The 57671-nt window shown below is 67.0% G+C and carries 47 protein-coding genes (2 of these 47 only partly in view); 31 read left to right on the plus strand and 16 right to left on the minus strand.

Features of this window, described 5'->3' with window-relative positions; genetic code table 11:
* Together L2D00_14015 and L2D00_14020 are read right to left on the minus strand one after the other, a co-directional pair.
* A protein-coding gene (locus tag L2D00_14015; protein WBQ12947.1) for a translocation/assembly module TamB domain-containing protein crosses the window boundary here: on the minus strand, window positions 1-4036 show its 5' portion. It extends 92 nt beyond the left edge of the window; the window shows 4036 of its 4128 coding nt (coding positions 1-4036); the start codon lies at window positions 4034-4036; the stop codon falls past the left edge of the window.
* Window positions 4037-4044: 8 nt separating this feature from the next.
* Entirely contained in the window at window positions 4045-5784 is a 1740-nt protein-coding gene (locus L2D00_14020; GenBank protein WBQ12948.1) for a BamA/TamA family outer membrane protein, read from the minus strand.
* A 230-nt stretch (window positions 5785-6014) separates the two neighbouring features.
* Between L2D00_14020 and L2D00_14025 the strand changes: the two genes are divergently transcribed.
* Window positions 6015-7175 (plus strand): efflux RND transporter periplasmic adaptor subunit, encoded by a 1161-nt coding sequence (locus L2D00_14025; GenBank protein ID WBQ12949.1) that lies wholly within the window; start codon window positions 6015-6017, stop codon window positions 7173-7175.
* Window positions 7172-10468, plus strand: coding sequence for an efflux RND transporter permease subunit (locus L2D00_14030; protein WBQ12950.1), 3297 nt, complete (start codon window positions 7172-7174; stop codon window positions 10466-10468). The genes L2D00_14025 and L2D00_14030 overlap by 4 nt, the downstream gene beginning before the upstream one ends.
* Before the next feature lie 12 nt (window positions 10469-10480).
* Here L2D00_14030 and L2D00_14035 read toward each other — a convergent pair whose 3' ends face one another.
* The 3 genes from L2D00_14035 to L2D00_14045 form a co-directional block, all read right to left on the minus strand.
* On the minus strand, window positions 10481-10981 hold the full coding sequence (locus L2D00_14035) for a DUF4339 domain-containing protein (protein ID WBQ12951.1): 501 nt from the start codon (window positions 10979-10981) through the stop codon (window positions 10481-10483).
* Between the two features lie 142 nt (window positions 10982-11123).
* Window positions 11124-11765 carry a PilZ domain-containing protein gene (locus tag L2D00_14040; GenBank protein ID WBQ12952.1) on the minus strand — a complete coding sequence of 214 codons (642 nt, stop codon included), beginning with the start codon at window positions 11763-11765 and terminating at the stop codon, window positions 11124-11126.
* Between the two features lie 61 nt (window positions 11766-11826).
* Window positions 11827-12387, minus strand: a complete 561-nt coding sequence (locus tag L2D00_14045; GenBank protein ID WBQ12953.1) for a PAS domain-containing protein — start codon at window positions 12385-12387, stop codon at window positions 11827-11829.
* Window positions 12388-12692: 305 nt separating this feature from the next.
* Here L2D00_14045 and L2D00_14050 point away from each other — a divergent pair, with 305 nt between their 5' ends.
* From L2D00_14050 to L2D00_14100, 11 genes are all read left to right on the plus strand, one after another.
* Window positions 12693-13571 carry a hypothetical protein gene (locus L2D00_14050; GenBank protein ID WBQ12954.1) on the plus strand — a complete coding sequence of 293 codons (879 nt, stop codon included), beginning with the start codon at window positions 12693-12695 and terminating at the stop codon, window positions 13569-13571.
* Window positions 13572-13742: 171 nt separating this feature from the next.
* Complete coding sequence (gene cpaB / locus L2D00_14055; GenBank protein ID WBQ12955.1) at window positions 13743-14549, plus strand: Flp pilus assembly protein CpaB; 807 nt, start codon at window positions 13743-13745, stop codon at window positions 14547-14549.
* Window positions 14546-16030: a type II and III secretion system protein family protein gene (locus L2D00_14060; protein ID WBQ12956.1), complete on the plus strand. Its 1485-nt coding sequence runs from the start codon at window positions 14546-14548 to the stop codon at window positions 16028-16030. The genes cpaB and L2D00_14060 overlap by 4 nt, the downstream gene beginning before the upstream one ends.
* 5 nt (window positions 16031-16035) lie before the next feature.
* On the plus strand, window positions 16036-16695 hold the full coding sequence (locus L2D00_14065; GenBank protein ID WBQ12957.1) for a CpaD family pilus assembly protein: 660 nt from the start codon (window positions 16036-16038) through the stop codon (window positions 16693-16695).
* A 10-nt stretch (window positions 16696-16705) separates the two neighbouring features.
* Window positions 16706-18265 (plus strand): AAA family ATPase, encoded by a 1560-nt coding sequence (locus tag L2D00_14070; GenBank protein ID WBQ12958.1) that lies wholly within the window; start codon window positions 16706-16708, stop codon window positions 18263-18265.
* An 11-nt stretch (window positions 18266-18276) separates the two neighbouring features.
* Window positions 18277-19785 carry a CpaF family protein gene (locus L2D00_14075; GenBank protein WBQ12959.1) on the plus strand — a complete coding sequence of 503 codons (1509 nt, stop codon included), beginning with the start codon at window positions 18277-18279 and terminating at the stop codon, window positions 19783-19785.
* Between the two features lie 4 nt (window positions 19786-19789).
* Window positions 19790-20782: a type II secretion system F family protein gene (locus tag L2D00_14080; protein WBQ12960.1), complete on the plus strand. Its 993-nt coding sequence runs from the start codon at window positions 19790-19792 to the stop codon at window positions 20780-20782.
* A 12-nt stretch (window positions 20783-20794) separates the two neighbouring features.
* Window positions 20795-21766, plus strand: coding sequence for a type II secretion system F family protein (locus L2D00_14085; GenBank protein ID WBQ12961.1), 972 nt, complete (start codon window positions 20795-20797; stop codon window positions 21764-21766).
* A 98-nt stretch (window positions 21767-21864) separates the two neighbouring features.
* Window positions 21865-22365, plus strand: coding sequence for a hypothetical protein (locus tag L2D00_14090; GenBank protein WBQ12962.1), 501 nt, complete (start codon window positions 21865-21867; stop codon window positions 22363-22365).
* 105 nt (window positions 22366-22470) lie between these two features.
* A complete protein-coding gene (locus L2D00_14095) occupies window positions 22471-23127 on the plus strand; it encodes a MarC family protein (protein ID WBQ12963.1) in 657 nt (218 codons plus the stop codon).
* Window positions 23128-23219: 92 nt separating this feature from the next.
* The gene (locus tag L2D00_14100; protein WBQ12964.1) at window positions 23220-23405 is read left to right on the plus strand and encodes a hypothetical protein; all 186 of its coding nucleotides are present in this window, start codon (window positions 23220-23222) and stop codon (window positions 23403-23405) included.
* 60 nt (window positions 23406-23465) lie between these two features.
* Here L2D00_14100 and L2D00_14105 read toward each other — a convergent pair whose 3' ends face one another.
* The 4 genes from L2D00_14105 to L2D00_14120 form a co-directional block, all read right to left on the minus strand.
* Window positions 23466-24194, minus strand: a complete 729-nt coding sequence (locus tag L2D00_14105) for a M48 family metallopeptidase (GenBank protein ID WBQ12965.1) — start codon at window positions 24192-24194, stop codon at window positions 23466-23468.
* A gap of 49 nt (window positions 24195-24243) precedes the next feature.
* The gene (locus tag L2D00_14110; protein ID WBQ12966.1) at window positions 24244-25527 is read right to left on the minus strand and encodes an amidohydrolase family protein; all 1284 of its coding nucleotides are present in this window, start codon (window positions 25525-25527) and stop codon (window positions 24244-24246) included.
* A 73-nt stretch (window positions 25528-25600) separates the two neighbouring features.
* Window positions 25601-26512, minus strand: a complete 912-nt coding sequence (locus L2D00_14115) for a hypothetical protein (protein WBQ12967.1) — start codon at window positions 26510-26512, stop codon at window positions 25601-25603.
* Between the two features lie 11 nt (window positions 26513-26523).
* Window positions 26524-28650, minus strand: a complete 2127-nt coding sequence (locus tag L2D00_14120) for a flagellar basal body protein (protein ID WBQ12968.1) — start codon at window positions 28648-28650, stop codon at window positions 26524-26526.
* A gap of 453 nt (window positions 28651-29103) precedes the next feature.
* Here L2D00_14120 and L2D00_14125 point away from each other — a divergent pair, with 453 nt between their 5' ends.
* The 14 genes from L2D00_14125 to L2D00_14190 all read left to right on the plus strand — a co-directional run bounded on the left by L2D00_14125 (window position 29104) and on the right by L2D00_14190 (window position 43625).
* Window positions 29104-30831 (plus strand): flagellar hook-length control protein FliK, encoded by a 1728-nt coding sequence (locus tag L2D00_14125; GenBank protein ID WBQ12969.1) that lies wholly within the window; start codon window positions 29104-29106, stop codon window positions 30829-30831.
* 21 nt (window positions 30832-30852) lie between these two features.
* Window positions 30853-31533, plus strand: a complete 681-nt coding sequence (locus L2D00_14130) for a flagellar hook assembly protein FlgD (protein WBQ12970.1) — start codon at window positions 30853-30855, stop codon at window positions 31531-31533.
* A gap of 91 nt (window positions 31534-31624) precedes the next feature.
* Window positions 31625-33016 carry a flagellar hook-basal body complex protein gene (locus tag L2D00_14135; GenBank protein WBQ12971.1) on the plus strand — a complete coding sequence of 464 codons (1392 nt, stop codon included), beginning with the start codon at window positions 31625-31627 and terminating at the stop codon, window positions 33014-33016.
* A gap of 193 nt (window positions 33017-33209) precedes the next feature.
* The gene (locus tag L2D00_14140; protein WBQ12972.1) at window positions 33210-33482 is read left to right on the plus strand and encodes a DUF1153 domain-containing protein; all 273 of its coding nucleotides are present in this window, start codon (window positions 33210-33212) and stop codon (window positions 33480-33482) included.
* Window positions 33483-33678: 196 nt separating this feature from the next.
* Window positions 33679-35289, plus strand: a complete 1611-nt coding sequence (gene fliF / locus L2D00_14145) for a flagellar M-ring protein FliF (GenBank protein WBQ12973.1) — start codon at window positions 33679-33681, stop codon at window positions 35287-35289.
* Window positions 35289-36323, plus strand: coding sequence for a flagellar motor switch protein FliG (gene fliG, locus L2D00_14150; GenBank protein ID WBQ12974.1), 1035 nt, complete (start codon window positions 35289-35291; stop codon window positions 36321-36323). Before fliF ends, fliG begins: the two co-directional genes overlap by 1 nt.
* Before the next feature lie 11 nt (window positions 36324-36334).
* Complete coding sequence (locus tag L2D00_14155; protein WBQ12975.1) at window positions 36335-36982, plus strand: hypothetical protein; 648 nt, start codon at window positions 36335-36337, stop codon at window positions 36980-36982.
* A gap of 11 nt (window positions 36983-36993) precedes the next feature.
* Window positions 36994-37347: a flagellar motor switch protein FliN gene (gene fliN / locus L2D00_14160; protein WBQ12976.1), complete on the plus strand. Its 354-nt coding sequence runs from the start codon at window positions 36994-36996 to the stop codon at window positions 37345-37347.
* 34 nt (window positions 37348-37381) lie between these two features.
* Complete coding sequence (locus L2D00_14165) at window positions 37382-38743, plus strand: sigma-54 dependent transcriptional regulator (protein WBQ12977.1); 1362 nt, start codon at window positions 37382-37384, stop codon at window positions 38741-38743.
* 19 nt (window positions 38744-38762) lie between these two features.
* Complete coding sequence (gene flhA / locus L2D00_14170; GenBank protein ID WBQ12978.1) at window positions 38763-40877, plus strand: flagellar biosynthesis protein FlhA; 2115 nt, start codon at window positions 38763-38765, stop codon at window positions 40875-40877.
* A gap of 12 nt (window positions 40878-40889) precedes the next feature.
* A complete protein-coding gene (locus tag L2D00_14175) occupies window positions 40890-41876 on the plus strand; it encodes a hypothetical protein (protein ID WBQ12979.1) in 987 nt (328 codons plus the stop codon).
* Complete coding sequence (locus tag L2D00_14180; protein WBQ12980.1) at window positions 41873-42691, plus strand: AAA family ATPase; 819 nt, start codon at window positions 41873-41875, stop codon at window positions 42689-42691. The genes L2D00_14175 and L2D00_14180 overlap by 4 nt, the downstream gene beginning before the upstream one ends.
* Before the next feature lie 28 nt (window positions 42692-42719).
* Window positions 42720-43298, plus strand: a complete 579-nt coding sequence (locus L2D00_14185; GenBank protein WBQ12981.1) for a hypothetical protein — start codon at window positions 42720-42722, stop codon at window positions 43296-43298.
* Between the two features lie 3 nt (window positions 43299-43301).
* Window positions 43302-43625 carry a hypothetical protein gene (locus L2D00_14190; protein WBQ12982.1) on the plus strand — a complete coding sequence of 108 codons (324 nt, stop codon included), beginning with the start codon at window positions 43302-43304 and terminating at the stop codon, window positions 43623-43625.
* Between the two features lie 19 nt (window positions 43626-43644).
* Here L2D00_14190 and ggt read toward each other — a convergent pair whose 3' ends face one another.
* Window positions 43645-45411, minus strand: a complete 1767-nt coding sequence (gene ggt, locus L2D00_14195) for a gamma-glutamyltransferase (protein WBQ12983.1) — start codon at window positions 45409-45411, stop codon at window positions 43645-43647.
* A 33-nt stretch (window positions 45412-45444) separates the two neighbouring features.
* Window positions 45445-46389 carry a LysR family transcriptional regulator gene (locus L2D00_14200; GenBank protein ID WBQ12984.1) on the minus strand — a complete coding sequence of 315 codons (945 nt, stop codon included), beginning with the start codon at window positions 46387-46389 and terminating at the stop codon, window positions 45445-45447.
* A 321-nt stretch (window positions 46390-46710) separates the two neighbouring features.
* Here L2D00_14200 and L2D00_14205 point away from each other — a divergent pair, with 321 nt between their 5' ends.
* Both L2D00_14205 and L2D00_14210 read left to right on the plus strand, forming a co-directional pair.
* Complete coding sequence (locus L2D00_14205) at window positions 46711-49128, plus strand: TonB-dependent receptor (protein WBQ12985.1); 2418 nt, start codon at window positions 46711-46713, stop codon at window positions 49126-49128.
* 120 nt (window positions 49129-49248) lie between these two features.
* Window positions 49249-50565, plus strand: coding sequence for an MATE family efflux transporter (locus L2D00_14210; GenBank protein WBQ12986.1), 1317 nt, complete (start codon window positions 49249-49251; stop codon window positions 50563-50565).
* A gap of 55 nt (window positions 50566-50620) precedes the next feature.
* Here L2D00_14210 and L2D00_14215 read toward each other — a convergent pair whose 3' ends face one another.
* Genes L2D00_14215 through L2D00_14225 form a run of 3 tightly spaced genes read right to left on the minus strand, consistent with a single transcriptional unit; the run spans window position 50621 to window position 52448 of the window.
* A complete protein-coding gene (locus tag L2D00_14215) occupies window positions 50621-51451 on the minus strand; it encodes a S49 family peptidase (GenBank protein ID WBQ12987.1) in 831 nt (276 codons plus the stop codon).
* A gap of 41 nt (window positions 51452-51492) precedes the next feature.
* Window positions 51493-52233 carry a methyltransferase gene (locus L2D00_14220; protein WBQ12988.1) on the minus strand — a complete coding sequence of 247 codons (741 nt, stop codon included), beginning with the start codon at window positions 52231-52233 and terminating at the stop codon, window positions 51493-51495.
* Complete coding sequence (locus L2D00_14225) at window positions 52230-52448, minus strand: DUF2007 domain-containing protein (GenBank protein WBQ12989.1); 219 nt, start codon at window positions 52446-52448, stop codon at window positions 52230-52232. Before L2D00_14225 ends, L2D00_14220 begins: the two co-directional genes overlap by 4 nt.
* 145 nt (window positions 52449-52593) lie before the next feature.
* Between L2D00_14225 and L2D00_14230 the strand changes: the two genes are divergently transcribed.
* A complete protein-coding gene (locus L2D00_14230; protein WBQ12990.1) occupies window positions 52594-53610 on the plus strand; it encodes a polyprenyl synthetase family protein in 1017 nt (338 codons plus the stop codon).
* A 15-nt stretch (window positions 53611-53625) separates the two neighbouring features.
* Here the strand turns inward: L2D00_14230 and L2D00_14235 are convergent, their stop codons facing one another.
* A complete protein-coding gene (locus L2D00_14235) occupies window positions 53626-55509 on the minus strand; it encodes a 5'-nucleotidase C-terminal domain-containing protein (GenBank protein ID WBQ12991.1) in 1884 nt (627 codons plus the stop codon).
* Window positions 55510-55652: 143 nt separating this feature from the next.
* On the opposite strand from L2D00_14235, the gene L2D00_14240 reads away from it, so the two are divergent.
* On the plus strand, window positions 55653-56894 hold the full coding sequence (locus L2D00_14240) for a threonine ammonia-lyase (protein ID WBQ12992.1): 1242 nt from the start codon (window positions 55653-55655) through the stop codon (window positions 56892-56894).
* A gap of 76 nt (window positions 56895-56970) precedes the next feature.
* On the opposite strand, the gene L2D00_14245 is transcribed toward L2D00_14240, so the two are convergent.
* A protein-coding gene (locus L2D00_14245) for an OmpA family protein (GenBank protein WBQ12993.1) crosses the window boundary here: on the minus strand, window positions 56971-57671 show its 3' portion. Its footprint extends 397 nt past the window's final position; the window shows 701 of its 1098 coding nt (coding positions 398-1098); its start codon lies off the right edge, out of view — the gene reads right to left on this strand; its stop codon occupies window positions 56971-56973.

Below are 57671 nucleotides of genomic sequence, written 5' to 3' on the forward strand. Positions count from 1 at the left end.
ATTCGATCCGCGTGGTCGGACCGCCATCGGACCCGGCGCTTTCCAGCTCCAGATAGACCGTGTCGGTGAGATAGCGTCCGCCGGCCACCACGGTCTGGCCGCCTGAATCGGTGCGCACCCCGAATGTGTCGAGCCCGGCCACGGTGCGCAGCGCCCCCAGAGGGTCGAAAGCCGATCCGCCGGACAATGACGCCAGCGACGCGGCGAGCTGGGCGTATTCCACCGCGCTGAGATTGGCCGCCCCCTCGCCGAACACCAGCCGGGCAGCGATCTCGTCTTCTGGCAGGGCAGGCGTCGAGGCCAGCGAGATGCGCGGATCGCGCGCGGTGCCGCGCACCCGCACCCGCGCCGTGATGTCACGGGCCTGGCGCGCCAGCGAGATATCGAGCTGCGCTGCGCCGGGATCGCCGTTCAGGGTGACGCGCCCCTGTTCGACCTGGAACACCCGGCCCAGCATGTCGGCGCGCCCGCGCTCGGCATTGATCACGCCGCTGACATAGGGGGCGTCCAGCGTGCCGGTGATCTCCAGATTCGTCGACCATTCGGTGTCGAAATTCGGTCCGCGCACGAAGATGCGCGCCGGGGCGCTGACGGCGTAGTTCAGCCGGACCGGTGTGGAGCGGCCCTGAGCGTCGCTTGTCCCGCCCGGCGCGTTGATCTCGGTCACGGTGATGTAGGGGATGGAGGGGCGCGAGGCCTGGGGCGGGCGGATTTCAGCGCGGTCGATGACCGCGCTGCCGGTGATCAGGCCCTCTTCATCCGCAAACTGAAAGCGCACATCGCCCGTACCGATGGCTTCCAGATCCGGGCTGCCGGCCAGGCGGAAGCGGCGGAAATCGACATTGAGATCGGCCTCCAGCGTGCCCAGGCCCTCTGGCCCGATGCGCACCTCGCCCGCGCCGTTCAGCGTGCCGGCATTGCCATCGGTCGCGGTCAGGCGCTCCACGATCAGGCTGGATTCGCTGAAGCGGGCGAGCAGCGAGATCGCTTCCACCGCCAGCCCGGCGCGGCCGTCGCGGAAGACGCCGTCCTCCAGCCCCAGACTGCCCTCAAAGCGTGGCGCGCCCACCGTGCCGGTCAGGTGTGCGGAGAGATTCGCCCCGCCAGAGATCGTCTGGGCGGCGGCCAGGTGGAAAGCGGCCAGCGCCCCGATCTCGCCTTGCACCCGCGCCTCGCCGGACAAAGCCGCGTCAGCGCGCATCACGTCATCAGGTCCGCCTACCGGACCGCTGGCGATCCGGGCATCGGCGCGGGCGCTCAAGCCGACGCCTTCAGCGCTGGCGGTCAGGGCCAGCCCGGTTTCATCGATGACCAGCCGGACCTGCCCGGCGAGCGCCTCGGCGTCGGGCGCTTCGAGCGGGCGCAGGCCGGAGCCTGACAGGGTGGCGTCCGCGCGCCAGACGCCTTCGGTGCGGTTTGCGGTCAGATCGCCGCTGAGCAAGCCGATGACCGGGCTGCGCGCCCGGCGCAGGGACAAGACGCCCGCCGGAACGGACTCCAGACAGGCTGTGAGGACGGGTGCCTGGCCCCCGGTGCCGCGCACATGCAGCGTGCCATTGCCGATGGCCAGCGCCAGACCGAGCGACGCAACCGGGCCGGCCTCCACCTCGATGGGTTCCAGCGTGGCGATGGCGTAGGGGCCGTAACGTCCATCCAGCGTCACGTCTGCGCCCGGCGCGCCGGTCAGGCGCAAGACACCGTCAGACTGCGCATTGAACACAGCGCCATAGGCGCCTTCGGCCTCCAGACGCACGGCGACGGCGTCCAGCGGTCCGTTGAGGGTCAGCAGGAAGCGGTCGAGATAGGCCAGATCCTCGCCGACAATGTCTTCCGCCTCGGCGCGCACGGCGATCATGCCTTCACGCAGCTCGGCCTGCAGCGACATCTCGCCAAATCCGCTGACCGGTGTGACGACGAGGTCGGCGGCGATGTTTTCCGGTCCCACCAGAGCCGTCCCGTCAATACGCACCGCCGCCAGCTGGCCGTTGAGGCGGCTGAGCTGGATGGTTCCGCCGTCGCGGGCGAACTCGGCGGCCACATCCACCGGTCCGCGATCGCTGGCACCGGTGAGGCGTCCGGCACCGGACAGCGCATCCAGCGGACCCGCGGCTTCCACGCGCAGGCGCGCGCCGGTGAGACCCAGCGGACCGGCGCTGAGCGCGCCTGCCGTTGCATCCAGCCGCACATCGAGACCTTCGGGGCCATATTGCGCCTCGAACGCGGCCTCCAGCGCGCCCTCCAGCGTCAGGGCCGCCAGCGGCGAGGAGCCTGACCAGGCGAGGTCTCCGTTGAAGCGCCAGTCCTGGCCCGCCTGCTCGCCGCGCGCCTCCAGCGCAAATTGCGGACCTTCAGCGCTCACCCCGTCAAGATACAGCCCGCCGCCCGCCTCGCGCCGGCCGGACACGGCGGCAGACAAGGGCGCTTCCAGGCGCTCGGCCAGCTCCCCTGCCGGCGTGAAGCCGTCCAGCTGGGCGTCAAAGGTCAGCGCGCCGGCGAAATCGCCCGCCGCGTTCAGGGCGATGGCGCCCTCGCCCTCGATCAGGTCCACCAGCCGGTCGAAGCGGGCCCGGTCTGATTGCGCCGCCACGCGCCAGCGGCGCTCAGGCACCGACACGCTGCCCGATCCGGAGAAGACCCCGGTGGGCAGGCGCGCCACATAGCTGTGCATCTCGATGCTGGTGTCCTCACGCACGAAGGTGAAGTCAGCGGAGATGTGCGGCGCCTGGCCGATCAGGCGGTCCAGCGCATCGACATCGTAGGACGCGCCGCTGACGGCGAGTTCAGTCGTGATGCGCGGTGCATCCAGTCCGCCTTGCGTGGACACCGGACCCCTGACGGTGCCCATTCTTATGCCGCCGGGCAGGGTGACGGCGCGCCCGGCGATCTCACCGGTGAAGACCGGGGTGTCGCCTGACAGGTCCGCCACGCCGTCCAGCATCAGACCCTCGGCCCACACAGCGTCATTGGTGGCGAGCGCCACCAGCGCGCTGCGCGCCTCCAGCTGGATCCGGCCGATGCGCGGCGCGGTCATGGCCACCTCGAGCCGGGCATTGGGTGCCGCGATCAGGGCGGTGAGCCGGCTGATATCGGGTGCGGTGATGCCCTCGCGGCCCAAAGGCGCCTGCGCCTCCACGTTCAGCGTGCCGCCCAGCCACTCGGATATGCGCGCCAGCCGGCTCCAGGCGTCGGGCCGGACCTGACCGGAGGCCTGCGCCACCTGGTTCGCCCAGCTGAGACGCCCGTCCAATGCCAGCTCGCCGCCGATATAGATGCCGGCATCGCCCGACCCGTCGTCCAGCGTGCCGGATGCGGTGATGACGCCTGTGGCACCCCGCGTTTCGGCATCAAGCAGCCGCGATAGCAAGCCGCCCGCCGGCGCGTCGAAACGGGCGTCCAGCGCGACCGTGTCAGACACATCGATCTCGGCCAGAACACGGTCCCCCACGGCGTCGGTGCGCCGCGCGTCCAACGCGCCCAGCCAGCGTCCGCCATCATGGCGAAGATCGCCCGACAGGGCGTAGACGGCGGCCGGTCCGGCGATTCCTTCAGCCACGTGAATGGCGTCAATGCGCGCTTCGCCCACGCGGATGCCGGGCAGGCGGGACAGGTCGAACGGTTCCTCCGGGGGCGGACGTTCGGCGCGCACCGGACGGCGCGACATCGTGACCTCGCGCACGGTGAGCGCATCAATGCGCAGCACATAACGGCGCAGCGCCCAGGGCGACCAGGCGATGGTCACGTCGCGCGCATCGAGCCATACGCCCTCGGCATCGCGCACACGGATGCGGTCGATCCCGAACCCTCCCAGCACATTGCCGCTGATGGCGCCGATCTCCACCTGGCCATAGCCGGCGATCTCGCGTCCGTTGACGGTCTCGCGCACCAGCTCGCGCCCGAACGGGCCGCTGAGCAGCAGCACGCCCGACACGATCACCAACGCCAGGATGACGAGCAGCGTGGTCAGCGCCGCACCAATGCCGATCGCCCAGCCGCGCCAGCGGCGCCGCTGCTTGGGGGCGGGGGAAGATGGTGTCATGTCTGCCATCAGAAAGCCTGCCCGATGGAGATGTAAACCTGTACCCATCCTTCGCCGGAGCGCCGGTCGAGCGGCGTCGCGATGTCAAAGCGCAGCGGGCCGAAACCCGGATAATAGCGCACGCCCAGACCCGCCCCGTAGCGGATGTCGCCCAGGTCCGGGCTGAGCTCCGGCCCGGCCGCGCCGCCATCGATGAAGGCTGTAAAGCCGAGGCGGTCTGACCGGCGCCAACGCGCCTCGGCGCTGAATTCGGCCAGCGACCGTCCGCCGAACACCTCGTCTTCACCGGTATCGGGATTGAAGCGCTGGGGTGATAGCGACTGGAAGTCATAGCCGCGCACCGATCCGCCACCGCCGGCATAGAAGCGCTCGTCGGCCGGAAGCGCGTCCGGCGACGTGCCCAGGACTGCGCCAGCGCGCACACGCGCGGCCAGAACCAGCGTGTCGCTCAGCGGATAATAGGCGCGCAGGCCGCTCTCCACGCGGATATAGCGCGTCTCCTGGCTGCCAATGGACCAGCCCGGCGCGGCAGTGGCGTTCAGATAAATGCCGCGCTGGGGGTCCAGAAGGCTGTCGCGCCCGTCCCAGATGACGCCGGTGGGCAGAGACAAGGTGGTCGCCGACCGGGTGCCCAGCACATCCGTCACCCGCGCGGTCTGCAGCCGTGTTCCGGCGGTGACGCTGAGCCGGTCGGTGATCTGGCGGGCGACGGTTGCAGAGACCCGGAACACGTTCTGATCAAAGGCGTCGGTGCGCTCGGCGAGAAGCTCGGCGCTGAGGGTGAGGTCCTGACCGTAGCGGCGCCAATGCGGCACGGTAAGGCGCGTGATGAAGCCCTGGACCAGCTCGGCGGCCTGACCGCTGATCAGCAGCGTCTCGTCCCCGCGAAACATGTTGCGCCGTGTCCAGCCCGCTTCCGCGCCGGCACCTTCTGATGTGGACCAGCGCACCGCGCCCTCGATGCGGTGGCGCGGTGTGGGATCGGCGCGCACGTCCACCGGGCGCAAGCCGTCTTCATCGTCCGGGGCAAGGCGCACATCGGCCACCGAGACCGATTGCAGCACCTGCAGGCGGCGGCTGTACTCATTGAGCGCGCTGCGGCTGGCCGGATCGCCGATCTCATAGGGGGCCAGGCGTTCAATGAACCCGGGGCGCAGATCGGCCAGACCACCGGCAAATTGCGGTGCGCCCAGGCGGATGAACGGGCCCGGGTGGAAGCGGAAGGCGGCATCGGCGCTCTGGGTGGCGTGATCGACGATTACGTCGTGCTCGCCCTCGCGCGCTTCAAGATATCCGTTTTCGTGGAGCAGCGTCACGACGCGCCCGCGCGCTTCTAAGACGTCTGCTGACACAACTGGATCGCCCACCGCCAGCTTCAGCGCGTCCTGCGCCTCGCCGCCGGGCGCGCCGGGCGCATCGGCGTCCATCCAGTCGATGGCGATCGCGTCGAATACAAAGCGCTGGCCCGGCCGCACCCGCACCACCGCCTGTCCGTCATCGTCCACGCGCGGATCAACAACGGCACCGTAATAGCCCTGGGAATTGAGATAGCGCTCCAGTATGTCGCTGGCTTCGCGTGCGCGGGCCCTTGCGCGCCAAGGCGCGTCGGGTTCACCCGATGAGCGCGCATCCGCTTCGCCCACGGCCCGTGACAGCGCCCGCGCCAGGGCGGCGTCCTCCACACCCTCGATCCGGGCCAGCGGTTCGGCTGCCGCCGCCGGCAGGCCCATCGCAAGGGCTGCCAGCACGGCAATCAGATATCGTGTTGGGCGAAAAATCACGTGGTCAGCACCGGGCGTCTTGTGGCCCCCCGACGCCCACACTAGCGGGCCGGGAGCCTGTGTGCGAGGCGGGGGCAGCGCCGCGTGTGCAAAAACTGTCCCGTCTGGCGTGAAACTGCTGGTCTGGCGTATTGCAGGTATTAGTTTGCACATGGGGCGGTCGCAAAGGCGTTCGCAGGCGGTCAGGACGCAATCATATGTCCACAAACGAAGTTTCGCAGGGTGGACCGGGCCGGGAACTGGCGGGGTGGCTGCAGATCGCAGCCGTCGCGGCCGTGGTTCTGGCCGCTCTCATTGCAACTTTTGCTCTCATGAGCAGTGGCGAGTCCGGCGAGGCCCCGCCGGAGGCGCGCGCCGCTGCGCCGGTGCGGGTCGTCCAGCCCGAAACGGTCAGCCATCGCGTGCAGGTGGCGCTGACGGGCACCGTGACGGCGAGCGCCTTTATCGACATGGCACCGCAAGTGGGCGGGCGCATTATCGCCGTATCGCCCGCCGTGCGCGCGGGCGGGGCGTTCGAGGCCGGTGAAATTCTGTTCGAGATCGACCGGCGCGATTACGAGATTGCCGAAACCCGGGCCCGCGCCAGCATCGCCGATGCACGCAGCGCGCTCAACCAGCTCGACGCCGAAGCCCAGATCGCCCGGCGCGAATGGGAGCGGATGTATCCCGGCCGCGAGATCACCCCGCTGGCCGCCCGCACGCCGCAGCTGGAGGCGGCCCGCGCCCGCCTGCTGGCAGCGGAGGCGGAACTGGCCCAGGCGCGCCTCAATCTGGAGCGTACCCGCGTCAGCTTCCCGTTCGCCGGTGCCGTCACAGAGAGCCGGATCGAGCTCGGCCTGCTGGTGGCCCCGGGCCAGCCCTATGGCCAGGTCTATGCCGCCGAACAGATCGAGCTGGTAGCGCCGGCCTCGCCTGCCGATCTGGCGCGGCTGGACGGTGCTGACGGGCGCGTGGCGCAGATCATGATCGAGGGCCGCGCGGCACCAGTGTCCGGACGTGTCGCCCGGGTCGGCGCGCGGCTGGACCCGCGCACGCGCCTGGTCGATGTATTCATTGCGCCTGAGTCAGGTGCGCTGCCGGACCTGCGCCCCGGCCTGTTCGCAAGGATCACTGTGGACGGCCCGGAACTGAGCAATGTGATGCGCCTGCCGGTCGCAGCGGTGTCGGGCCTCGATACGATTCACCGCGTCAGCGATGGCCGGATCGAGCGCACCCGCATCACGGTGCGCGCGCGCACCGCCGATGAGGTGTTCGCCGCGCCGTTCGATCCCGGTGAGGGCGTCATCGTCTCGCCTGTGCCCGACATCCTTCTGGGCCGGCAAGCGCAGATTGTCGCCGAACCGCCGGAGCGGTCATGAGCGATCCCGGTGACATCCCGCCCTCGCTGATCGAGGACTGGCCGGGCAAGGGCCTGACGGGCTGGTTCGTGCGCAATCCCGTGGCGGCAAACCTGTTCATGGTGCTGTTCCTGCTGGGCGGGGCGCTGACCGCAGCGACGCTTCCCACCGAGGTATTCCCCAGCCTGTCGCCGCGTACGGTGCAGATCGCGGTCATCTATCCCGGTGCCACGCCGGGCGAGGTGGAGGAAAGCGTCACGCGGCGTGTGGAGGAGGCGGTGCGCGGGCTTGACGGGGTGGACCGCGTGCGATCGGTCGCGGCGGAAGGGCGCGGGACCGTCACCGTGATCCTGCGCGATTTTGCCGATGCCCAGGTGGTCAAGACCGATGTGGAGACGGCGGTGAACGGCATAGCCGGTTTTCCGCCGCAGAACGCCGAACAGCCCCAGATCCGGGTGCCTGTGCCCACCACCACAGTGCTGACACTGGCGCTGAGCGGTCCGGTGGGTGAGGCCGCGCTGCGTCGCGCGGGCGAGCAGGCGGAGAACGAATTGCTGGCGCTGGACGGCATCTCCACGGCGCTCCTGCGCGGCGTGCGCGAGTATGAGATCGCCATCGCGGTCAGCGAAGACGCCCTGCGGCGCTTCAATATCAGCTTCTCCGAAGTTGCCGACGCGGTGCGCGCGGGATCGGTGGATCTGTCGGGCGGCGAGATCCGCACCGCGGGCGGCGATATCCTGCTGCGCACCGATGCGCGCCGTGTCACGGGCGAGGCGTTTGGATCCATCATCATCCGTTCGGACGCGTCGGGCGCGCGCGTGCGCCTGAGCGATGTGGCCACGGTGACGGACGGGTTTCGCGAAGACCCGCTGATCTCGCTGCATCAGGGCCGGCCGGCGGTGTTTCTCGACGTGCTCAACCGCCCCGGCGAGGATTTGCTGACCGTGCGCCGGGTGGTGAATGACTGGCTGGAACGGGCAGTGTTGGCGCCGGGCGTGGATGTCACGGTGGTGATCGATCAAAGCGTGATCTTCGCCGACCGCATCGCGCTGATCACCCGCAACGCCATTCTGGGCTTCACCCTGGTCTTCGTGTTCCTGGTGCTGATGCTGGATCTGCGCCTGGCGTTCTGGGTGTCGATGAGCGTGCCCATTGCCTTCCTGGGCGGGTTCGCCGTGTTCGGCGCAGCGGGCGTGACGATGAATTTCATCACCACGTTCGGCCTGATCATCGTGCTCGGCATTGTGGTGGATGCAGCCATTGTGGTGGGTGAGAATACCGACCGCGAGCGGTCCAAGGGCCGGCGGGGCCAGGACGCCGCCATTGCAGGCGTCACCGGCGTTGCTGCGCCGGTTCTGGTGGGCGTGCTGACCACCATCGCTGCCTTCGGCCCGCTGATCTTCACCGGCGGCACATTCGGCGAGATTACCCGGCCCATCCCCATCGTGGTGGTGTCCATTCTGGCGGTATCGCTGATCGCGGCTTTCCTCATTCTGCCATCGCAATTGTCGTCAGGATCGGACTGGTCGCGCGGGCCGCTGGCCCGGCTGCAGGGCGCGGTGCAGCGGCACATGCAGAACTTCGCCGATGGTCCGGTGGCCAGCTGGGCGCTATTCGCGGCGCGCCGGCGCTGGTTGGTCAGCGCTGCGGGCATCGCCATGCTGATTGCGATCATGGCGATCCCGGTGTCGGGTCTGGTGCGCTTTGTTTTCTTCCCGGCCATTGAGTCCGAGCAGATCAGCGCCGACCTGCGGCTGCCCGAAGGCGCGCCGTTCGAGGAAACCCGGATGGCGGCTGAAGCCATGATCGCCGCAGCCGAAGCGATCCAGTCCGAATATGCTGCGCGCGGCGAGCCGGTGATCCGGTCCATCACCGCCACCATTGGCGGGCGCACCAGCCAGTTTGGCGGGCCGGGATCGACGGTGAGCACAAGTGTGGCCAGCAATCTGGCCCAGATCGAACTGGTGCTGGAGCCCGCCTCCAGCCGCTCGATCCGGTCGGGCGAGATCGAGGCGCTGTGGCGCGAGGGTTTCGAGCCGCTGGCAGGGGTCGAGCGCCTGACCGTCATCTCCACCGCCGGGCCTCAGGACGCGGATATCGCCTATGAGATGACCCATCCCGACGATCGGGTGCTGGAGCGTGCCGTGCTGGATCTGGCGGCGTTCATCGGGGCCATCGAAGGCTCGCGCGACATCAATAACGGCTTCGATCTGGGCAAGCGCCAGCTGAACTTCACACTCACCCCTGCCGGTGAGGCCGCGGGGCTGACGCCGGGCGATATTGCGCGCCAGGTCCGCCAGGCCTTCTTTGGCGAGGAGGTGCAGCGCATCCAGCGCGGGCGCGACGAGGTGCGGGTGTTCGTGCGCTATCCGCTGTCGGACCGGCGCGATCTGGCCGGTTTGTCAGACCTGCGCGTGCGCACGCGCGACGGCAGCGCCCTGCCGCTGAGCGCTGCGGCCGAGATCACCGAAACCCGCAGCTATACCCGCATCGAGCGCATAGACGGCCGGCGGATCATCGAGGTGACAGCCAATGTGGACACGTCCGTCATCACACCGGGCGCCGCACGCGAGCAGGTGGAGGCCTATCTGCCGCAACTGGCGGAGCGCTATCCCGGCCTGACCTTCGCACTGGCAGGCGCGGGCCGCGAGCAGGCTGAGGACTTCGCCAGTCTTCTGATCGGGCTGCTGTTTGCGGTGATCATCATGTATGCGCTGCTGGCCACCCAGCTGCGCAGCTATGTCCAGCCCCTGATCATCCTGATCGCCATTCCCTACGGGGTGGCGGGCGCGATCCTGGGACATCTCCTGCTCGGGTTTGACCTGTCGTTTCCGTCAATTTTCGGGATGGTGGCGCTGTCCGGCGTGGTGGTGAACGCGTCCATCGTGCTGATCGACCGGTATAACCGCACCGTGGCCAATGGCGGCGATCCGCGTGAAGCCATCGCCGAAGCCTGCGCGCGGCGTTTCCGCCCGGTGCTGATCACCACGCTGACGACCGCGCTGGGCCTGTTGCCGATCATGTCCGAAACCAGCCCCCAGGCTCAGTTCCTTGTCCCGATGGTGGTCAGCCTGGGTGTGGGGCTGATTTTCGCCTCCATCGCCATTTTGCTCTTGTTGCCGGCTTTTGTGATTGTCGTTGACGATATGCGGGCGCGGCCCGGTGCCGCCCTGTGGTGCCTGGCCGGACTGGTGATTGCGATTGGAGCGCTGATCCTGGGCGGACCGATCGCCGGACTGATCGCCACTGTCATTGTGGCGGCGGCGTATCTCGGCTGGCGCCAGGTGCGGCCGCGCGCGGCCGTTACGTCCTGAGACAGGCCGGGCTCAGACGCGCCGGCCCCACAGATTGCGGATACGTTCGTCAGCTTCGCGGCCCAGATTGAACCAGGCCGTGCGGTCACGCGAGGCGTCGACCACCAGAAGCTTCTCCTCGCGGGCCAGCAGATGGCTCAGCTCATTGCGCAGATGGGAGGCGCTGGATGCGCCACGCAGGATCCAGACGCCCGGCGTGATCGGCTCGACATCGCCGTGGTCTGCCAGTGCAGCTTCGAAACCGGCCGTGCTGGCCTGGGCCAGCTCGGCGACAATGATGAAATTGGCGGTGCGCGCATCGGCAGGTGCCGGGCGCTTTTCGCCCGGGCTGCGCCGGGCTTCATCCAGCCAGGTCTTCAGCTGGGCGATTTCCTGGGCGGATTTGAACCCATCCTCGCGCCGGTCAGACACCGATGAGTGCGCAGCGACGCGCCCCTCGCCGATGAAGGCGCGCATCTGGGCGCCGGTATAGGGGCCGTAGACACGGCCTTCGACTTTAACAAACCAGGACATGATGATTCCGTCGTCGCGCGGCATTGCTTCAACCTCCCGGCCCTCGATCTCTCAGATGGGCCAGCTTCACCTCCATTAGAGGCAAGATTCAGGCCGCTCCTGATATATGGGTGCCATGCGTGACGTCTGCATGCGCCGAGGGCTAGTTTTCAGCTGCCGGTTCGCCAGGAGCCGGCACATCCGGCGGCGGGTCAAACTGCACCGCAAAGCCGTTCTCCAGCCAGCGTGCCACCTGCCCTGTCATGCCGCCGACGCGCACCGTTTCCCCGATGCGCGGGCGCTCCAGACAGGCAAACCCGGCCCCTGTCACGGACACATCAAGGACATCGGCCTGGATCACCACGCCGTCACGCAGATAGACGCTGGCACGTCCCCGTCCGGGTTTGCGCGGCGCTGCGCGGTCTTCCTTGAGGCCGAGCCGCTCCATATTGAAACGCCAGGTGATGGCGTCGGCCAGCCGGTCGCGTTTGCGCTGGGTGACGGACAGGCGGGCGGCGAACCCGGTCTGGCCGGCGCGCACAACCTCGCCCTCGACCCGTCCCAGACCATCAAACAACATGACCACGCGCTCGCCGCGTTGAGGGGGCGTGGTGGTGGTCACGCGTACGCCGCCCGGCGACACGTCGACCAGCTTGCAAACGAACTCGCCCCGGCTGTGACACAGGGCCCGGCCGGGTATCGCCAGACGCACACGGCGATGCCGCCGGCGCTCTTCGGCGCCGCGTGCGGCTATCTTGATCTTGCGCCGGTCCAGCCGGCTGGTGATGTCAGTGATCTGCGCCATGGCACGCCGCTGTGAAACATGGCGGCTAGTCTGGCGCGGCAGGGTTTAAGAATTCGCTATATCAGCCGTCATTGGCCGCCAGCGCACGGCGCGGCGTGGTTTCGCGCGCGGCAAACAGCGACAGGCTCGGGTCGGGCAGACGTGCCGGATGCAGCAGTGCCAGCCGGTGGCGCACCACCGGACGCCCGCCCAGACGGCTGGCGTCCAGCGGCTGATACAGGCCCAGCGCCCGGTCCACCTGGCCTTCGGGACCGCGCAGCGGCAGCAGCGTCACCTCGACCGCGCAGGCGCGGCCATCCAGCGTAATGGCGTCAGCCACGGCGCTTGCGGGTGCGGGCGCGCCCAGCGCGCCCTCGAGCAGGGCGCTCATCATGGGGCGGTCCTGACCGGTCCACAGGCTGAGGAAATTCTGATCGCGAAACTCGCGCTGGTGCAGACGGCACAGACCGGTCCCGGCGAGCCGGAAGACATGGTGGTCCTGATCCATGCGGCGCAACAGGAAGAGGTGCGACAACAACCCGCCCAGATCCTGAGGCGCGATGTCGGCGCGCGCCGGCGCCGAGCCGCCGCGCCGCCGGGCATCCCAATAGGCATGCAGAGTTCTTGAATTGGGATGCCGCACGTACCCGCGTCCTTCTATGATTCCGCTCATCGGCGGCAGGCCCGCTATGAAACGGCGCGGGTGCAACCTTGCGGCCCCGTCTGCAAGCGCCTTGCCAGTCGCGGGCTGTGACGTGATTTCAAGGGTTTTGGCCCTGCCTTACTCCAGAGTCCGGCACCGCTGGCCTGGTCAGGCGGCTGAGGCGGTACCGGCCAGAGGCGGTGTGCCGGCCGGGTCGCCGGCCCGTCCGGGTGCGCGCACACCCCCGGTCACGCAAACCGGCCCCACGCTTGCATGACGGGGAGAGAACAGATTCGGAGACCGTCATGCGCGTATCATCCCGGCACGCCGCCCTGATCACCGCCGTTGCCGCCGGCGTCATCGCCGCCAGCGCCCCTGCCTGGTCGCTGACGCCCCCGTCGCCGCCGCCGCCGTCGCACCACCCGTGCTGCAGCCATCCGGGCGGCCCGATGATCAATCCTCCTTCGATCCATATCGGAGGCCCGAACATTCATGTGCGCGGACCCAATATCCATGTCGGCATGCACAATTCGGTCAATGTGAACGTCAATGTCCAGGCCAGCGCCTCGGCCAGCGCGATCGCCACGGCGTCCGGCCGGGCCGGCGCGGGCGCTGGCGGGTCCACATTCGTTTATGCGGGCGGCGGCTATGTTGCCGGTGGAACCGCCCCGGGTGCCACAGCCCTGACGGGCCTGCGCCTGGCAGGCCTGACCGAGCGAGTCCATGAATCGCGCACCCGCATCCGCGAGGAATGGCGCCTGATCCGTGCGATCTGCATTGATGACCGCGGTGCGCCCCACCCGGCAGCCCGGCCTGATCCGTCCGAACGGGTGGACCCTGGCTTCGAGGGCGAACTGTTCCGCTGCGTTGCCGGTACCGCGCTGCAGGCGACGCTGGGCTGGCGCAATGACGGTGTGGACCTGTTCGAGGGCGGTGAAACCATCATGTGCGAGAAGGGCGAGGCCCTGCGCCATGGACCCGGCGGCGAGGTATTCTGCGCCCGCGAAACCCCGCAACGCGATTGTAACGAGCGCTCGCTTCTGCGCCTGCACGGTCCGGGCATGAAAATGGTCTATATGCGTTGGGAAGAGCACTACAGCGAGACGGTGGAGCGCACCGGCATGGTCGCCGAGGCATCGTCGATGACCCTGATGCTGGATGGGGGTGTTGGCGGCTATCGCTGACGCCTGACTCCTGACGCCTCAGCAAGGCCAGACGGGCAGGCGGTGTAAACCGCCTGTTCACCCTGCGTGCGATCAGCTGAAGCATTAACCCGGCCTTGAGGTTTTCGCGGTCACATCAGCCCCGAGGTGCGCCTTTGCGCGCGCCGGACGTCTGAAGGGGCCCTGACCGCTATGAATGCTGTGCGTCTGATCGTGCTCGCCGTCGCCGGGTTCGCTGCCATCGGCGCGGCCCTGCTGGTGCGCGGGGCCATGCAGCCTCCTCCCGCCGTCCAGGTATCCGACGAAGCCGCCCCTGTCGTGGCACCCGAGCCCGTCACTGCGCGTGTGCTGGTCGCCGCCCGGGATATCGCCGCAGGCGAGCGCGTCAGCGCCGGCGCGTTCCGCTGGGCGCACTGGCCGGACGAAGCGGTGATTGCCGGCTATCTGGTGCAATCGCGTCATGCTGATGCCGTGGAGCGCCTGTCCGGTGCCGTGGCGCGTACCGCCATGGTGGCGGGCGAGCCGATTCTGGAGCCCCGCCTGGTCCAGCCTGGCCAGGCCGGCTTCATGGCTGCCGTCATCGAGCCGGGTATGCGCGCGGTCGCCGTGCCGATTTCTGCGCGTTCGGGCGCGGGCGGTTTTATCCTGCCCAATGACCGGGTGGACATCCTGCTGACCCTGCCGGCCAACGAGAATTTCGCCACGCGCAGCGTGGTGGAGAATGTCCGCGTTCTGGCCATCGACCAGAGCCATGACGAAGCGCGCGAAGGCGCCGTGGTGGGCACGACTGCAACGCTGGAGCTGAGCCCGTCCCAGGCCCGCGCGGTATCCATGGCGGTGGCGTCTGGCACCGTGTCGCTGGCCCTGCGCTCGGTGGCCGATACCGAAGGGGGCGCGCGCCTGCCTGATGGCGCGGACGAAGCCGGGACGGCCCGCGTGGTCCGCGTGTTCCGCTATGGCGAAGAGCAGCGCGTTGCGCTGGGAGGCGGCGCGCCATGATGATCGCATTGGTCCGTAATCTCTGCCTGGCTGCCGCCGCTCTCACCGCCACGGTCTGTGGCGCGGCTGACGCCCAGCCTGATCTTGAGCGCACCAACACCATGCAGGTGGTGATCCGTGCGCCGGGCGAGGGCCGGGTGTCCGAGCGGCTGAACCTGCCTCTGGGCCAGGCCGCCATTCTGCATTTGCCGGTGGATACCGTCGAAGTGATGGTCGCCAATGATGCGGTCGCCGACGCCGTGGTGCGGACGCCGCGCCGGGCCCTGCTGCTGGGCCAGTCGGTGGGCCGTACGAATATCTTTTTCTTTGATGCTGACGGTCAGCTGATCCTCGATCTGGACGTGCGCGTGGAGCGCGACATGGACGGTTTGCGCGAGGCGCTGGCCCGCTTCGTGCCAGGCGCGCGCATCGAGGCGGAAAGCATGAATTCCAATATCGTGCTGTCGGGTGCCGTACCGTCCGCCGCGGCCGCCGATGCGGCCATGCAGGTGGCGCGCCGCTGGGCCGATGATCCCGAACAGGTGGTATCCTTCCTCGCCATCGAGGGCCGCGATCAGGTGATGCTGCGCGTGCGGATCGTGGAAATGCGCCGCACCATCGTACGCCAGCTGGGCGTCAATCTTTCGGGTGATCTGGCCACGGGCGGAAACACGCCCACGATCAACCGGATCAATACCGAGAATGCATTCGGCATTGCCGGGTCGGCGCTGGGCGGGCTGACCGGCCAGATGGACCTGCTCAATGCGCTGGGGCCGGGCACGCGCCTGGGTGCCACCCTGAACGCGCTGGAACGCATCGGTCTGGTGCGCACGCTGGCCGAACCCAATATCACGGCAATTTCGGGTGAATCCGCGCAGTTTCTGGCAGGCGGGGAATTTCCCGTGCCGGTCGGGCGCGACCGCGACGGCAATGTCACCATCGAGTTCAAGCCCTTCGGCGTTGGGCTGGGCTTTACGCCGGTCGTGCTGTCAGAGGGGCGCATCTCGCTGCGCATCTCCACCGAAGTGTCGGAACTGTCCAATGAGGGCGCCATCTCGCTGGGCGGGACGCCGCAATTTGACGGCCAGGGCAATGTTGTCGGCACGACGGGCGGGCTGACCATCCCGGCGCTCAGTGTCAATCGCACCCAGACCACGGTCGAGCTGCCCTCGGGTGGCAGTCTGGTGATCGCCGGCCTGATCCAGGAAGAAACCCGCCAAGCCATGGACTCGGTGCCCGGCATCGACCGCCTGCCGGTTCTGGGCGCGCTGTTCCGTTCGCGCGACTTCACCAATAACGAGACCGAGCTGGTCGTGCTGGTCACGCCCTATCTGGTCGACCCCGCCAATCCGGGCGCGCTGGAGGAGCCGGGCGAGGGCTTCGTGGCTGCCTCCATGGCGTCAAACATCGTGCTGGGCCGTCTCAACCGTGTCTACGCCGCGCCTGGTGCGCGGGTGGAGGGGCGTGGCTGGACGGGCCCTGTCGGCTTTGTGCTGGAGTAATCGTGATGGCTATCAAGCATCTGTGTCTGGCCCTGGCGGGTGCCGCGCTGTTGGCGGCCTGCTCGGCGCAAGGTGCACGCCCGCTGCCGCAAGCCACAGCTGCACCCGAAACGGTGCGCGTGGAGATGGCGTACGACATCCGTGATAACGGCCTGACCTGGCGTCAGCTCGATCTGATTGCGTCCGTGGCGGCCGAGTACAAGGCACGCGGCCATGGGCCGCTGGTGATTTCCTATCCCCAGGATTCTCACGGATCGGATGCGGCCATTGGCGTCATCGCCGATGCGCGTGCCCAGCTCTTCGCCCACGGTCTGGACTGGCGCGCCATTGGCGGCGGTGCCTATGACGCCGGCGGCCGCCCCGGAGCGCCGATCATTTTCTCGTTCAACCGCTACCGCGCAGTTGCGCCGGCCTGCGACCGCAGCTGGCCAGACCTGACCCATGCCCGCCCTGGCGAGGCCTGGCCGCAATTTGGCTGCGCCACCGCAACGAATCTGGCCGTCCAGGTGGCCGATCCGCGCGATCTGCTGACGGCCGGGACGCTGGACCCGTCCGACGGCGCGCGCCGCGCCGCGGTTCTGGAGCGCTATCGTCAGGGCCTGCCGACATCCAGCCAGCGGACGGCGGATGAGAGCGGTACCGTGTCCACTGCCGTGGGCGATTAGGAGAGCGCACATGGCCAAACACGCAGACGCTTTCCAGGATGACAGCTTCGACGCCGAGGACAGCTTCCTCGACGATGCAGCAATGACCTCGGACTCCGATCCGTTCCTCGACGCTTCCGCCATCGAGCGGCGCATGCTCGGCGAGCCCGAGCCGGCTGTTTCCCAGCCTGCGTTGGAGCCTGGCGGGCTGCGGCCGTTCGGTGCGCGCCTGGCCGAGGCCAACCTGGCACCGGAACCGGACTTCGCGCCTGCATACCCGTCCGCCAGCGCCGCGACCGCCCCGTCTGCCGCAGCCGCGCCGCGCCCCGTGGTGCCGTTGACGCCGGTGGACGGGCTGTACGGCGAAGTGGGCGGTGAAGACGATGACGCGCTGGCCAACCAGCCCGTGCCGCGCATCGCCATCCAGGCCTTTTGCGAGCGGCCGGAGACCGGCCAGCTGATCCATCACGCCGGCGCAGACCGGCGCCTGTCGCGCGCCCATCTGTCGGTGGAGCTGGGCGGGCTGGCTGCAGCTATCGAGCGTTTCCACGATGCCCAGACGCCCGAACTTCTGATCATCGAAACCGGTATGCGCGGGCGCGAACTGTTCGCTCAGCTCGAAGAACTGGCGGGTGTGTGCGACGCCGAGACCAAGGTGGTGATCATCGGCGCAGCCAATGACATCACGCTGTACCGCGAGCTGATCCGGCGCGGCGTGAGCGAATATCTCGTGCCGCCCATGACGCCGCTGCACCTGATCAAGACAGTCTCCGGACTGTTTCTGGACCCGGACGCGCCGTTTGCCGGGCGCACGATGGCGTTCGTCGGTGCCAAGGGCGGGGTCGGGTCGTCGACCGTGGCGCACAACGTGTCCTGGCACATCACCGAATCGCTGCGCACCGACGCCGTGCTGGTCGATCTCGATCTGTCCTTCGGCACGGCCGGGCTCGACTTCAATCAGGACCCGGCCCAGACCATTGCCGAAGCGCTGGCCCAGCCGGACCGTCTGGATGACGCGCTGCTGGACCGGTTGCTGGTCAAATGCACCGAGCGCCTGTCGCTGTTCTCCGCCCCCGCCACGCTGGAAAGCGACTGGGACTTTGACGCGGAAAGCTTCGATGTGGTGCTGGAGAAGGTGCGCCGACAGGCCCCCTTCATTGCCCTGGACGTGCCGCACGCGTGGAGCCCCTGGGTGCGCCGCACGATATTGTCCGCCGATCAGGTCGTGGTGACTGTAACCCCGGATCTCGCGTGTCTGCGCAATGCCAAGAACCTGTTCGATCTGGTGCGTCAGGCGCGGCCCAATGACGAGCCGCCCAAGGTGGTGGTCAACATGGCGGGATGCCCGAAAAAGCCGGACATTCCGCTGAAAGACTTCGCCGATGCGCTGGGTGCCGCGCCGCTCCTGGTGCTGCCGTTTGACCCGGCGCTGTTCGGCAAGGCGGCCAATAACGGCCAGATGATCGCCGAGGTCGACGCCAAATCCCGGCCCGCTGAAGGTTTTGCTCATCTGGCGAGTGTTCTGGCCGGACGTGCTGCGCCGCCCGCAAGGCGCAAATCCCTGTTCGGCTCCCTGTTCTCGAAAGGCTGAAAGCAGCTCTGATGTTTGGCAAACGCCCGCCCGGTTCCCCTGATGGCTCGCGCACGTTCGGCGCGGCGCCTTCCGGTGCGCCCGAAGCGGCGAGCGTGGCCGTGCGCGAGCGGCCCAAACCGGCTGCGCCCCGGCCCGCCACCCCCGCTCCGGCACCAGCCCCTGCCTCGCGGTCTGCAGGCGAGATGAAAGCTGCGCCGGCCCGCCGCAAGGCGCAGGAGCCTGAACGCGTCGGTGCTGAGCGATCGGCGGAATATTATGCGATCAAGACCACAATCTTCAACGCGCTGATCGACACCATTGATCTGGGCCAGCTGTCGCGCCTGGACAATGAAACCGCGGCCGATGAAATCCGCGACATCGTCACCGAGATCATTTCGATCAAGAACGTGGCGATGTCCATCGCCGAGCAGGAACAGCTCCTGCAGGACATCTGCAATGACGTTCTGGGCTATGGCCCGTTGGAACCGCTGCTGGCGCGCGACGACATTGCCGACATCATGGTCAATGGTGCCGGCCACGTCTTCATTGAAGTCGAAGGGCGGGTGCGCAAGACCAATATCAAGTTCCGTGACAACGCCCAGCTGATGAATATCTGTCAGCGCATCGTGTCCCAGGTGGGCCGGCGCGTGGATGAATCCAGCCCGATCTGCGACGCGCGCCTGGCCGATGGCAGCCGAGTCAACGTCATCGCGCCGCCGCTGGCGCTGGACGGGCCGACCCTGACCATTCGCAAATTCAAGAAGGACAAGCTCAAGCTCTCCAATCTGGTGGGCTTCGGCTCCATCTCGCCGGAAGGCGCCCGGATTCTGGAGATCATCGGTGCCTGCCGGGCAAACGTGCTGATCTCCGGCGGTACCGGCTCGGGCAAGACGACGCTTCTCAACTGCCTCACCGGCTTCATCGGCGAGGACGAGCGCATCATCACCTGCGAAGACGCCGCCGAACTTCAGCTGCAGCAGCCCCATGTGGTGCGCCTGGAGACCCGCCCGCCCAATCTGGAGGGCTCGGGCCAGGTGACCATGCGCGATCTGGTCAAGAACTGCCTGCGCATGCGCCCCGAGCGCATCATCGTCGGCGAGGTGCGCGGCCCTGAAGCGTTCGATCTGTTGCAGGCCATGAATACCGGTCATGACGGCTCCATGGGCACGCTGCACGCCAACAGCCCGCGCGAGGGTCTGTCGCGGCTGGAGTCCATGATCACCATGGGCGGCTACAACCTGCCCACCAAAACCATCCGGGAGATGATCTCCGGCTCCATCGATGTGGTCATCCAGGCTGCGCGTCTGCGCGACGGGACGCGCAAGATCACGCACATCACCGAAGTGCTGGGCATGGAAGGCGATGTGATTATCACCCAGGACCTGTTCCTGTACGAAATCACCGGCGAGGACGCGGACGGCAATATTCTGGGCCGCCATGTCTCAACCGGCATTGCGCGTCCGAAATTCTGGGATCGCGCGCGTTATTTCGGGCTGGAGCAGGCGCTCGCCGAGGCGCTCGACGCGTCGGAGGCCTGACGCCATGGCCGGTGACATGGTCTATATCCTCGCCGCGGTCTGCGCCTTCGTCGCTGTGGCGGCGGCAGGCCTGGCGCTGGCACCGAGCGATGGCGGACGCACGCGCAAGACCCGTGTGGCAGTGGCCGTCGGCCAGCCGGTCCAGCGCGGGCAGCGCAAGGTGGCCGCACTCGACGCCTCCGCCCAGAAGCGCCGCCAGATTCAGGAAACGCTCAAAGACCTCGAAGCCCGCCAGAAAGCCGAGCGCAAGAAATCCCTGACCCTGAAGGGCCGTCTGGAACAGGCGGGCCTCAAGGCCACACCATTGCATTTCTGGATCGCCTCGGGCGGTCTCGCCGCGATCGCCCTGCTGGGCGTCATGGCAACCGGCCTGCATCCGGCCATCGCCGCCGCCGCCGCCGTCGTGGCCGGGCTCGGCCTGCCGCGCTGGGTGCTGGGCATGATGCGCAAGCAGCGCCAGGCCAAATTCACATCCCATTTCGCCGACGCGCTGGACATTATCGTGCGTGGCATCAAGTCGGGCCTGCCGCTGACCGAATGCCTGAAGGTGATCGCGCGCGAATCCGAGGCCCCCGTGCGTCAGGAATTCGAGCTGCTGGTGGAAGGCCTGTCGGTCGGTGTTGATCTGGACGAGGGGCTGCGCCGGATGACCGCCCGCATGCCCTTGTCAGAATTGTCCTTTTTCATGATCGTGCTGGTCATCCAGCAAAAGACCGGCGGCAATCTGTCCGAGGCGCTGAACAATCTGTCCGGCGTGCTGCGCGCGCGCAAGATGATGCGCGAGAAGGTCCAGGCCCTGTCGTCGGAAGCCAAGGCATCGGCCTTCATCATCGGCTCCCTGCCCCCGGGCGTGGCGATCATGGTGTCCATCATGTCGCCTGCCTACATGGAGCCATTGTTCAACACGCCGCTGGGTCAGATGATGCTGATGGGCGGCGCGGTGTGGATGGGCATCGGCATCGTGGTCATGCGCGGCATGATCAATTTCAAAATGTAGGCGGAGGCCGTCATGACAGCATTCGCCACCTGGATCACCCAGCCGGAGAACTTCTTCGCGCTGATCGCTGCCATCCTGGTCTTCGCCACGGCCCTGACCCTGTCGGGCTCGTCCATGCGAAACGACAATCTGTCGAGGCGCATGAAACAGGTCGCCAATCGGCGAGAGGAATTGCGCCGCAAGTCGCGCGAGGCGATGGAGCGCGAGAAATCCAGCGCCCTGAGAGGCAAGGACACGCGCAGCCCGTTCCGCAAAGTGGTTGAAGGGCTGAACCTCCAGAAACTGCTGGAAGACCCCAATCTGAAATCCAAGCTGATCCAGGCCGGCATGCGCGGCCAGGGCCCGATTTTCGCCTTTTACTTCGCGCGCTTCGTCTCACCCTTTCTCCTGTTTGCCGCTGTTGCTCTGTATCTGTGGGGCGTCAATGATTTCGGCCTGACCGGGATACAGCCCCTGACCGCTGCAATGGGGGCAGCGGTGCTGGGTTATTACGCGCCCGCGCTCTACCTCTCCAATGTCGGCGCGCGCAGACGTGAGTCCATCATGCAGGCCTTTCCCGATGCGCTGGACCTCCTCTTAATCTGCGTAGAGGCGGGCATGTCCATCGAGGCTGCGTTCCAGAAGGTCGCTGCCGAAATCGGCCCCAGCTCCATAGAGCTGGCCGAGGAATTGTCCCAGACCACAGCCGAGCTCGCCTATCTGCAGGAGCGGCGCTTAGCGTATGAAAATCTTGCCGCACGCACTGGCCATCCGGGCGTCAAGTCGGTGGCCACGGCGCTGATCCAGGCCGAGCGTTATGGCACGCCACTGGGCCAGGCACTGCGGGTGATGGCCAAGGAAAACCGCGATATGCGCATGAGCTCGGCGGAGAAAAAGGCAGCCGCTCTGCCCGCCAAGCTGACTGTGCCGATGATCGTGTTCTTCCTGCCGGTTCTGTTTCTGGTGATCATGGGGCCGGCAGCCCTCAACCATCAGAATTTGTAGGCCCGAACAGTCCCCGCTGGCCTGCAAAAGCGTTTTTGCATCGGCCGGTTTGGCTTTAGGGTGCACGGCCCTGACCCCCAGCTGGAAGGATCTGCGCCATGTTCGGCGGAGACAAGGCGGCCAACCGCCGCCGCGACGAGATGCGCCAGGCCAGTGAGGCCGCCGACCATGCGCTGGAGGCGCTGGCGGCGGGCGATCTGGCGCGTGCCCGGCGTGAGCTGGACATGGTCCCCAAGAAAATCACGTTCGCCGATGGCGGCTGGAAACCCTTGCTCGCTTCGGCCGTGCTGGATGTCATGTCCGGCAAGCGGCGCGCCGGTCTGGACAAGCTGATTGCGGCCTGTGATGGCCTTGACGAGACGAGCCTGTCGCGTGACGACAAGGGCTATCTGCGCCTGTACGCCCTCTACCGGGCCATCGATGCCAGCAAGGACGGGCGGGCACCGCGCGAGCTGCGCGAGCGGGTGGAGGACTTCCGCTTTGACCACACCCTGGTCAGCAGCGATCTCAAATCGCGTTTCCCGCTCAAGAAGGTCGACGAGGTGGTCTCCGCCCCGCCGCCGATGGCCCCGCCGCCCTCATCGGACGATCCCTTCTAGCGCGGCGGTGCCCCCAATTACGCAGACTGGACCTGCAAAGACCCCGCTCGCCTTCGGGCGGCAGCTCTGATACATGCGCGGTCAAAGAGCAGGAGACTTGCGTCCATGGACTTTCTCGACATCACCTTGCTGACCGGCGCGTTCGTCACCTTCTTTGTGGTGATCGACGTGCCCGGCGTGGCGCCGATCTTCGCGGGCCTGACCGACGGGACCAGCGCAGCGCACCGCGCCAAGATGGCGTTCAAGTCTGTGGCCATCGCCACGCTGGTGCTGGTGGGCTTCGCCTATGGCGGCGAGTGGCTGCTGGGCGCGTTGCATATCAGTCTGGATGCGTTCCGCGCGGCGGGCGGCGTGCTCCTGTTCCTGATCGCGCTGGACATGATTTTCGAAAAGCGCACCAAGCGCCGCGAAGAGCGCGCCGAGAAGGTGTCTGACGAGACCGATCACCACGCCGAACATGAAGACATTTCCGTCTTCCCGATGGCGATCCCGATGATCGCCGGTCCCGGTGCCATCGCCTCGATCATGCTGTTCATGTCCCAGGCCGCCGGGTCAGTGGGCGCGCAAGTGTCAGTGCTGATCGGCCTGGGCGCCAATCTGGCCATCTGCCTCGCCGTGTTTTTGATGATCGGTCCGGTCATGAAGCTGATGGGTGAGACCATCGCGGCCATGATTACGCGTATTCTTGGCGTCATCCTGGCGGCTCTCGCCGCGCAGTTCATCTTCGACGGTGTACGCGGGGCGCTTCTGACGGCCGCCTAGGGTTTGTTCAGACGCCGTTAACCGTGTTTTTGAACCCGGCATTAGCGCGTTTGAGGCATGATCAGGCCGATCACAGGCCGGAGCATGAGCGCATGCCAAGCGTACGTTTTCTTCTGTTGAGTGCTGCGGGCCTTGCCGCGCTGGGCGGTCTTGCTGCAGGCGCAGCCTGCCTTCTGGATGGCGCATTCGCGCAGGCGGTGGCCTTCACCTGGCCGGGTCTGGCGGGCGGGGTCGCCTTCGCGCTGGCCGCGCCGGGCCGTCCGGGCGAGGCGGCCTAGGTCTTTTCCCTATGACCCGTTCGAAACGCGAAACCGGCACCCGGTTCCGCTGAAAAACCGCTAGAACGCCGCACCTGGCGGATCGGTTTCGCGCAGGCGCATGCGGCGCGCCCGGTGATCGGGCATGATCTGATCCAGCAGCCGGTAGAAGCGCCCCGAGTGGTTCATCTCGAGAAGATGACACGCTTCATGGGCGCACACATAATCGATCAGCGCCTCGTCATAGGCGATCAGGCGCGCATTCATGCGGATCGAGCCGTCTGCAGAACAACTGCCCCAGCGCGAGGCCTGTTCACGTACCCGCACGCTGGGCCGCGGGGCCTTCAATGCCTGCGCATAACCGGCCACTTTCGGGGTCATCAGCGCCAGCGCCTGCTCGCGCCGCCAGCGTGACAGCGCCCGGCGTATGGTCGCCGCGCGCAAGTCCGGCTCCAGCCCCGCATCAACCCGCACGTCCAGATGATCGCCAAGGTGCGCCAGCGCCGTTCGGGCGCGGTCATGGGGCGTGACGCGCAAGGTCAGGACGCCGCCCAGCCAGCCAATGGGCTCGCCATCGACACCCTGTAGAGGCGGCGCGATGACCCGCCTTGCCTGCTTGTCCAGCCTGTCGAGGATCCAGCCTGCCCGCTCGCGCACGGCCCGGTCGGCCTCCGAGGCGCTGGCGCGGTGAGGCAGCACGACGCTCAGCCCGTCCGGACCCACTTTCAGCCCGATCGTGCGCCGGCGCGCGGAGCGGGCGAGAGTGTAGGCAAGCTCGCGCTCGCCCAGACGAATCGTGCGGGTGATCATGGTGCCAGACTAGCGTGCCTGCACGTGCCGCGCAGCCGGTTCGCGCCGGTCAGGGCGCGGTATGTATGTCCCCGCGGGCCATCACGAAGCCGACCTGCCATACTGCCGAGATGTCTTCCAGCGGATCGGCGTCCAGCGCGATGATGTCAGCGGACAGGCCCGGTGCGATGCGGCCGGTCTCATTCTCCAGTCCCAGATGGCGCGCCGCGGTAATGGTGGCCGTGCGCAGGGCCTCCATGGGCGTCAGGCCTGCTTCGACATAGAGCTCGAATTCGCGGGCATTGTCGCCATGAGCCGAAACGCCGGAATCGGTCCCGAAGGCGATGGTCACGCCGCCGCGATGGGCCTGGCGCAGCATGTCCAGCATGCGCGGGCCGACCTCCAGCGCCTTGGCGCGCTGAAACGGTGTCATCCAGCCAGCATCGGCCTGCTGCGTCACCCATTCGCCCGCCATCACGGTGGGGACCAGCACGGCGTTGTTGCTGCGGAAAAGGCGGATGGACTCAGCGTCCAGGAAGGTTCCGTGCTCGATAGAGTGCCCGCCTGCCCGCAGGAAGGCATTGATTCCCGTCACGCCGTGGGCGTGGGCGGTGACGCGCCGGCCCATCATGGTGGCGGCTTCGACAATGGCGCGCAGCTCCTCTTCGAAGAATTGCACCTCCACGCCCGCGCCGGTGGAGGACAGGACCCCGCCCGTGGCGGTGATCTTGATCATGTCCGCGCCTTCCTGGACAAGCTGGCGCACGGCGCGTGCGCAATCGGCCGCGCCATTGCAGGCATACGGGCTGCCGTAGGCGCGCATCACCTCCACGCTCCAGCCATTGATGTCGCCATGGCCGCCTGTGGGTGTCACTGCGCCGCCGGAAATCCGCAGGCGCGGGCCGGGGACCATGTTCTGGTTGATCGCCCTTTGCAGCGCGCGCACCGCCTCCATGTCCGCGCCCACATCCTGAACGGTGGTGAAGCCGGCCAACAGCGTGCGCCGGGCGTACTCCGCACCCTGCAGCGCCCGGTCGGCGCTGGACTCGCTGAAGGTCGCCAGGCGCCGGTCAGGCCCCTGCTGGGAGGTGATGTGGACGTGGGAATCAATGAAACCCGGCAGCACCCAGCGTGTGGAGAGATCGATGATCTGCGCGCCCTCGCGCGTGATAAAGCCGTCCTCCACGGCCGTGATGCGCCCGTCCTCCACGATGATGGAGGCGCTGGTGCGCGGGCGCGCATCGCCAGGGGCCGCGATCAGGGTTCCGGCATGGATGATGGTGACGGGCGTGTCGGCAGCCGATGGCGCGGCCAGCGCGCACAAAGCTGCCAGCGCAGCGAACAGACGGATCATGAAACCCTCCCCGGTATCGTGTTGTGTTCTGACGCTTATCTCGCGCCAGCCCGGGCCGTGTGTCAAATCACGCCTACCTCAAAAACGGCAAGAGGCTCGCCTGATTGAGGATCGAGAAGGTGGCGGCCGAGACTTCCACAGCGGTCTGGGCTTGGGTCAGGCGCGTGGCGGCCTGGGCCATGTCGGCGTCTTCCAGATCAGCCAGCATGCGGGTGAGATAGTCGGAGCGCGCCGCGTGGCCACTTACGGACGCCTCCACCCTGGCCTGGCGGGCACCGTTTTCGCCCATCGCCTCGTTCACATGCTCGAAGGCGGCGATCACATTGGAGATTTCAGTCTGGATGAAGGCCTGCTGGGCGGCCGTCATGGGGCCGTCAAACGGCCCGTTCGGGCCATCATTGAAGTCCGCCAGCCGGCGGAACACGCCCATGAGATCGTCGGCGACTTCCGAAGCGGTGGCGTTCACGTCAACGGCCATGTTGTCGTCGATCTGGGTGCTCTGGCGGCGCTCGGCATTGTCGAAAGCGTCCATGGGGTCGCCCAGTGCCTGGAGCTGACCGATTGTGGACACGGTCATGGGCTGGGTGTCGGTGCGCACGCCGGCGAAGACGTAGGAGCCGTTGAACCGTGTATTCAGGGCAATCACCGCCCGGTCGAAGGATTCCTGGACCTTGTTCATCAGGAAGGTGCCGTCAGACGTGGTCAGTGTCTCGCGCAGGTCCGACACCGAGTCGGACAGCTCGCGATAGGCTAGGTCCTGAACATCGAGCCGGTTGGCCAGGCGCGTATTGGCGCTGACATATTGCTCGACGCGCACCTGGGCGGAGCGCGCTGACATGATGGCTTCGGCGCTATTGCCATAACCTTTGAGGTCCGGCGCTTTGCGCCCGGTGGAAAGCTGCTCGCGCGCGTCGAACGCCTCGCGCTGGGCGCGCATGAGGTCCATGAGCGCGGACTGGGAGGCGGCTTGAGTTGAAATGCGCATGGTGCGGTCCTCTAGACCATGTTGAGCAGGGTATCGGTCATTTCCTTGGACGCCTGCATCAGGCGTGCTGCGGCGTTGTAGGCTTGCTGGTAGAGCGTCATGCGGGCGAGCTCCTCGTCGAGATTGACGCCCTCCACATCCGAGCGCTTGGCATTGGCGGCCTGTTTGACCGCGGCTGCGGCGGTCTCATTGCGATCAGCGCGCGCGGCGCGGGCACCCACATCGCCGGCCAGGCGTGCCGCGTATTCCACCGGGCTGGCCATGCCGCCGACCAGTCCTCCGGCACCGGCATAACGGCGCTTCTCGGTAAGGGCGTTGAACAAGGCCTGCCCGCCGCGGCTGTCGCCCTGGCTGAGCACCAGATCGCCGGGCACCGTGCCTGCATCAAGGTCCAGCCTGGCGAAGGCGAGCCGTGAGGAATCCGAGCGCACAGCCGGATCGACCGAGAAGCTTTCAGACCGGGTCATGCGTGCCGCATCACCAAGACCGAACAGCTGGGAAAAGGACAGCCCCGTTGTGGTGCGCTGGGTGGAATCGCGCGTCAGATCAATCGTGAAATTCTGATAGCCCGGCGCGGCCTGGAAGTTCAGGCGGCCATCACCGTCCAGGCTGAACTGGCCATACTGGCCAAGGCCGGTGGCGGGATTGTTCAGGGCATTGATCTGGTCCTGGACACTGGTGCCCGCGACCGGAACCGTGACCTGAGCCGCGCGCCGGCCGTCCGGCGTCAGTATGGAAAAGCCCAGCTCCCCACCGGGTGCCAGGCCATGCGCGCTGGTCGCCGTAAGGCCGGTCTCGAAGAAGCCGGGCCGGGGCGAGTCAATCAGATCATTGAGCCCGAAGAAATGCGACAGGCCCCGCCCGCCAATAGAGGCGGGATCGGCTGCATTCTGGAATGCCGCGACTCCGTGAGCGGGATCTCCAGCGGTCAGGGTCAGGCGTCCGCCGGCAAAGCTGGCTGTCGCATTTCCGCCAAAGGCGGTGTTCAGCGCGGCGACAAAATCGCCCACGCTGGCAGCGGGCGTACCGTTGACGGTGAAGCCGGTGGCTGTCACGCCGACGCTGACGCGCTGGACCAGTGCGCCATCGCCGGTGACCACAGCCAGCTCGGCCTGTCCGGACCCGGTCACGACATCGCTGGCGAGCAGCCCGGTATTGCGCCCTTCGAGCGTGTTGGGCGGCGGATAGGCAGCAGAATCATTGTGGGCGGCGTTCAGCGCATCAGCAGCACCGGCGGTCATTTCGGCCAGCGCCCCGGCGATGGACGGCAGCTCCGTGTCGCGCAGATCCATCAGCCCGCGCAATTCACCCGACCGGATAGACGGCGTGATGTCGGATATGGCACCGGAAGTCGACACCTGGGCGGTGATGCGCCCGTACTCCACACCATAGGCACCTGTCCCGGCGGGCGTGTATTCCAGCACGAGACGGGCATTGTCGATCAGCCCGACCCCGTCCTGGGTGCGCACGAACAGGCGTCCGTCCGGCTGACGCTCGCCGCGCACATCCATCAGAACCGATAACTCATCCATCAGTTCGGACTGCCGGTTCAGCGTGCCGGTAACGTCGGAGGCGTTGGCGGTCAGTGTCTGGGCCTGGGCGTTCAGGGCTTCCAGTTCGCGCAGAATCTCGTTGGCCCGATTCACGCCGGTCCCGATCCGCTGGTCGGACTCGTCACGCATCACGCGGACCTCGGCCGACAGGCGTGACGCCTCGTCGAAGAAACTCTGCAGATCAGATGCCGCGCTGAGGCGCGACACCCGGTCGGCACTGTCAGCGGCGGCAGCACCCAGCGAGGCCATGATCTGGTTCATCCGCCCGAACAGCGAGCCGGCATCATCCGTGGCACCAAATTGCGATTGCAGCCGGTCGAGGGCACCGGCGATCGCCTTGGATGCCGCTGCATCGGACGAAGCGCGCATGGCGGCGCTGGTCAGATAGATGTCGGATACCCGGTTGATTCCCTCGACCGTGACGCCTGCACCCATGCCTGCGGAGCTGCGCGAGGTCTGCAACAGTTCGGAGCGCGCATAGCCCGGCGTGTTGACGTTGGCGACATTGTTCGAAGCGGTGCGCATGCCCAGCTGCGCAGCCTGCAGGCCGCTGAGCGCGCTGCCGATGATCCCGTTGAGCGACATCAATACGCTCCTTCAGCTGTGCCGGTGAACAGGGCGTGTTTTGCCGGGTCAGCGGCAAGACCTGCCGGGTCCGGCATGCATGCGCGCTCATGCCCCGAACCAGCCGTGTCCATCCAAGATACTGTTTCTATAACCTTATTTTTCATGATCCTGCTCGTTCGGGCGGAATCTGTGCGCCGGTGTGTCTGTCTACAGCGCAAGCCCCGGGCCAAAGCGCCAGGGGGCGTCAGGGCGGCAGGAATCGTCCCGGTGGACCCGTCAGAATTTGCCGGGCGGCACCAGGCGGCAGAGGTGGCGCTCGCACTAACTAATTGAATTTATTATTTTGCCGGTCCGAATATCGGCTGGCGCGCAGCTTGCTTGTGTGGGCTGGTCGGCCTGCGCCCAAAGTGCGCGGGCTTTGTAGTTCGCGGCAAAATGCGGCGCATCCCATGAACATCAGGGTTTGTCCCCATGCCGCTTGCGGCCGTCATTCATTCGAGCCCGGCACCGGGCACCGCCGCGGTCCGCACGGGCAGCGCCGGCGCGCCTGACGGTGCGGGCGCGGCCGCGGCGTTCGATGCACTGCTGGGCAATGTTGTGCCGGCGGATGAGCGTGCTGCCGGCGGCGTGCGTATGCCCCGGGGCGAGGCGGCACCGGGTGGCGAGGGGAGCCAGAGCGAGGGCGCGCCCTTCACGGCGCAGCAGGACGTGCACCTCGGTGCCGGGCTGGTCACCATGGACAGGGTGTCCGAAGAGGGCCTAGAGCAGGTTTCGGTGCCGCTGCATGAGCGGGAGCAAGGTCCGGCGGCCACCAGCGAGGACATGGCAGCCGAGGCTAAGCCGGACGCTGTCCAGACTGTCACAGCGCCCGGACCGGCGCCGTCCGGGACCGCGGATGGCGAGGCGGCGCAGATGGATGCCGGGCGCGCTGCGGGCGTGCGTGACCGGGGCGCTGAAGATGCCGCTCAAAAGCCGGTCGATGCAGCTGGCCTGACCGGGATACCGGACGCGCAACAGGTCGAAACACTCGAAACGAAATCGATACCGGCCGTGCACAAGGCCGAGGCAGCCGAAACAGCTGCCATCCCGGATGCCGAACTCGTCAAGACACCCGAAGCGACGGCGATGCCGGACGTGGATACTGCCGAGACACCGGACGTGACGGCGATGCCGGAGGCGCAGGACGCCGCCGTGACTGATGGCGCTGATCTGCCACCGGCTGGCGGAGAGGGCAGGGCTGAGGCGCTGGCACCCGCCAGGGATGAGGCTGTACCACCCGCGCAAGCGGTTGATTTGCCGCCTCAGCCGGACGGCAATCCAGCGACTGGCTCTGCAACCGCCATTGAACCCGAGACGGTCCCTCAGCCTGCCTCGCCCGCGCAAGCGCCGGCTGCTGAACTGGTTTCAAACGCGGCATCGGTCCGCCGCGAGAGCGAGCCGCGCCGCGCCGTCCAGGGCGGCGATGCCGGCAAAGCAGGCGATGAGCCGGCCAAGCCGGCTCAATCCGGTGCCAAGGTTCAGGAGCCGGCCGCCGCCCCGCCGGCGGCCCCGGCCAAGACCGGCGCACCGGACCTGCCCCTGCCGCTGCGCAGCGCGGACGCTTTCCAGGCGCTCTTGCAAGCCCAGACCCGGCCTTCCGCCGAGGCCGCAGCACCGCGCGCCGGTGAATTGTCCCTCGACCCGACCGGCGACACCGGCCTGCGCAGTTCGTCCGACCGCGCTGCAGAATTCCTGCGCACCTCTGGACCGACGCCGCCGGGGGCCACGCCACGTTTTGCACCTCAGACCGTCCAGACCCTGGCTGCCCAGATCGTGCGCCGCCAGACCGAGGGCGGGCGGGTGTTCGATATCCGGCTTGACCCGCCCGAGCTGGGCCGGGTCGGTGTGCGCCTTGAGATGGGCAAGGATCAGATGGTCAAGGCCATGCTGAGCGCCGAGCGGCCCGACACGCTGCAGGAGCTCCAGCGTACAGCGCGTGAACTGGAGCGCGCGCTGGCCGACGCCGGGCTGAATCTGGCCGAGAACGGCCTGTCTTTCTCCCTCGGCGGCGAGCGTGGCGAGCGCGATGCGCAAGGGTTTGATGCGCCGCGCAGCGCGCGCAGCGTTGTCGAGATTGACGTGGCGCGTCCCGGTGCGCCGCTGACCGCGCTGTACGGTTTCGCCCTGGCCCGCGCCGCGGGTCTGGACATTCAGGCATGACACTCGTGAGGACTCTTCGCCATGACGCTTGATCTCAACCCGATCGGCCAGATCCTGCCCGGCATGAACGGGGCGTCTGACAGCGGTCTGGCCGCTGGCAATCTGGCGGACAATTTCGACACGTTTCTGCGCTTGCTGACCCAGCAGCTGCAGAACCAGGATCCGCTCAACCCGATGGATTCACAGGAATTCGTCAACCAGCTGGTTCAATTCTCTTCGGTGGAACAGCAGATTGCACAGACCCGTTCGCTTGATGCCTTGCTGGCCATGCAGAGCGCCAGCGCCGTGATGTCGGCCTCGGGTTATGTCGGACGCGACGTGACTCTGGCGACCGATACGGCGGAGCTGGCCGGGAATGAAGCACGCTGGAGCTACAGCCTGGATCGCAACGCCCAGGGCGCTGACCTGGTGGTCAGCGACCGCAACGGGCGCGTGGTGGCGACCCTGCCCGGCGAGACCGGGGCGGGCAGCCATGAACTGCTCTGGAACGGCAAGGATATGGCCGGCAATACGCTGGCGCCGGGCCTCTACAAGCTGGAAGTCGTGGCGCGTGACGCACAAGGCGAACGTATTACGTCGTCGGTGCGCGTGTCCGGCCGGGTGACCGGTGTGGACCTGTCCGGCCCCGAAGTTCGTGTTGAACTGGGTGCGGTGAGCGCGCCCTTCGCCAATGTCATCGCCGTGCGTGAGGCGCGCGGCTGATCATAACCGGGCGCCTGAAGGTGCCCTGACAAAACACTTGGAGCCGGGGCAAAAGCCCCCGCATCCGGGCAGGACGTGGGAGACTGAAAGCATGTCTATCAACTCGGCTATGATTACGGGGGCGTCGGGCCTGCTCGCCAATTCTTCGGCGCTGGCGGCGATCTCCGACAACATCGCGAACGTGAACACCACCGGCTACAAGCGGGTGGCCACCATCTTCACGCCCAACTACAAGATCGGCGGCGGCGGAGACGCGCGCTATGCTTCTGCCGGCGTTACCTCCAATTCGCGCCTTGATATCAATTCAGCGGGAATTCTCAATCCGAGCTCCTCGCCAACGGATCTGGCCATTGACGGCAACGGCTTCTTCGTCGTGCGTCCGGTCGCGACGTCCAATACCGGCACGGACTCCGTGCTGTTCACCCGGTCAGGCGCGTTCCAGACCGACAGCTCGGGCTTCCTGCGCAATGATGCCGGCATGTATTTGTATGCCTGGCCGGTGTCGGCGGACGGGACGGTGAACCAGAACCCGTCCAATCTCGACCAGCTTGAGGCGATCAACCTGTCCAATATCGGCGGTGCGGCGGAGGCAACCTCGTCTATCCGCATCAATGCCAACCTGCAGGCCAGCCAGGCGGTTTCGCCTGCCGCAGCGACATATGACGCGGCCGACCCGGCCTTCAACATGGCCTCGGGTACCGTCACGCCGGACTTCCAGCGCACGATCCAGGTGTTTGACAGCCAGGGCGGGGTGCGTTCGATCACTCTGTCCCTGCTCAAATCGCCCACTGCCAACCAGTGGTTCACGGAGTTGCATGTTGAGCCGGCCGCGGACGTCAGCACCGGGGCGGGTCTCAATAACGGTCAGGTCGCCACCGGAATCGTGGCGTTCGATACCAATGGCCAGATCAATCCGGGTGCCTCGACCCTGCCCACGTCGCTCAACTTCCTGGCTTCGGACTTCGCCGGCGTTCTGGGTGCCAATCAGGTCCAGTGGGCCGCGGCGACAGGCGTGGGTGCCCAGACGGTCAGTCTGGATCTGGGCACGGCGGGCGCGCCGGGCGGCATCACCCAGTTCGACAGCCCGTCGACGCTGAATTCCACCACAGTGGACGGGGCGATCTTCGGGTCGTTCGCCGGGGTGGAAGTGAGCCCGGACGGGTTCGTTTCAGCGCGCTTCTCCAACGGTGTTGTGCGCCAGATCTATCAGGTCCCGGTTGCAACTGTGGCCAATCCCAACGGCATGGCCAGTGTGGGCGGGGCCTCGTTCCAGGTGACCGAAAACTCCGGTGCCTTCACGATGAACGCCCCTGGGCGCGGTGCCTCAGGCACGATCGCGTCCAATTCGGTGGAGAACTCCAATGTCGATATCGCCACCGAGTTTTCCCAGTTGATCATTACCCAGCGGGCCTATTCGGCCTCCTCGCGCATCATCACCACGGCAGACGAAATGCTCGCTGAAGCCATCCAGATGAAGCGCTAGATCTGACTGCTTCTCCCGCCGTCCCACCGGCGTTCCCTCGCCCCGGCGCGCAAGCGCCGGGGTGAATTTTTTCTAAAGCTCTGATTAGCCTGACGTTTACCTTGGGCTTTAGAGGTTCGGAAAGGCACTTGGGTTATAACCATCCCATCAAAAGGGCGCGCGACAGACGCGCCTGTTGACAAGGATGGGTCGGATGGAACGTCGAGCGAAGAAGGAAAACTATGTGATCGGGCCGGATGGCAGCCCGCTCACAGTGGCCGATCTGCCGAGCCCGGAGACCCAGCGGTGGGTGATCCGGCGCAAGGCCGAAGTGGTCGCAGCGGTCCGCGGCGGGCTGCTCAGCCTTGACGAGGCGTGTGATCGCTACAGCCTGACAGTGGAGGAATTCCTCACCTGGCAGCGCGCGATCGACCGCCATGGCCTGGCCGGGCTGCGCACCACCCGGATACAGCACTATCGCCAATAGCAGGCGCGGAACATGGTTTGCTGCGGGCGTGCGCCACCGGGCGCGCGCCCGCAGTGCATTCTGGTTCAAGTCGTTAAGCCCTCGTTTACGCGGGCGGTGGGAAAAACTTGCCTAGCCGGGAGCCATGCGCGCACCCGGACTGTTTCTGAGGCGGGGCCCTTCGCACGTGACGGCGTTTTTTGAACAGCTTTCCCGATTGGGAATTGGCCGCCTGAGCCTGATTTTCGGGCTGACCGCCGGCGTAGCGCTGGCGCTCATCCTGCTGCTGGTCAATCCGGGCAGCGGATCCCAGGCGCTGTTGTATTCCGGGCTCGAGGCGCGAGACGCGGCCTCGGTGGCCGAGCGCCTGGAAGGGGCCGGCATCCCCTATGAGCTGCGCGATGGCGGCTCGGCAATCTATGTGCCCGCCGCCCAGGTCGATCAGGCGCGCCTGCGCGTGGCGTCGGGCGGCGCGCTGAGCTTCGGTTCTGTGGGATATGAAATCTTCGATTCCAATGACGGTATCGGTGCCACCAGCTTCGTCCAGAACGTCAATGCGCGCCGGGCCCTGGAAGGCGAGCTGGCGCGCTCCATCAACGCCATCAGTGCGGTGTCGGGCGCGCGCGTGCATCTGGTCCTGCCTGAACGCCGCCTGTTCTCGCGCGAGCAGCAGGAGCCGTCGGCCTCTGTGGTGATCAGCGTCCGCGGACAGCTGTCACCAGGCCAGGTCTCCACCATCAGCAACCTGATCGCCACGGCCGTGCCGGGCCTGTCACCGTCGCGAATCACCATCGCTGACGATCAGGGCCGGCTTCTTGCCAGCCCCAGCGACGGCGACACGTTCGGCGGCGTGGCTATTGAAGAGCGCCGCACCGGTCTGGAAGCTGCCCTGCGCCAGCGCATTCTGGACGTGGTTGAAGGCGTGGTCGGCCCCGGCGCTGCGCGCGTGGTGGTCACGGCGCAGGTGAACCGTGAAAGCCTGACCGAGACCCGGCTGGAGTTTGATCCCAATCTGCAGGTGGAAGTGAGCCGCGAGGTTCAGAGCGAGGAAACCAGCGAGCCCGCCGGGCGCCAGGGAGCCGTGTCCGCCACCGAAAACCAGCCTGGTGCCGATGAGCCTGCCGCCGGGCCGGGCGAGATGGCCACATCGCGGCGCAGCACGAATGTGCGTAATTTCGAGAACTCGCGGACCACCAGCACCCGTGTGGTCGAGGCCGGCGAGCTGCAAAGACTGGCCGTGTCGGTGGTCGTCGACGAACGCTCGGTGCGGGGCGAGGACGGCGCGCCGGTGTTCGAGCCGCGCACCGAAGAAGAGATGGAGCGGATTCGCGCGCTGGTGGCCGCCGCGGCGGGCATGGACGTGAGGGCCATCGATGGCGAGCGTCACGTTCTGGAAGTGGCGCAGATGCGCTTTTCGCGGCCGGACCTGCTGGCGGGAACCCCCGCGCCTGAAGGCTTCCGCATGGAGCGCGCTGACATCATGCGCGCCGCCGAGCTGGCCGTGATCGCCCTGATGGGCCTGCTGATCATCTTCCTGGTGGCGCGCCCGCTGGTGCGCGGCGCAATTGGCGGCGGGTCCGCCGTGGCCGGTCCGGGCGATGCCGCTGTGCTTCCCGGCCGGGCCGGGCAGGCCCAGATCGCCGCAAGGCCGGGCTCTGACGGCGGGGCCCTTCTGCCAGGCAGCGACGAAGACGAGGAGCGCATTGATGTCGCCCACATTGATGGCCAGGTGAAGAAATCGTCGGTGCGCAAGGTCGCCGCTCTTATCGAACAGCACCCGGACGAGACCATGAGCATTCTGCGCACCTGGATGCATGAGAGTGCGTGATGGCTGACGGCACCACAAACACCCGCAAGATTGATGATCCGTCCCGCCTCGCCGGGCCGGAGAAGGCCGCCGTCCTGTTGCTGGCACTCGGGGACGAGCAGCGCCGTCTTTGGGAGATGATGGACGATGAGGAGATCCGCGTGGTCTCCCAGGCCATGGTCGGACTTGGCAGTGTCACCGCCAGCGCGGTGGAGAAGCTGATCCTCGACTTCGTCGGCTCCATGTCCTCGACCGGTTCGATTACCGGCTCGGTCGAGCAGGCCCAGCGCGTCCTCTCCGCCTTTCTGCCCAAGGAGAAGGTGGAGACCATCATGGAGGAGCTGCGTGGTCCGGCCGGCCGGACCATGTGGGACAAGCTGGCGAATGTGAACGAGGTCGTCCTCGCCAACTATTTCAAGAATGAATATCCCCAGACCGTCGCGGTGGTGTTGTCCAAGGTCAAGCCCGACCATGCCTCGCGCGTGCTCGGCGCCCTGCCTGAAGACTTCGCGCTGGAAGTGGTGATGCGCATGCTGCGCATGGAACCGGTGCAGCGCGAGATCCTCGAGAAGATAGAGGAGACGCTGCGCACTGAATTCATGAGCAATCTGGCGCGCACGTCCAAGCAGGACAGCCACGAGCTGATGGCGGACATTTTCAACAATTTCGACCGCCAGACCGAAAACCGCTTCCTGGCGAATCTGGAAGAACGCAATCGCGACAGCGCCGAGAAAATCCGCTCGCTGATGTTCGTGTTCGAGGACCTCGGAAAGCTCGACCCGCAAGGCGTGCAGACGCTGATGCGCTCGGTGCCCAAGGACCAGATGGGCCTGGCGCTCAAGGGGGCCTCGGACACACTGCGCGATCTATTTTTCTCCAACATGTCCGAACGCGCGGCGAAAATTCTGCGCGAGGATATGGCGGCCATGGGGCCGGTGCGCCTGAAAGACGTCGATCAGGCCCAGCAGACCATGGTCAATCTCGCCAAGGATCTGGCCGCCAAGGGTGAGATCCTGATTGCGGACGGCGGCGGCGACGACGAGCTGATTTACTGAGGGAGGCGGACATGACGGCATCATTCAAACGGTTCGCCTTCGACCGCGAGTACGCCGCGGACGGGACAGTGCTGCGCGATGGCGACCGCGTGCGCCGCATCTTCACCGAGGACGAGGCGCGCGCCATGGCTGACATGGCGGCAAACAAGGCCGCGGACGCCGATGCGCAAAAGCAGGCCGAGACACTGCGCCAGATATCCGGGCGGATGCAGGCGGTGCTGGCGCGCATGGAGTCCGAGTCCGAAGCGATACGCGAGGATGCGGTGCGTCTGGCGGTGGCCGCCGCGCGCGCCATCGCCGGCGCGGCGCTGGATCGATATGGCGCTGACACGATTGAGGCCTGCGCCCGCGAGGCCCTGGCCGAGCTGCGCGCCGAGCCACGTCTGGCGGTGCGGGTGGCGCCGTCTCTGGTGGACGATCTTGCACAACGCCTCGACAGCGAAGCGGCCCGTCTGGGGTTTGAGGGCGCAGTCATCGTCCGCGCTGATGAGGATGTCAGCGCCGGGGATGTGGTGCTGGAGTGGCGCGCCGGTGCAGTCGAGCGCACGGCTTCCGACATCGAGGCGCGCCTTGAAGAGACTGCCCGCAAATGGCTGGCCGCACCGGCAGCCGACAGAGACGGGTCATCTGGCGCAAGCGCCGGCGGTCAGGCCGCATAAAGGAGACAATAATGAGCCAGGATGATTTGCAGCTTCAGGACCTCGCCGGCTCGCAAGCCGAGCTGACCCCCGGCGGGGGCGCTGGTCAGTCACTGATCGAGGATGAGGTGCGCACCGCTGTCGACCTGGCACCGGTGTTCGATGTGCCGGTTAACATCTCTGCCGTTCTGGGCAAGGCGCATATCGACGTCAACTCGCTGCTCAAGCTCACCGCCGGATCGGTTCTGGAACTGGACCGCAAGGTGGGCGAGGCGATCGACATCTATGTCAACAACCGGCTGGTCGCGCGCGGCGAGGTGGTGGTTGTCGAGGACAGGCTGGGCGTAACCATGACGGAAATCATCAAGGATGGTGACGGCTCATGACCCGGACCGAAGCTGTATATGAAGGAGCTGCACGATGCGCGTTCTGATCGTAGGCTCGCTGGGCGGGCAATCGACCATAGCAACCAAGATCGCGATGGATCGCGGCGCGAAAGTCGCCCAGGTCGACACCATCGAACAGGCCACAGCCTATTTGCGCGCGGGGCGCGGGGCAGATCTGCTCATGGTCGATGTGGCGCTGGACATCGCCGCGCTGATCGCCGCCAACGAGGCCGAGCGCATCATGGCACCCATCGTGGCCTGCGGGGTCAATGTGCGCCCTGAAGCTGCGGCGGGCGCGATCCGGGCCGGTGCCAAGGAATTCATCCATCTGCCCCCCGATCCCGACCTGATCGGTGCCGTGCTGGCAGCGGTGTCCGATGATGACCGTCCGCTGGTGGCGCGTGATCCGGCCATGCTGAGCGTGGTGGAGCTGGCCGAGCGCATCGCGCCTTCGGAGGCGTCTGTGTTGATTACCGGCGAAAGCGGCGTCGGCAAGGAGGTGATGGCCCGTCACGTCCACAAAATGTCCAGGCGCACCTCCAAGCCCTTCATCTCGGTCAATTGCGCGGCGATCCCGGAAAACCTGCTGGAGTCAGAGCTGTTCGGCCACGAGAAGGGCGCTTTCACCGGTGCGGTCGCGCGGCGCATCGGCAAGTTCGAGGAAGCCGATGGCGGCACGCTGCTGCTGGACGAGATTTCCGAGATGGACGTCCGTCTGCAGGCCAAGCTCCTGCGCGCCCTGCAGGAACGCGAGATTGACCGGGTCGGCGGCGGAAAGCCGGTGAAGGTCAATATCCGCATCATCGCCACCTCCAATCGCGATCTGGCCCAGGCCGTTCGCGACGGAGTGTTCCGCGAAGACCTTCTGTTCCGCCTCAATGTTGTCAATCTGGCCGTGCCGCCCTTGCGTGCACGCCCGGAAGATGCTGTGGCGCTGGCCGACCATTTCCTGCGCAAATACGCCAAGGCCAATGGCGTAGCCTATCGCCCGCTCTCCGAAGCGGCCAAGGCGCAGATCACAACGCGTGAATGGCCGGGTAATGTGCGGGAGCTGGAAAACGCCATGCACCGCGCGGTGCTGCTGGCCCACGGGGACCAGATCACGCCTGAAGCCATCCGCTCGCCGGACGGGTCGCCCTTCACCGCTTATGGCGGCACCATTGCGCGGCGCGCCGCAGAAGCGGCGGACGAGGCGACCAACCGCGTCGGGCGCACCGTGGCCGAGGTGGAGCAGGACCTGATCCTGGACACGCTGGATCACTGCCTGGGCAATCGCACCCATGCGGCGACGATTCTGGGCATTTCGATCCGAACCTTGCGCAACAAGCTCAAGCTCTATGCCGATTCCGGCGCAGAAATTCCTGCACCGGGCGAAACCCGCGCCGGCGCGGCCTGACGGAGATTGATGACCGCTGATGGCTGACGCTCCCGCTTCCAGGCCTGCCGGATTTGACTGGGCGGCCTTCGGCCGCCGCCTGGCGCGCGGTGACATCATCATGGCGGTGGGCGTTCTCAGCCTGCTGGTCATGCTGCTACTGCCGCTGCCGCGCGTCCTTTTGGATGTCGCGCTGGCGGTTTCGATCTGCTTTTCCGTACTGATCCTGATGACGGCGCTGTTCATCCGCACGCCGCTGGAATTCACGGCCTTTCCGGCCATCCTGCTGATCGCGACCATGCTGCGCCTGGCGCTGAACATCGCGTCCACGCGGCTGATCCTGTCGGAGGGTCATGAGGGCACGGCGGCGGCGGGCGACATCATCCAGGCCTTCGGTGCGTTTGTGATGCAAGGCAATGTCATCATCGGCATCATCGTCTTCATAATTCTGGTGATCGTGAACTTCGTGGTGATCACCAAGGGTTCGGGGCGTATCGCCGAGGTGGCCGCGCGCTTCACCCTGGACGCCATGCCGGGCAAGCAGATGGCCATCGACGCCGACCTTTCAGCCGGCCTGATCACCGAGCAGGAAGCCAAGGACCGCCGCAAGGAGCTGGAAGACAAGTCCAACTTCTTCGGGGCCATGGATGGTGCCTCGAAGTTCGTGCGCGGCGACGCGGTCGCAGGCATTCTGATCACCTCGATCAATCTGATTGGCGGTATGGTCATTGGCGTGGCCCAGTCCGGCATGGCGTTCGGTGATGCGGCCAGCACCTATTCCACGCTGACCGTCGGCGACGGCCTGGTGTCGCAAATCCCGGCGCTGATCGTATCGCTGGCCGCCGGCCTTCTGGTTTCCAAGGCAGGTGTGGACGGCGAGGCGGACAAGGCGGTGTTCGGCCAGCTGTCGGCCAATCCGGCCTCGCTGGGCATGGTCGCCGGGTCGGCGCTCGCCATCGGGCTGTTGCCCGGCATGCCGCTGATCCCGTTCGCGATTCTGGCCGCGGCGGCGGGAACCGGGGCAGTCATGTCCGGTCGGCGGCGCGACCAGCGGGCCGATGACATCGTCAACAAGCAGACCGATGCGGCCGATCAGGCCGCGACCGAGGCCGCCACCGCCGAGCCGCCGATTGAGGACACGCTGCACATCGACGAGCTGAAGATCGAGCTGGGCTATGCGCTGCTGCCGCTGATCAATGATGTGGAGGGCCGCCGCCTTACCGATCAGATCAAGGCGCTGCGCCGCAATCTCGCCCAGGAAACCGGCTTCGTCCTGCCGTCGGTGCGCATCATCGACAACATGCAGTCGGCCGGCGAGCACTACCTGATCCGCGTCAAGGAGATGGAGGCGGGCTTTGGCGAACTGAAGATGCGCTCGCTGCTGGCCATGGACCCGACGGGTCAGCAGGTGGAATTGCCCGGAACGCATGTGAAGGAGCCGGCTTTTGGCCTGCCTGCCACCTGGATCGAGGAAGGCCTGCGCGAGGAAGCCACCTTCCGCGGCTATACGCTGGTGGACCCGGCCGCCGTGCTGGTCACCCACCTGACCGAAATCCTGCGCGAGAACATGGCCGATCTCCTGTCCTATGCGGAGACCGAGAAGCTTCTGGAGGCCTTGTCCAAGGAGCACCGCAAGCTGGTCGACGACATCACCCCGTCCCAGATCACCCGTGCGGGCATCCAGCGCGTCCTGCAGAACCTGCTCAAGGAACGCGTCTCGATCCGCGATCTGCCGACGATTGTGGAGGCCATCGCCGAAGCCTCGTCCGCAACCCAGAATCTCGACGCCGTCACCGAGCATGTGCGCACGCGTCTGGCGCGCCAGATCTGCTATGCCAACAAGGGTCCTGACGGTACGTTGCCGGTGTTGTCGCTGAGCCCGCAATGGGAGCAGGCTTTCGCCGAGGCGATGATCGGCGATGGCGACCGGCGCCAGCTGGCGCTCGCCCCGTCCTCGCTGCGCGATTTCGTGGCCCGCGTGCGCGAGGGCTTTGACCGCGCGGGTACTTCTGGCGACGTGCCGGTGCTGCTGACCAGTCCGCAGGCGCGGCCCTATGTGCGCTCGTTGGCTGAACGCTTCCGGCCGCAGACCGTGGTAATGAGCCAGAACGAGATCCACCCCAGCGCCCGGCTCAAGACCGTCGGGCAGATCTAGAAAGACGCCCCCATGCGCATGCGCACCTTCACCGGAGACAGTCTCAGCGCCGTCATGGCCGAGGTGCGCCGTGAACTGGGGCCGGACGCGGTGATCATCACCTCGGGCGATGCGCCCGGCGGCGGGGTGGAAGTGCGCGCGGCGGCGGAACGCGGCACCATGGGAACCAAAGCCGAGGACAGCGTAACCGCTCTGGCACGCCGCGATGCCGAACGGACGCGCGAGCGCGGCGATGCCAGCGCCGGGCTGACGCGCATTGCCCGGGCTCTGAGCTGGCATCATGTCACGCCGGAGCCGGCTGAAGCGCTGATGAAGTCGGCCATGGCGATGCAGGACGGCGAAGCCACGGCGACGCTGGCGCGCGCCCTGGACCAGCGCTACGGCGTGCATCCGGTCGAGGCCGATCCGGGCCGCCCCATCCTGCTGGCGGGTGGCGCGGGTGCGGGCAAATCCTCCTGCGCCGCGCGGCTGGCGGCGCGGGCTGTGCGCCACGGTGTGCGGCCGGTTCTGATCAGCGCCGACGCCAGAGCGGGCGCGCGCGAGCAGCTGGCTGCCTACGCCAAGGCGCTGGAGCTGGAGTTTGAAGCGGTGGAAGGCCCGCGCGAACTGTCCGCCGTGCTGACCCGAGCGGCACCCCGGGCCGCGATCATTGACGCGCCTGGTATCAATCCTTTCGAGCTCGATGATCTCGATGACCTGGCCGATCTCGCCTACGCTGCCGACGCCGAGATCGTCGCGGTGATGGAGGCGGGACTGGCACCGGGCGACGCCGAGGACATCGCGGCCCTGTTCGCCGCCATCGGCGCGGGCCGAGCGATCATCACCAAGCTGGACGCCGCCCGCCGTCGCGGCGCGCTGCTGGCGCCGGGCGAGGCGGGTCTGGCCTACGCCCATGTGGCCGCGTCGCCTTTTATCGGATCAGGCTTGGCACCGGCCACGGCGCTGCGCCTGGCACGCGCGCTTTTGGAAGACGATGCTGGCGAGGAGGATCATTCATGACCACGCTGGCTGCCGAAGCGCATGACGCCGCCCGCGCGCCGCGCCGGGCCGGACCGGTGATCGCCATCGCCTCGGGCAAGGGCGGGGTGGGCAAGACCGCGCTGACGCTGGCGCTGGCGCGGGCGTTCTCCCAACGCAAGGCGCGCACGCTGGTGGTCGACGCGGATCTGGGCATGGCCAATATCGACGTGCAGCTGGGACTGAACCCGCCCGGTGACCTTGGCGCCGTGGTGGCCGGACGCCTGACGCTGGCCGAGGCGGTCGCCCCGGCCTGTGGCGGATCGCACAAGGCTGGCGGGTTTGATGTCATCGCCGGGCCGTCCGGGTCGGCCTCCCTGGCCGGGCTCGATATCGGTGCCGTGGGACGTCTGGCGGCGGGGCTGGCCGCGGCGTCCTTGGGCTATGACCGCACGCTGATCGATCTGGCTGCCGGTGCGGAGCGGGCCAATATCCGCCTCGCTGTCGCCGCCGATGATGTGCTGGTGGTCATCAATGACGAGCCCACATCGCTCACCGACGCCTATGCGTTTGTGAAAACCCTGCGCATGCGGGACGAGGGCGCGTCGCCCTTCGTGGTGGTCAACAACGCGCCCGACAAGGTGGCGGCGCAAGGTGCCTACGCCATGTTTGCCCGGACCTGCGAGAGCTTTCTGGGCTTCCGCCCGCTGCTGGCCGGGATCATCCGGCGTGATCCCCACGTGGCAAGCGCCATCCGTGCCCAGACCGCGCTGGACCAGCGCTTTCCCGGCACCGATGCGGCACGTGACGCCAGCGCTCTTGCGCGCGCGCTGGAGCGTGGCGTCGAGCCGGGATAGACTGACCCCTTAACCTTGAGGGGGCGTCATGATTCGCTGGGGATTCCTGCTGGTGCTCGCTGGTGTGCTGGCCGCGCCATGCATCACGCCACTTGCCGGCGCGCAGGCGCAGGAAGGCGAGGCCGGGTTCGAGGATCAGGCCGAGGCCTGCCTCGATTTCACCGCCTTCAGCTTCGACCTGTTCGAAGCAGGCGCGGTCCTGGCCGCCCCCGCGCTGGAAAACAGAGATGCCCGCGCCGATGCGGCCGTGTTCGCCGACGGGTCCGTGGTGGTCATTGCCGCCGATTTCTGCGTGCAGCCTGTCTTCAATGTGACGGCGCGTTTCCCGGCACCCCAGGGCCTGGCCGCAGCGCGTGACCGGCTGGCCTGGCTGTTTGGGGCAGTGGAGAGTGCGACCGGCTGCAATCCGGGCGGAGATGGTGCCGCCGCTGTGGATGCGGCATCGGCCCTTCTGGGCGCAGGCGGTGATATCGCCCCGTCCGATGCGCCCTTCCACGAAACCGATGATGGCGCGGTCTATCTGGCGGTGACGCTGGAGGGCGGGCAGGCGCTCGCCAGCCTCATTTGCGAAGATTATGCCGGCCAGATCACGGGCGCAGAGGAGTAGCTGATGGGCGCGGACCCGTTCACGCTGCTCCTGGCGGGCTTCACCTTTTTTGACGTGTCCTTCATCGCCATGGCCTCGATCGTCTCGGCGCTGGTGATGCGGCGCTGGAGCCAGATCACGGGCGCGGCGTTGCTGGCCTACAGCGTGGACGTGGTGCTGCGCTTCGCGCTGGAATACGCCAGCGCCGGGGACATGCCGGCCAATTTCGCGCTGCAGCTCGCCTTCACCCGCATGGACATGGCCGGGCTTGCCGCCACGCTGCGCCCGTTTTTGTATTTTGGCGCTATCGCCCTGCTGTTCGGACTGAAGCGGCGCTACACGCGGTAGCGCCGCTCACCCGTCCCGGTCAGGGCCGTGCGGCCACACCCTCGCGGCGCGGATCGGCGGCACCCTCCAGCGTGCCGTCCTCGAGCATGCGAATGATGTGGATGCCGGAGTTTTCGCCCCGCTCGCCGTCAATCTCGAAGCCGCGCTGGCGCAGCGCTTCGAGCATGTCCGCATCGAATCCGCGCTCGATATTGATCACATCGCCGCGCGCCACGACATTGGGCAGATCGGCTGCTTCCTGGGCGCTGAGGCCCCAATCGAGCATGCCAACCAGCGTCTTGGCGGTGTAGGCGATGATCGAATTGCCGCCCGGCGAGCCGGTGGCCAACACAAAACTCCCGTCCGCATCAAAAACAATGGTGGGCGACATGGACGAGCGTGGCCGCTTGCCCGCTTCCGGCGCGTTGGGATGCAGGCGTCCGGTCTCGTCCCGCGGAACGAACGCGAAATCGGTCAGCTGGTTGTTCAAAAGGAACCCGCCTTCGGTCATCCGGTTATTGCCGAAGCCCGATTCCACCGTGGTGGTCATGGAGACCACATTGCCGAATGTGTCGCGGATGACGAAATGGGTCGTGCCGCGATTGTCCGGCGTGGTGTCGGGCCCGGCCGGCTGCGCGCCCGGCGGCATGCCGTGGGAGATGGCCGGGATCGCCCGTTCCGGATCGATCAGGCCGCGGCGCGTGGCAAGATAGTCGCGGTCCAGAAGCCCCGCTACCGGCACGTCGGCGAAGTCGGCGTCGCCCACATACTGGTCCCGGTCGGCATAGGCCAGACGGCTCGCCTCTATGAACAGGTGCCAGCCCTCTGCCGTGTCAGGGCCGTGGGCGCTCATGTCGAAGCCTTCCAGGATGGTCATGATCGCCCCAACGGCAATGGCACCCGAGGAGGGCGGCGGCGCCGAGCAGACGAGATGGACGCGGTAAGGCGCGCACAACGCCTCGCGCCGCACCGGCTCGTACCCTGCGAGATCCTCCGGCGTGATCAGGCCGGGCAGGGGCTCTTCCGCGGCCGTGTCGATGATCTGCTGCGCGATCTCGCCAGTGTAGAAATTGCGCCAGTCCGCCGCCACAGCCGTCAGTGTGGCGGCATAGCCCGGATTGGTGAGCACATGGCCGGCCGGCCACGCATTGCCGTCCGGATCATAGAAGTAATCGCGCGACTGTTCGCGTCGGGCCAGAGAGGAGATTTGCCGCACGCGCTGGGCCAGAGATGACAGGCGCGGGGAGACTTCGAACCCGTCTGTCGCCAGCGTGATGCCGGCGTCGAATCCGTCCGACCAGTCCAGCCGTCCGTGATCGCCATGGGCCATGGCCAGCATGGCGATGGCGCCGGGCACGCCGGTGGAGCGCCCGCTCTGCCAGGCCTCAAGGAACCCGACCGGTTCGCCGTCCTCGTTCAGCCAATGGTTTTCCGTGACACTCGCCGGCGCGGTTTCGCGCCCGTCATAGACGATGGTTTCGCCTGTCTGTGCGTCATAGCGCACCATGAAGGCGCCCCCAGCGATGCCGGAGCTTTGCGGCTCGACCAGACCCAGCACGGCTTGAACCGCAATGGCCGCGTCCACTGCGTCGCCGCCGCGGCGCAGCGCTTCTAGGCCCGCTTCCACGGCGTCGGGATGGGCAGCGGCGACCATGGCGTCGACCGGCGCAGCTGCAGGCGCGGCGGCGGGGTCAGGCGCTTGCGCCGTTCCCGGTACGCTGCCGGGCCCGCTTGTGTTCGGGGCACCGCAGGCGGTCAGCCACAGAGCCGTGCCGGTAAGGGCGGCGAAGCGGGTCAGGTGACGCATGGAAAGTCCTTTCAACGCATTGGGAAGTCGGGTCTAGACGCCGGCGGCCTCGAAAGGCTCGGCAAGGTCTTTCAGGGTATCGATGATGCCCCGTGCCGCGCGCGGAACGGGGCGGGTCTCAGGAGACAGGATATAATATCCCCAGTCCAGCGCCGTCACACCGTCGGCCACCAGGCTGATCAGTTCGCCGCGCGCGACCGCGCCATCGGCCAGGCTGCGGCGCACCAGAGCGGCACCGCGCCCCGCAACGGCTGCGGCAACGACATGTTCCGGGCGCGCATAATGATCCCCGGCGGCCAGATCGGTCCGAGCCAGGCGCCGGCGCTCCAGCCATGTGCGCCAGTCGGGCTGCGCGGGATCGCGCCCCGGGCTCATATCGTGGATCAGGGGCAGGGCCGTCAGCGCCGCGCGCCAGTCTCCGCCAAAGGGTGCCAGCAGGTCCGGCGAGGCTGCTGGCGCCACGCTTTCGGTCATCACCCGGACGACCCGGTAGCCGGGCCAGGGGCCGGGCCCATAGCGGATATCCAGATCCAGCCGGAACCGGTCGAGGTCTTCGGGTGCCGGGTCGGCAATCAGGTCAATCTCCACACCGGTCAGGCGCGGCGCCAGCCATGAAGCGGCCAGAGCTCCCGGCGCGCCCAGACGCACGCGGGCGCTGACGCCGGATTCCTGGCGCAACAGGCGGCTGGCTTCAGAGAGACGGGCGAAGGCTTCGTTCAGCGCAGGGGCCGCCCCGGCGGCGCCCACGGTCAGCGACACGCCCCGGCCCTGACGTTCCAGCAAGCGCACTTTCAGGACATCTTCCAGGAGACGGATTTGCTGGGACACCGCGCCGGGCGTCACACCCAGCTCCCTCGCAGCTGCAGCAACACTGCCGCGCCGAGCGACCGCTTCAAACGCCCGCAGCGCATTCAGCGGCAGCAAGGGCTCGGCGGGCCGGGCACCCGGCTCAATGTTTAGCAAATCTGCCGGTCCCATCAGAGGGTCTTCCTTGCCTGCATGACGAATGTTCAGTTTTAACGGCGCTCACACTGGCCGGCAAGCGCAAGCCGTTCGGCGTTGCCTTACGCGGGGTCGGGTTTTTGGGAGAAAAGCTAAGCTATGCTGTGTTGACCCCATCCTGCTGAGGCAGTGTCGCGATTCTGCCACACCCGTCACAAAAGCGACGAAATCATTAACGCCAAGGGCTGGATTCTCCAGATCGACGGCACAATGTACGAACAACTTAGCAGCCGCACAAAGCGCCCCCTCGTCCAGCGGGAGCGCCGCGCGGCCTCATCCAGGGGAGCTCCTGACACCATGCGCATCAGACAATCCACGTTCTTCCTCGCGGGCGTTTCGCTCGCCGTCCTCGCTGCCGGCGCTGCCGCAGCGCAGGATGCAGCCCCGCGTGCATCAGGCGATGTCGTCATCGTCACCGGCACGCGCACCGAAGGGCGCACCGTCACCCAGTCGCTGGCCCCGGTCGATGTTATCTCCGCCGATGATCTCGGTGCCCACGGCACGACCGAGCTGAACCAGGCGCTGTCCTATTCGCTGCCGTCGTTCAACTTCCCGCTTCCGGCGATTTCCGACGGCACCGACTCGGTCCGCCCGGCCCAGCTGCGTGGCCTGGCACCGGACCAGACCCTCATGCTGGTCAATGGCAAGCGCCGCCATGTCAGCGCGCTTTTGAACCTCAATACGGTGGGACGCGGCGCAGCAGCGGTTGATCTGAACACCATCCCGACCTCGGCCATTGGCGCGGTGGAAGTGCTGCGTGACGGTGCGTCGGCACAATACGGCTCGGATGCCATCGCCGGCGTGATCAACGTGCGCCTGCGCGAAGCGCGTGAAGGTGGTGCGGTCACGGTGACCTATGGCGAGCACGCCACGGATGTCGACCTTCCACGTTCCAGCCGCAATGTGCGTGATGGCGAGACCCTGACCGTGTCCGGCTGGGCCGGGTTCGGACTGGGCGAGAATGGCTTCCTGACAGTGTCGGCCGAGTATCGCGACCGTCAGCGCACCAATCGCGCTGATGTTGACACGATCAATAACTACAATCTGATCGGTGGTGCGCCGGATCCGCGCGAGCTGACATTTGACCGCCTCAACTGGAATCACGGCAATGGTGATGTGCGCGATATCAGCGTGCTGGCCAATGCCGGCATCCCGCTGGGCAATGGGGCCGAGCTTTATGGCTTCGCCAGCTATCAGGACCGCGAGGCGCGCTCGTTCGGTTTCTATCGCCGGGCACGTGATGCACGCAATGTCGCGTCCATCTATCCCGATGGCTTCCTGCCGGAAATTCACCCCGACGTGACCGACCTGTCCGTCGGTGGTGGCGTGCGCGGTGATGCCGGCGCAGTGGCGTATGATTTCAGCGTTGTGCACGGCCGCAACACGGTTGATTTCAACATCCGCAACACGCTGAACCGCTCATTGGGCGCTGCCAGCCCGACCGAGTTTTTCGCCGGGCAGCTGCAGTTCACCCAGACCGTGGTCAATGCCGACTTCGTGCAGCCGGTGGTGATCGATGGCCTCGCCAGCCCGCTCAACGTCGCCTACGGCGTTGAATACCGCCGCGAGAATTTCGAGATCGGTGCCGGCGAGCCCGGCTCCTATTTCGGCGTTCCCGGACTGGCTGCCGGCAGCCAGGTGTTCCCGGGCTTCCAGCCTCAGAACGCAGTGGATGAAAGCCGCGATTCCTGGGGCGGCTATGTCGATCTCGAAGCCGACATCACTGATCGCCTGACGGTTTCGGGCGCGCTGCGCTACGAGAATTATTCCGACTTCGGTGATACGCTCAACGCCAAGATCGCGGGCCGCTTCGACTTCACCGACAACGTTGCGCTGCGCGGCTCGATCAGCACCGGCTTCCGCGCGCCGTCGCTGCACCAGAGCCACTACACCGCCACGTCCACGGTGTTCATCAACAACGTGGCCACAGAGACCGGCACGTTCGCGGTGGACAGCCCGATCGCCCGCGCACTGGGCTCGCAGGATCTGGAGCCGGAAACCTCGATCAACTATTCGCTGGGCGCAGTGTTCCAGAATGGCGGCTTTGTTCTGACCATTGACGGCTATCGCATCGAGATCGACGACCGCATCCTGCTGTCAGAGAACCTCAACCAGGCCAATGTGGTGGCGCTGCTTCCCGCTGGCGTCGGCGCGGCGCGCTTCTTCCTGAACGCGGCTGACTCGGTCACTACGGGTCTGGACATCGTCGCCAACTACTCGTGGGATGCCGGCAATATCGGCAGCTTCCGTGCCACCGCGGCCGCCAACTTCACCGACACCGAGCTCAGCAATATCCAGTCGACCGGTGTGCTGTCGGCTCTGACCCCGCCGCCGACCCTGTTTGCGAGGGTCAATATCGGGCGTCAGGAAACCGGCTCGCCGAGCGACAAATACATCTTCGGCCTCGACTGGAACCGGGAGAATCTGGGCGGCCTGATCCGCGCCACCCGTTTTGGTGATGTGCAGGTCCTGTCCAACAACCCGGCGCTGGACTGGACCATCGAGCCGCAATGGGTCGTGGATATCGAGGGCTCGGTTCAGCTGCTGGAAAACACGCGGTTCGCGCTCGGCGCCAACAATGTGTTCGACAGCTATCCCACCCAGAACCCGACCTTTAACGCGGCCACGGGCGCAACGCCGTTCATCTTCAATGCGTTCTCCCCCGCAGGCTTCAATGGCCGCTATGTCTATGGCCGCGTGAGCGTGTCCTGGTAATCGTATAGCGGTCCGCCTACCGGAACCGCGCCAGACGAACCGCCCCCGCCCGGACCCCGTCCGGGCGGGGGTTGTCTTTTGGGGCTGCCCGGCCCCGTGCGAACCGGGTAAGGGGCGGTCATGAGCGAACATCACCTCACCCGCCGCGCCCTGTTTGCGCGCACCCTGCCAATCATGGGCGCCAATGTGGCTGCGCCCCTGGTGGGCCTCATTGATCTGGCGGTCATCGGCAATACCGGCGAGACCGCCGCCATCGCGGCGGTGGCGCTCGGCACGCTTGTGTTCAACATGCTCTACTGGTCGCTGGGCTTCCTGCGCATGGGCGCGACGGCGCTGGCGGCGCAGGCAGATGGTGCAGGCCAGCCCGGTGCCGGGCGGGCAGTGCTCTACCGCGCGCTCATTCTCGCGGCCAGCTTCGGGGTAATCTTCATTCTGGCCCAATGGCCGCTGCGCGAAGCGGCGCTCGCCCTGTTCAGCGCCGGGCCGGACGTGGCCGCCGACTCGCGCGCCTATATCGATGCGCGCATCTGGGGTGCCCCTGCCGCTCTGGCGGGGTTCGCCATCTATGGCTGGCTGATCGGGCTGGGCCTGACCGGCCGGGCGCTGGTGCTGCAAATTGCGCTCAATCTCGCCAATGCGGGCCTGTCGCTCTGGTTCGTGTTCGGGCTGGACTGGGGTGTGGCAGGTGTGGCGGGGGCCAGCGCGCTGGCGCAATGGCTGCATCTGGGCCTGGCGGCGGTGGTGATCGCGGGCGTTTTGCGCGCGCGTGGCCGCGCGGCACCCGAGCGCGTGTTTGACCGGCAGGGTCTGATGCGCCTTTTTGCGGTCAATCGTGATCTGTTCGTGCGCACGCTGGCGCTGCTGGCGGGGTTCTACTGGTTCAACGAGGCCAGTCTGCGCGAGGGCGCCCATGTGCTGGCGGGCAATGCGATCCTCTTGCAATTCATCGCCATCAGCGCCTTCGTGCTGGACGCCTTCGCCCATGTGGCCGAGGCGGAAACCGGCCGCGCTGCCGGGGCCCGCGACTGGGAGCGGCTGAAACGCGCCTTCCGCCTGACCAGCGAGATGGCACTGGGCGGCGCGCTGTTGTTAACCGGAACATTTCTGGTGTTCGGGGAAGCGTTCATCCTGGCCATGACCACCGATCCGGCGGCGCGGGAAGCCGCGCTGGGCGCTCTGGTCTTCTGCGCGCTGGTGCCGCTCCTGGGCGCGCCCAGCTGGCAGCTGGACGGGCTGATGATCGGCACCACGCGCGGCACGCTGATGCGCAATGCCATGATCGCCGCTCTGGTGATCTATCTGGCGCTGGACCTGACCCTGCGCCCCGCCTTCGGCGTGACGGGGCTGTGGCTGGCGTTTCTGGGCTATTACATCGCGCGGGCGGGCACGCTGGCGGTGGGCCTGCCGGGGCTGAAGCGGGCGATGACAGACTCCTGATTTATCGCATTTTCGAACCGCGAAACCGGTGTCCACTTTCGCTGAAAATGCTTCTTTAGAGCCCGAACCGGCTCCACACTGCGCGCAGCTCCACCTGATCCAGCGCTGCGCCCATGACCCGTGACAGCACGCCGGCGCGCGCCGGGGCCAGCGGGCGGATGCGCACCTTGTCGCCGAAGCGGCGCTTCAGCTCGCTGCGCGCCTCGCCCAGGCCGTCGATCAGACCCACATCCAGCGCCTCGGCACCGGTATAGACCGAGCCGTCAAACAGCTCGGCCCCGTCTTTGAGTTTGTCGCCGCGCCGCGCTTTGACATGGTCGATAAACTGGGCGTGCATCGCCTCCATAAGGCGGGTGATCGTGGCGGCCTGCTCCTTGGTCTCCGGACCGAAGGGATCGGCCAGCAGCTTGGATTTGCCGGCAGTCTTCACCCGGCGCTCGACGCCCAGACGATCCATGGCACCGGTGAAACCGAAGCCGGCGCTGATCACGCCGATGGAGCCGACGATGGATGCTGGGTCGGCGAAAATCTCGTCGCCCGCGCAGGCGATCCAGTAACCGCCTGACGCCGCCACGTCCTCGCAGAACACCAGCACGGTCTTCTCTTTCTCCGCCGCCAGGGCGCGGATGCGATCATGGATCAGGCGCGATTGCACCGGGCTGCCGCCTGGCGAATTGACGCTGATCGCCACAGCGACCGAACTTGTGTCGGCAAAGGCCTTGTCCAGCAGCTTTTCCAGCCGGCTCAGGCACAGCGCCGTCGAATTGCGCCCGCCTGCTGCAATCATGCCCTCCAGCCGGATCAGGGGCACGCTGGGGGCGTCGGCCCCGATCAGCTTGCGCACGGCGCGGGTCGCGCGGTCGAATTCGGTGCGGATCACAGACATGGCGGCTCCAGTCGCAGGATGGGCCTCCAGACTTGGCGTGTTCAGCCCGCCAGTTCAAGGCGCGCGGCCCCGCGCAGCACTGCATCTGCCTTCGGCGTCCAGGCCCCGCTTCCATCTTCATGCAGCACCAGAGGTGCCATCAGCACCAGAGGTGCGCGTCCGCCGGCGCGCGCTTCGACCAGAACGCGCTTGGCCGGTGCTTCAGCCCGCGGGTGTACGGGCAGGACGACGGCGCTCGCCTTGCCCTGCAGTGCGCCCAGTGCCTCGCCCAGCCGGTCGGCCCGGTGGATAAAGACCAGTGTGCCGCCAGGTTTCAGGCGCTTGAGGGCCGTTGCGATCCAGTCTGACAGCGGCGCGGCGCTGATCCAGGCGGCTTGCTTGCCCGGTTTGGGCGCGCGCAACGATGCCGGGTCATCGAAATAGGGCGGATTGAAAAACACCGCATCCAGCGGCGCGTCGGGGCGCCAGGCCAGAGCATCCGCCTCGACAATGGTCACCTGGTCGGCCAGCGCGTTCGCCGCTGCGTTGCGCCGGGCGAGCTCAGCGGCCGCCGGGTCCAGCTCGACCCCGGTCAGCCGGGCGTCCTTGAAGGCATGAGCCACCGAGAGCAGCGCCGCACCGGGGCCGCAGCCGAACTCCGCCGCGTGTGCGCCCGGCTTCAGCGTCACGGCCGCAGCGAGCAGCATGGCATCGAGCCCGGCGCGATAGCCGTCAGCGGTCTGGGTGAGGGTCAGCTGACCGCCCAGAATGCGGTCTTGCGTCAGCGGCGCGGTCTGGCTCATTCGTCCGCAGGCATGGCCTCGGCCAGCGCGCGGCGCGCCTTGTCAGCCACATCCTCCGGCACCAGGAGCCGGCGGCGGATCCAGGGCAGGGCCCCGCCAAAGGTCGCGGCGGTGTGGGCGTCCAGCGTCACCGGCTCGATACCGGAATCGCGCAAGACTGCCTCGGCGAAATTCAGCTTCACCGGATCGTTGGTGGACAGCACCTCGATCATCATCGCACGTATCTCCCTGCTTGCCCGGCGGCGGGTGTGGCGCCAGAACCAGCCTGCGTCCCTGTCACGCAGTCCGGTCAGCTTGCCGGAGGCACCGCTGCTACCTATTCTGCAGGCGCAAATGATCTGACTGCAAGAGGCAAGGCGCGTGAACGGACTTCCCCTGCCGGACTTCGAGGCGGCGCCGGTAAATCCGGCGGTGCGCCTGGCGGCGCTGGCCAGCACCGATATGGCGGGCGTGGAAGCGCTCATCGCCGACCGGGCCTCCAGCGCCACGGCGGTGATCCCCGCTATTGCGCACCACCTGCTGGACGCAGGCGGCAAGCGTATCCGTCCCCTCATCACCGTCGCGACCGCGCGGATGCTGGGCTATGACGGGCGTGGCCACCTGCCGTTGGCGGCAGCGGTGGAGTTCATCCATTCGGCCACTCTGTTGCATGATGATGTGGTAGATGACAGTGATCTGCGGCGGGGCAAGCGGCCCGCCAACAAGGTCTGGGGCAATCCCCAGTCAGTGCTGGTGGGCGATTTCCTGTTCGCGCGCGCCTTCATGCTTATGGTGGATGCCGGCTCCATGGATGCGCTGCACGTATTGTCGCGCGCGGCGGCCGTGATCGCGGAAGGCGAAGTGCGCCAGCTGGCTGCCGCCCGCCAGGTCGCCACCACGCGCGCGGAATACATGGACATTATCGGTGCCAAGACCGCCGCCCTCTTTGCCGCCTCGGCCCAGGTCTCGCCGATCCTGGCTGGTGCGCCCAAAAAGCTCGAAGCGGCCATGGAGACCTATGGCCGCGAGCTGGGCCTGGCGTTCCAGCTGGTGGATGACGCGCTCGATTATGGCGGGCTCGCTGTGGAGCTCGGCAAGAATACCGGCGATGATTTCCGCGAAGGCAAGATCACCCTGCCTGTCGCGTTGGCACTGGAAGCGGGCGGTGAGGCCGAGCGCGGATTCTGGGTGCGCACCATGGCGGAGGGCCGCCAGACCCCCGACGATTTCGACCAGGCGGTCGCGATCCTCAAGCGCCATGGCGCACTGGACGCGACGCTGGAAGCCGCGCGCGGTCACGCCGCGCGGGCGGTTCAGGCGCTGGACGCCGCGCCAGACAATGTGTGGAGCCAGTCGCTGGCCGCACTCGCCGAGTTTGTCGTGGAGCGCGCCTATTAGGGCGGCTGCAAGACCTCATCCGCAATCAGCCCGCTGTGAATGGTCGCACCCATCCGCATTGATGAAGCGCTGCGTGCTCATCATCCCGGCGTGCGGACGGAGCAGCGGCTCTCCGGCTTCGGCGCGGGCCCGCACGTGATTCACGAAGCTCTGGGCATATTCAGCGAAGGTGTCGGTAGCGCGTCCTTCCGCGCTGGCGCGGGCGAAGACACGGTATCCGTCCCCGCCCCCGGCGGTGAAGGAGTTGGTCACCACCTTGTACTCTGCGTTTGGATTGATCGGCGTCCATTCGCCGGCGAGGCGTGAATTCACCTCAACCGCGCTGATGCGCGCTCCGGGTTCGGCCGACAGATTCACCGCAAAGCGCAAACCGGCGGCATACGGATAGGCCCCGCCGCCGCTGGCGCTGGCGGCCACCGCCTCTTCCAGCGTCTCGATGATCTCGGCACCCGACAGGGTCAGCACGTGCAGCGTGTTGGCGAACGGCAGGACGGTGAAGGCGTCGGCGATGGTCACCGGGCCCGCCGGGATGCTGGTGCGCACGCCGCCTGCATTCTGGATGGCGATGTCGGCGCTGCCTTCGCGCTCCAGAAATGCCTGTGCCACCAGAGCGGAGATATGGGCACCCTGCGCGTAGGTCTCCTCGCGTGAACACAGAGGCTCGGCGCGGCCCTCGCCGGGCAGACGCACCATGCACAGCGTCTCGGCGGCCTCGCCGATGACGGTGGTGCGCAAATCGGCCAGCCGGGCGGTGAAGCCCGCCAGCAGCGTCTCGCTCTCCAGGTTCGCCTCGACCGGATGCAGCGCCGGGTGTTGCTCCAGCGCGGCGCGCACCCGCGCGGCGTCCGCTTCGGACAGGGTAATGTCCGCCTCGTCCTGGCGAAGGGTGTAGCCACTGGCCGCGGCGGGAAACATCGGCGCGCCCGAGCAGGCGATCACGCGGCCGGCCGCGTCGAAGCTGACACGCAGCTCGCCCAGCACCTGCGCATTATCGAAGGCGTGGACGATGCACACCGGATCGCCGTCGGCATTGGTCTCCAGGGTGGGGTAGGGTCCCTCCGGCGTGAAACCCAGCGGTGCCAGGGCGTCGGGATCGCCAAGCAGGGTATGGGAATCGCCGCCCACAATGACGTCCACGCCCGACAGCGCACGTGCCAGCGTCAGGTCGTTTGTGTATTGCAGGTGGGTCAGCAGGATTATCTGCTCCACGCCTCCTGCGCGCAGCCGGTCGATCTCGATCTGCGCCGTCTCGGTCTCGTCAAGGAAGCGGGTATCGGGATCGGGCGAGGAGGAGATGCGCGTCTTCTCCGCGATTACCAGCCCGATCACGCCGATGCGCCGCCCGCCGCGCTCGAATATCATCGAAGGCTGGAGACGGCCCACCAGAGGCGAGGCGTCATGGGGCACAACATTGGCGCTCAGCACGGCGGTCCCGCAGTCGCCGCCGGCCAGGAAGTCGAGGAATTGCGCCAGGCCTGCATCACCATGGTCGAACTCGTGATTGCCCAGGGTGAAAGCGTCGAAACAGATGCGATTCATCATCGCCGCGTCCGCCCCGCCCTCGAACAGGGTGTAGTAAAGCGTGCCCGTGATGGCATCACCGGCGTGCAGGGTCAGGACCGGATCGCCCGCCGCAGCGCGCGCCTCGATCAGCGTGGTGAGAAGAGGAAAGCCGCCATAAGCCACTGGCAGACGCCCGTCCGCCGGCATCGCCTCAAGCGCCAGGCCGCTGACATCAAAGTCCAGCGTGCGCGGCTCGAGATGACTGTGGTGATCATTGATGTGCAGGATGGTCAGCGTGTATGGCTCGGCTTCTCCGGCGGCGGGGCCTTGTGCATCCGGCGCGCTGCATGCGGCGAGCCATAATCCGGCGGCGATGATCCCGAGCCTGATGCGCATGGCGGAGCGTCCCTCATCCTGTCTTGTCAGCGCCTCCTAACACAGGCCGGTCGGGCCGGGAACGCACGCGCTGGCGGATTTCTGTTTGCGCGGGCGTGCTGCACTGCCGCACAGTGGGATTTTCACGCCCGAGAGTCAGGTCAATGTCCTTATCCGTCGCCACTATCTCACCCGATCTCGATGCCACCCTCGCTCAGGTCTGGCGCTGGCATGATGCGGGGCTTGAGGGGATTGTGCGCACGCCTTTCCTGCGCGCCGACCGGATCGGCGAGGCGCTCGGGTGCGAGCTTTGGGTCAAGCTGGAGACGTTGCAGCACACCGGCTCCTTTAAAGAGCGCGGGGCATTGGCGCGGCTGATGAGCCTGACCACGCCAGAGCGCGAGGCCGGGGTTGTGGCGGCGTCGGCCGGCAATCATGCCCAGGGCGTCGCGCGGCATGCGGCCCGCCTGGGCGTCCGCGCCGTGATCGTGATGCCGCGCGGCACGCCTATTGTGAAAATCCAGAAGACCGAGGGCATGGGCGCCGAGGTGGTGATCGCCGGCGAGAGTTTTGACGAGGCCCAGGCGCGGGCCGGGCAGCTGGCCCAGCAGCAGGGCCTCACCCTGATCCATCCCTTCGATGATCCCTGGGTGATCGCCGGGCAAAGCACGATCGCGCGAGAAATGCTGGCTGAGCAAGGCGATCTGGACGTTATCATCGCGCCGGTCGGCGGAGGCGGCCTGTTGTCGGGGCTGGCGCTGGCGGCGCGTGCGGTCAGGCCGGATATCGAGATCATCGGTGTGCAGGCGGCGCTCTACCCCTCCATGGCCAACCGGCTGCAGGGCCTCGAGCGGCCGGTGGGCGGTAGCACATTGGCCGAGGGCATCGCGGTCAAGGCACCGGGCGGGATCACCGCGGCTGTGCTGTCGGCTCTGGCCGTTGACTTTGTCCTGGTTGGCGAACCGGCGCTGGAGCGTGCGCTCTATCTCTATCTGACTGAAATGAAGGTGCTGGCTGAAGGGGCTGGCGCGGCAGGCCTGGCCGGGGTGCTCGAACAGCCAGAACGGTTCGCCGGGCGCAAGGTCGCCACCGTGCTGTGCGGTGGCAATATCGACACGCGGCTTCTGTCCTCGATCCTGCTGCGGGGCCTGGTGCGGTCAGGCCGTATGGCGCGCCTGCGCATCGAGCTGATCGATGTGCCAGGCCAGCTGGTTAAGGTGTCGACGGTGATCGCGCAGGAGCAGGGCAATGTGATCGATGTGGCCTATCATCGCGTGTTCTCCGACCTGCCAGCCAAGGTCACCTATATCGACATCTCGGTGGAGGCCCATGATCGCGCCCATATGGAGCGCATTCTGACTGCCGTGAAAGGTGCCGGTTTCAAAGTGGAGATAGCGGCCTATTAGACTGGCTCCGTGAACGCAGAACGGCCCGCCGGATTGCTCCGGCGGGCCGTCTGTTAGGAGACTGACTGGCCTGAAATTAGTTCAGGTTGATCAGGACTTCCACGCGACGGTTCAGCGGCTCGCGCACGCCATCCGGGGTCGCAACGGCCGGGCGGGATTCGCCGTAGGCGTTGATCGACACCGCGCCGGCAGGCACGCCCAGGCGGACCAGCTCGTCACGCACCGCACGGGCGCGGCGCTCGGACAGACCCACGTTGTAGGCAGCCGAACCTGAACGGTCGGCGTGGCCATCGACGCGGACCGCCGCGACGCCGCAATTGCGGGCCGTGTTGATCGCGCTGTTGATGACGTTGCGCGACTGGTCGGTGACGTTGGAGCGATCCCACTCGAAGTACACCACAAACTCAGCGTCCTCGCACGACGGCGGGGGCGGCGGAGGCGGAGGCGGCGGCGGGGGCGGCGGAGGCGGAGGCGGGGGGGTCGGCGTCGGAGCCGGGGCTGCCGGTGCGCCGAAGCTGTAACGCAGGCCGGCCCACACTTCGTGGCCGGACAGATTGCCCACATTCACGTTGGCATAGCGGGTCGAGCCATAGCCGAAGTAGCGGTATTCGGTGTCGAGCGTGATGCGCTCGGTCACCGGAAAGCCGACGCCGGCGATGCCCTGATAGGCGATCGACAGGTCGCGTTCGCGCACTTCGACATAGCGCGTGTCGCCCGGAATGACCGAACCGGCCGGACGCGTGCCGGTGCTCCATCCCGCGAGCGATCCGTAGGAAC

Source organism: Hyphomonadaceae bacterium BL14, from assembly GCA_027627705.1.
Classification (GTDB): domain Bacteria; phylum Pseudomonadota; class Alphaproteobacteria; order Caulobacterales; family Maricaulaceae; genus Oceanicaulis.

Bases quoted from the DNA above. Each gene is read 5' to 3' on its own strand.
- L2D00_14025 (WBQ12949.1), top strand. From the start codon at position 6,015: ATGTCCACAAACGAAGTTTCGCAGGGTGGACCGGGCCGGGAACTGGCG.
- L2D00_14030 (WBQ12950.1), top strand. From the start codon at position 7,172: ATGAGCGATCCCGGTGACATCCCGCCCTCGCTGATCGAGGACTGGCCG.
- L2D00_14035 (WBQ12951.1), bottom strand. From the start codon at position 10,981: ATGTCCTGGTTTGTTAAAGTCGAAGGCCGTGTCTACGGCCCCTATACC.
- L2D00_14040 (WBQ12952.1), bottom strand. From the start codon at position 11,765: ATGGCGCAGATCACTGACATCACCAGCCGGCTGGACCGGCGCAAGATC.
- L2D00_14050 (WBQ12954.1), top strand. From the start codon at position 12,693: ATGCGCGTATCATCCCGGCACGCCGCCCTGATCACCGCCGTTGCCGCC.
- cpaB (WBQ12955.1), top strand. From the start codon at position 13,743: ATGAATGCTGTGCGTCTGATCGTGCTCGCCGTCGCCGGGTTCGCTGCC.
- L2D00_14060 (WBQ12956.1), top strand. From the start codon at position 14,546: ATGATGATCGCATTGGTCCGTAATCTCTGCCTGGCTGCCGCCGCTCTC.
- L2D00_14065 (WBQ12957.1), top strand. From the start codon at position 16,036: ATGGCTATCAAGCATCTGTGTCTGGCCCTGGCGGGTGCCGCGCTGTTG.
- L2D00_14070 (WBQ12958.1), top strand. From the start codon at position 16,706: ATGGCCAAACACGCAGACGCTTTCCAGGATGACAGCTTCGACGCCGAG.
- L2D00_14075 (WBQ12959.1), top strand. From the start codon at position 18,277: ATGTTTGGCAAACGCCCGCCCGGTTCCCCTGATGGCTCGCGCACGTTC.
- L2D00_14080 (WBQ12960.1), top strand. From the start codon at position 19,790: ATGGCCGGTGACATGGTCTATATCCTCGCCGCGGTCTGCGCCTTCGTC.
- L2D00_14085 (WBQ12961.1), top strand. From the start codon at position 20,795: ATGACAGCATTCGCCACCTGGATCACCCAGCCGGAGAACTTCTTCGCG.
- L2D00_14090 (WBQ12962.1), top strand. From the start codon at position 21,865: ATGTTCGGCGGAGACAAGGCGGCCAACCGCCGCCGCGACGAGATGCGC.
- L2D00_14095 (WBQ12963.1), top strand. From the start codon at position 22,471: ATGGACTTTCTCGACATCACCTTGCTGACCGGCGCGTTCGTCACCTTC.
- L2D00_14100 (WBQ12964.1), top strand. From the start codon at position 23,220: ATGCCAAGCGTACGTTTTCTTCTGTTGAGTGCTGCGGGCCTTGCCGCG.
- L2D00_14105 (WBQ12965.1), bottom strand. From the start codon at position 24,194: ATGATCACCCGCACGATTCGTCTGGGCGAGCGCGAGCTTGCCTACACT.
- L2D00_14110 (WBQ12966.1), bottom strand. From the start codon at position 25,527: ATGATCCGTCTGTTCGCTGCGCTGGCAGCTTTGTGCGCGCTGGCCGCG.
- L2D00_14115 (WBQ12967.1), bottom strand. From the start codon at position 26,512: ATGCGCATTTCAACTCAAGCCGCCTCCCAGTCCGCGCTCATGGACCTC.
- L2D00_14120 (WBQ12968.1), bottom strand. From the start codon at position 28,650: ATGTCGCTCAACGGGATCATCGGCAGCGCGCTCAGCGGCCTGCAGGCT.
- L2D00_14125 (WBQ12969.1), top strand. From the start codon at position 29,104: ATGCCGCTTGCGGCCGTCATTCATTCGAGCCCGGCACCGGGCACCGCC.
- L2D00_14130 (WBQ12970.1), top strand. From the start codon at position 30,853: ATGACGCTTGATCTCAACCCGATCGGCCAGATCCTGCCCGGCATGAAC.
- L2D00_14135 (WBQ12971.1), top strand. From the start codon at position 31,625: ATGTCTATCAACTCGGCTATGATTACGGGGGCGTCGGGCCTGCTCGCC.
- L2D00_14140 (WBQ12972.1), top strand. From the start codon at position 33,210: ATGGAACGTCGAGCGAAGAAGGAAAACTATGTGATCGGGCCGGATGGC.
- fliG (WBQ12974.1), top strand. From the start codon at position 35,289: ATGGCTGACGGCACCACAAACACCCGCAAGATTGATGATCCGTCCCGC.
- L2D00_14155 (WBQ12975.1), top strand. From the start codon at position 36,335: ATGACGGCATCATTCAAACGGTTCGCCTTCGACCGCGAGTACGCCGCG.
- fliN (WBQ12976.1), top strand. From the start codon at position 36,994: ATGAGCCAGGATGATTTGCAGCTTCAGGACCTCGCCGGCTCGCAAGCC.
- L2D00_14165 (WBQ12977.1), top strand. From the start codon at position 37,382: ATGCGCGTTCTGATCGTAGGCTCGCTGGGCGGGCAATCGACCATAGCA.
- flhA (WBQ12978.1), top strand. From the start codon at position 38,763: ATGGCTGACGCTCCCGCTTCCAGGCCTGCCGGATTTGACTGGGCGGCC.
- L2D00_14175 (WBQ12979.1), top strand. From the start codon at position 40,890: ATGCGCATGCGCACCTTCACCGGAGACAGTCTCAGCGCCGTCATGGCC.
- L2D00_14180 (WBQ12980.1), top strand. From the start codon at position 41,873: ATGACCACGCTGGCTGCCGAAGCGCATGACGCCGCCCGCGCGCCGCGC.
- L2D00_14185 (WBQ12981.1), top strand. From the start codon at position 42,720: ATGATTCGCTGGGGATTCCTGCTGGTGCTCGCTGGTGTGCTGGCCGCG.
- L2D00_14190 (WBQ12982.1), top strand. From the start codon at position 43,302: ATGGGCGCGGACCCGTTCACGCTGCTCCTGGCGGGCTTCACCTTTTTT.
- ggt (WBQ12983.1), bottom strand. From the start codon at position 45,411: ATGCGTCACCTGACCCGCTTCGCCGCCCTTACCGGCACGGCTCTGTGG.
- L2D00_14200 (WBQ12984.1), bottom strand. From the start codon at position 46,389: ATGGGACCGGCAGATTTGCTAAACATTGAGCCGGGTGCCCGGCCCGCC.
- L2D00_14205 (WBQ12985.1), top strand. From the start codon at position 46,711: ATGCGCATCAGACAATCCACGTTCTTCCTCGCGGGCGTTTCGCTCGCC.
- L2D00_14210 (WBQ12986.1), top strand. From the start codon at position 49,249: ATGAGCGAACATCACCTCACCCGCCGCGCCCTGTTTGCGCGCACCCTG.
- L2D00_14215 (WBQ12987.1), bottom strand. From the start codon at position 51,451: ATGTCTGTGATCCGCACCGAATTCGACCGCGCGACCCGCGCCGTGCGC.
- L2D00_14220 (WBQ12988.1), bottom strand. From the start codon at position 52,233: ATGAGCCAGACCGCGCCGCTGACGCAAGACCGCATTCTGGGCGGTCAG.
- L2D00_14225 (WBQ12989.1), bottom strand. From the start codon at position 52,448: ATGATGATCGAGGTGCTGTCCACCAACGATCCGGTGAAGCTGAATTTC.
- L2D00_14235 (WBQ12991.1), bottom strand. From the start codon at position 55,509: ATGCGCATCAGGCTCGGGATCATCGCCGCCGGATTATGGCTCGCCGCA.
- L2D00_14240 (WBQ12992.1), top strand. From the start codon at position 55,653: ATGTCCTTATCCGTCGCCACTATCTCACCCGATCTCGATGCCACCCTC.